Source organism: Enterobacter cloacae complex sp. CDL013, assembly GCF_049238805.1.
GTDB classification, from domain to species: Bacteria; Pseudomonadota; Gammaproteobacteria; order Enterobacterales; family Enterobacteriaceae; genus Enterobacter; species Enterobacter hormaechei_C.
The window spans coordinates 366,648-423,071 of sequence record NZ_JBMKGT010000001.1 but is presented as its reverse complement, the minus strand read 5'-3'; the positions used below and the strand labels follow the sequence as shown (position 1 = coordinate 423,071).

At 54.3% G+C, this 56,424-nt stretch carries 58 protein-coding genes and 1 tRNA gene (1 of these 59 cut by a window edge); 27 read left to right on the top strand and 32 right to left on the bottom strand.

Annotated features, from left to right (window positions below):
* Window positions 1-966, bottom strand: the 5' portion of a protein-coding gene (gene wzz(fepE), locus ACOTXD_RS02065) for an LPS O-antigen length regulator Wzz(fepE) (RefSeq protein WP_023314779.1). Its footprint begins 171 nt before the window's first position; the window shows 966 of its 1,137 coding nt (coding positions 1-966); it begins with the start codon at window positions 964-966; its stop codon lies off the left edge, out of view.
* A gap of 544 nt (window positions 967-1,510) precedes the next feature.
* Between wzz(fepE) and ACOTXD_RS02060 the strand changes: the two genes are divergently transcribed.
* The 4 genes from ACOTXD_RS02060 to ACOTXD_RS02045 are packed head-to-tail and all read left to right on the top strand — an operon-like array spanning window position 1,511 to window position 5,736.
* A complete protein-coding gene (locus tag ACOTXD_RS02060; protein ID WP_003862825.1) occupies window positions 1,511-2,401 on the top strand; it encodes a carbohydrate ABC transporter permease in 891 nt (296 codons plus the stop codon).
* The gene (locus ACOTXD_RS02055; RefSeq protein ID WP_003862827.1) at window positions 2,394-3,296 is read left to right on the top strand and encodes a carbohydrate ABC transporter permease; all 903 of its coding nucleotides are present in this window, start codon (window positions 2,394-2,396) and stop codon (window positions 3,294-3,296) included. Before ACOTXD_RS02060 ends, ACOTXD_RS02055 begins: the two co-directional genes overlap by 8 nt.
* Before the next feature lie 12 nt (window positions 3,297-3,308).
* Entirely contained in the window at window positions 3,309-4,436 is a 1,128-nt protein-coding gene (locus ACOTXD_RS02050; protein WP_045332840.1) for an ABC transporter ATP-binding protein, read from the top strand.
* A gap of 13 nt (window positions 4,437-4,449) precedes the next feature.
* Window positions 4,450-5,736 carry an ABC transporter substrate-binding protein gene (locus tag ACOTXD_RS02045; protein ID WP_003862832.1) on the top strand — a complete coding sequence of 429 codons (1,287 nt, stop codon included), beginning with the start codon at window positions 4,450-4,452 and terminating at the stop codon, window positions 5,734-5,736.
* An 82-nt stretch (window positions 5,737-5,818) separates the two neighbouring features.
* Here the strand turns inward: ACOTXD_RS02045 and ACOTXD_RS02040 are convergent, their stop codons facing one another.
* The 3 genes from ACOTXD_RS02040 to kduI form a co-directional block, all read right to left on the bottom strand.
* The gene (locus ACOTXD_RS02040; protein WP_003862834.1) at window positions 5,819-7,234 is read right to left on the bottom strand and encodes a sugar porter family MFS transporter; all 1,416 of its coding nucleotides are present in this window, start codon (window positions 7,232-7,234) and stop codon (window positions 5,819-5,821) included.
* A gap of 312 nt (window positions 7,235-7,546) precedes the next feature.
* A complete protein-coding gene (gene kduD / locus ACOTXD_RS02035; RefSeq protein ID WP_061856274.1) occupies window positions 7,547-8,308 on the bottom strand; it encodes a 2-dehydro-3-deoxy-D-gluconate 5-dehydrogenase KduD in 762 nt (253 codons plus the stop codon).
* A gap of 63 nt (window positions 8,309-8,371) precedes the next feature.
* Complete coding sequence (gene kduI, locus ACOTXD_RS02030) at window positions 8,372-9,208, bottom strand: 5-dehydro-4-deoxy-D-glucuronate isomerase (RefSeq protein WP_003862837.1); 837 nt, start codon at window positions 9,206-9,208, stop codon at window positions 8,372-8,374.
* Window positions 9,209-9,508: 300 nt separating this feature from the next.
* Between kduI and ACOTXD_RS02025 the strand changes: the two genes are divergently transcribed.
* On the top strand, window positions 9,509-10,684 hold the full coding sequence (locus ACOTXD_RS02025; RefSeq protein ID WP_003862840.1) for an oligogalacturonate lyase family protein: 1,176 nt from the start codon (window positions 9,509-9,511) through the stop codon (window positions 10,682-10,684).
* Window positions 10,685-10,871: 187 nt separating this feature from the next.
* Here the strand turns inward: ACOTXD_RS02025 and ACOTXD_RS02020 are convergent, their stop codons facing one another.
* From ACOTXD_RS02020 to ACOTXD_RS02010, 3 genes are all read right to left on the bottom strand, one after another.
* Window positions 10,872-11,555, bottom strand: a complete 684-nt coding sequence (locus tag ACOTXD_RS02020; protein WP_003862842.1) for an oligogalacturonate-specific porin KdgM family protein — start codon at window positions 11,553-11,555, stop codon at window positions 10,872-10,874.
* A 318-nt stretch (window positions 11,556-11,873) separates the two neighbouring features.
* Complete coding sequence (locus tag ACOTXD_RS02015; protein ID WP_003862843.1) at window positions 11,874-13,052, bottom strand: acetyl-CoA C-acetyltransferase; 1,179 nt, start codon at window positions 13,050-13,052, stop codon at window positions 11,874-11,876.
* Between the two features lie 92 nt (window positions 13,053-13,144).
* A complete protein-coding gene (locus ACOTXD_RS02010; protein ID WP_421766368.1) occupies window positions 13,145-14,014 on the bottom strand; it encodes a LysR family transcriptional regulator in 870 nt (289 codons plus the stop codon).
* A 98-nt stretch (window positions 14,015-14,112) separates the two neighbouring features.
* Here ACOTXD_RS02010 and ACOTXD_RS02005 point away from each other — a divergent pair, with 98 nt between their 5' ends.
* Both ACOTXD_RS02005 and ACOTXD_RS02000 read left to right on the top strand, forming a co-directional pair.
* The gene (locus ACOTXD_RS02005) at window positions 14,113-14,577 is read left to right on the top strand and encodes a multidrug/biocide efflux PACE transporter (protein ID WP_032669280.1); all 465 of its coding nucleotides are present in this window, start codon (window positions 14,113-14,115) and stop codon (window positions 14,575-14,577) included.
* 114 nt (window positions 14,578-14,691) lie between these two features.
* The gene (locus ACOTXD_RS02000) at window positions 14,692-15,921 is read left to right on the top strand and encodes an amino acid permease (RefSeq protein ID WP_045337149.1); all 1,230 of its coding nucleotides are present in this window, start codon (window positions 14,692-14,694) and stop codon (window positions 15,919-15,921) included.
* Window positions 15,922-15,954: 33 nt separating this feature from the next.
* On the opposite strand, the gene ACOTXD_RS01995 is transcribed toward ACOTXD_RS02000, so the two are convergent.
* On the bottom strand, window positions 15,955-16,227 hold the full coding sequence (locus tag ACOTXD_RS01995) for a GNAT family N-acetyltransferase (RefSeq protein WP_003862848.1): 273 nt from the start codon (window positions 16,225-16,227) through the stop codon (window positions 15,955-15,957).
* Between the two features lie 10 nt (window positions 16,228-16,237).
* Window positions 16,238-16,468, bottom strand: coding sequence for a 4Fe-4S mono-cluster protein YjdI (gene yjdI, locus ACOTXD_RS01990; RefSeq protein WP_003862849.1), 231 nt, complete (start codon window positions 16,466-16,468; stop codon window positions 16,238-16,240).
* A 453-nt stretch (window positions 16,469-16,921) separates the two neighbouring features.
* Here yjdI and ACOTXD_RS01985 point away from each other — a divergent pair, with 453 nt between their 5' ends.
* The 7 genes from ACOTXD_RS01985 to ACOTXD_RS01955 all read left to right on the top strand — a co-directional run bounded on the left by ACOTXD_RS01985 (window position 16,922) and on the right by ACOTXD_RS01955 (window position 23,275).
* On the top strand, window positions 16,922-17,110 hold the full coding sequence (locus ACOTXD_RS01985; protein WP_022651794.1) for a general stress protein: 189 nt from the start codon (window positions 16,922-16,924) through the stop codon (window positions 17,108-17,110).
* Window positions 17,111-17,200: 90 nt separating this feature from the next.
* Entirely contained in the window at window positions 17,201-17,698 is a 498-nt protein-coding gene (locus ACOTXD_RS01980; protein WP_003862851.1) for a ferritin-like domain-containing protein, read from the top strand.
* Between the two features lie 62 nt (window positions 17,699-17,760).
* A complete protein-coding gene (locus ACOTXD_RS01975; protein WP_003862853.1) occupies window positions 17,761-18,267 on the top strand; it encodes a ferritin-like domain-containing protein in 507 nt (168 codons plus the stop codon).
* A 17-nt stretch (window positions 18,268-18,284) separates the two neighbouring features.
* On the top strand, window positions 18,285-19,157 hold the full coding sequence (locus ACOTXD_RS01970) for a manganese catalase family protein (RefSeq protein ID WP_061856275.1): 873 nt from the start codon (window positions 18,285-18,287) through the stop codon (window positions 19,155-19,157).
* A 70-nt stretch (window positions 19,158-19,227) separates the two neighbouring features.
* Window positions 19,228-20,631, top strand: a complete 1,404-nt coding sequence (locus tag ACOTXD_RS01965) for a cytochrome ubiquinol oxidase subunit I (protein WP_003862857.1) — start codon at window positions 19,228-19,230, stop codon at window positions 20,629-20,631.
* Window positions 20,631-21,641 carry a cytochrome d ubiquinol oxidase subunit II gene (cydB, locus tag ACOTXD_RS01960; protein ID WP_015571779.1) on the top strand — a complete coding sequence of 337 codons (1,011 nt, stop codon included), beginning with the start codon at window positions 20,631-20,633 and terminating at the stop codon, window positions 21,639-21,641. The genes ACOTXD_RS01965 and cydB overlap by 1 nt, the downstream gene beginning before the upstream one ends.
* 8 nt (window positions 21,642-21,649) lie before the next feature.
* Entirely contained in the window at window positions 21,650-23,275 is a 1,626-nt protein-coding gene (locus tag ACOTXD_RS01955; RefSeq protein ID WP_023323701.1) for an alpha-amylase family protein, read from the top strand.
* Here the strand turns inward: ACOTXD_RS01955 and ACOTXD_RS01950 are convergent, their stop codons facing one another.
* From ACOTXD_RS01950 to ACOTXD_RS01935, 4 genes are read right to left on the bottom strand one after another with little or no spacing between them, the layout of a single operon-like run.
* Entirely contained in the window at window positions 23,276-24,262 is a 987-nt protein-coding gene (locus ACOTXD_RS01950) for an SDR family oxidoreductase (protein ID WP_061856276.1), read from the bottom strand. It abuts the gene before it with no gap.
* A gap of 16 nt (window positions 24,263-24,278) precedes the next feature.
* Complete coding sequence (locus ACOTXD_RS01945; protein WP_023323703.1) at window positions 24,279-24,797, bottom strand: 2-oxo-tetronate isomerase; 519 nt, start codon at window positions 24,795-24,797, stop codon at window positions 24,279-24,281.
* Window positions 24,798-24,807: 10 nt separating this feature from the next.
* Window positions 24,808-25,254, bottom strand: a complete 447-nt coding sequence (locus ACOTXD_RS01940; protein ID WP_023323704.1) for a DUF421 domain-containing protein — start codon at window positions 25,252-25,254, stop codon at window positions 24,808-24,810.
* A gap of 9 nt (window positions 25,255-25,263) precedes the next feature.
* Entirely contained in the window at window positions 25,264-25,767 is a 504-nt protein-coding gene (locus tag ACOTXD_RS01935) for a hypothetical protein (protein WP_045337139.1), read from the bottom strand.
* Between the two features lie 139 nt (window positions 25,768-25,906).
* Between ACOTXD_RS01935 and ACOTXD_RS01930 the strand changes: the two genes are divergently transcribed.
* Both ACOTXD_RS01930 and ACOTXD_RS01925 read left to right on the top strand, forming a co-directional pair.
* Window positions 25,907-26,296 carry a YdeI family stress tolerance OB fold protein gene (locus tag ACOTXD_RS01930; RefSeq protein WP_045332846.1) on the top strand — a complete coding sequence of 130 codons (390 nt, stop codon included), beginning with the start codon at window positions 25,907-25,909 and terminating at the stop codon, window positions 26,294-26,296.
* Window positions 26,297-26,357: 61 nt separating this feature from the next.
* Window positions 26,358-27,242 (top strand): SDR family oxidoreductase, encoded by an 885-nt coding sequence (locus ACOTXD_RS01925; protein ID WP_022651800.1) that lies wholly within the window; start codon window positions 26,358-26,360, stop codon window positions 27,240-27,242.
* A gap of 33 nt (window positions 27,243-27,275) precedes the next feature.
* Here the strand turns inward: ACOTXD_RS01925 and ACOTXD_RS01920 are convergent, their stop codons facing one another.
* A complete protein-coding gene (locus tag ACOTXD_RS01920; RefSeq protein WP_023314789.1) occupies window positions 27,276-29,258 on the bottom strand; it encodes an alkyl/aryl-sulfatase in 1,983 nt (660 codons plus the stop codon).
* A 171-nt stretch (window positions 29,259-29,429) separates the two neighbouring features.
* Here ACOTXD_RS01920 and ACOTXD_RS01915 point away from each other — a divergent pair, with 171 nt between their 5' ends.
* Window positions 29,430-29,828 (top strand): hypothetical protein, encoded by a 399-nt coding sequence (locus tag ACOTXD_RS01915; RefSeq protein ID WP_061856278.1) that lies wholly within the window; start codon window positions 29,430-29,432, stop codon window positions 29,826-29,828.
* 59 nt (window positions 29,829-29,887) lie between these two features.
* Here ACOTXD_RS01915 and ACOTXD_RS01910 read toward each other — a convergent pair whose 3' ends face one another.
* From ACOTXD_RS01910 to ACOTXD_RS01890, 5 genes are all read right to left on the bottom strand, one after another.
* Window positions 29,888-30,499, bottom strand: a complete 612-nt coding sequence (locus ACOTXD_RS01910; RefSeq protein ID WP_003862873.1) for an outer membrane beta-barrel protein — start codon at window positions 30,497-30,499, stop codon at window positions 29,888-29,890.
* Between the two features lie 100 nt (window positions 30,500-30,599).
* Entirely contained in the window at window positions 30,600-31,229 is a 630-nt protein-coding gene (locus ACOTXD_RS01905) for a winged helix-turn-helix transcriptional regulator (RefSeq protein ID WP_061856279.1), read from the bottom strand.
* 63 nt (window positions 31,230-31,292) lie between these two features.
* Window positions 31,293-32,468, bottom strand: coding sequence for an OmpP1/FadL family transporter (locus ACOTXD_RS01900; protein WP_061856280.1), 1,176 nt, complete (start codon window positions 32,466-32,468; stop codon window positions 31,293-31,295).
* 223 nt (window positions 32,469-32,691) lie between these two features.
* Window positions 32,692-33,360 (bottom strand): isochorismatase family protein, encoded by a 669-nt coding sequence (locus tag ACOTXD_RS01895; RefSeq protein WP_032610080.1) that lies wholly within the window; start codon window positions 33,358-33,360, stop codon window positions 32,692-32,694.
* A 259-nt stretch (window positions 33,361-33,619) separates the two neighbouring features.
* Window positions 33,620-33,763, bottom strand: a complete 144-nt coding sequence (locus tag ACOTXD_RS01890) for a hypothetical protein (protein ID WP_015571788.1) — start codon at window positions 33,761-33,763, stop codon at window positions 33,620-33,622.
* Window positions 33,764-33,814: 51 nt separating this feature from the next.
* Here ACOTXD_RS01890 and ACOTXD_RS01885 point away from each other — a divergent pair, with 51 nt between their 5' ends.
* The gene (locus ACOTXD_RS01885; protein WP_126501285.1) at window positions 33,815-34,129 is read left to right on the top strand and encodes a hypothetical protein; all 315 of its coding nucleotides are present in this window, start codon (window positions 33,815-33,817) and stop codon (window positions 34,127-34,129) included.
* Here ACOTXD_RS01885 and ACOTXD_RS01880 read toward each other — a convergent pair.
* The 3 genes from ACOTXD_RS01880 to actS all read right to left on the bottom strand — a co-directional run bounded on the left by ACOTXD_RS01880 (window position 34,111) and on the right by actS (window position 36,421).
* Window positions 34,111-34,947: a DUF2971 domain-containing protein gene (locus tag ACOTXD_RS01880; RefSeq protein WP_073970447.1), complete on the bottom strand. Its 837-nt coding sequence runs from the start codon at window positions 34,945-34,947 to the stop codon at window positions 34,111-34,113. The two genes, ACOTXD_RS01885 and ACOTXD_RS01880, sit on opposite strands and share 19 nt — an antisense overlap.
* A 579-nt stretch (window positions 34,948-35,526) precedes the next feature.
* A tRNA-Gly gene (locus tag ACOTXD_RS01875) sits at window positions 35,527-35,600 on the bottom strand.
* An 80-nt stretch (window positions 35,601-35,680) separates the two neighbouring features.
* Window positions 35,681-36,421 (bottom strand): amidase activator ActS, encoded by a 741-nt coding sequence (gene actS, locus ACOTXD_RS01870; RefSeq protein ID WP_022651807.1) that lies wholly within the window; start codon window positions 36,419-36,421, stop codon window positions 35,681-35,683.
* Between the two features lie 163 nt (window positions 36,422-36,584).
* On the opposite strand from actS, the gene idi reads away from it, so the two are divergent.
* Window positions 36,585-37,127 (top strand): isopentenyl-diphosphate Delta-isomerase, encoded by a 543-nt coding sequence (gene idi, locus ACOTXD_RS01865; RefSeq protein WP_061856282.1) that lies wholly within the window; start codon window positions 36,585-36,587, stop codon window positions 37,125-37,127.
* 48 nt (window positions 37,128-37,175) lie between these two features.
* On the opposite strand, the gene lysS is transcribed toward idi, so the two are convergent.
* From lysS to xerD, 5 genes are all read right to left on the bottom strand, one after another.
* Window positions 37,176-38,693: a lysine--tRNA ligase gene (gene lysS / locus ACOTXD_RS01860; RefSeq protein WP_003863452.1), complete on the bottom strand. Its 1,518-nt coding sequence runs from the start codon at window positions 38,691-38,693 to the stop codon at window positions 37,176-37,178.
* A gap of 9 nt (window positions 38,694-38,702) precedes the next feature.
* Window positions 38,703-39,801, bottom strand: a protein-coding gene (prfB, locus tag ACOTXD_RS01855) for a peptide chain release factor 2 (protein ID WP_096147815.1) whose coding sequence is annotated in 2 segments (ribosomal slippage) — window positions 38,703-39,725 and window positions 39,727-39,801 — 1,098 coding nt in all. Because the reading frame shifts where the segments join, the coding sequence is not laid out codon by codon here.
* 90 nt (window positions 39,802-39,891) lie between these two features.
* On the bottom strand, window positions 39,892-41,625 hold the full coding sequence (gene recJ / locus ACOTXD_RS01850) for a single-stranded-DNA-specific exonuclease RecJ (protein ID WP_048242034.1): 1,734 nt from the start codon (window positions 41,623-41,625) through the stop codon (window positions 39,892-39,894).
* Window positions 41,626-41,630: 5 nt separating this feature from the next.
* A complete protein-coding gene (dsbC, locus tag ACOTXD_RS01845) occupies window positions 41,631-42,344 on the bottom strand; it encodes a bifunctional protein-disulfide isomerase/oxidoreductase DsbC (protein WP_003863443.1) in 714 nt (237 codons plus the stop codon).
* 28 nt (window positions 42,345-42,372) lie between these two features.
* Window positions 42,373-43,269 (bottom strand): site-specific tyrosine recombinase XerD, encoded by an 897-nt coding sequence (xerD, locus tag ACOTXD_RS01840; RefSeq protein WP_003863442.1) that lies wholly within the window; start codon window positions 43,267-43,269, stop codon window positions 42,373-42,375.
* A 101-nt stretch (window positions 43,270-43,370) separates the two neighbouring features.
* On the opposite strand from xerD, the gene fldB reads away from it, so the two are divergent.
* Window positions 43,371-43,892 (top strand): flavodoxin FldB, encoded by a 522-nt coding sequence (gene fldB, locus ACOTXD_RS01835; RefSeq protein ID WP_003863440.1) that lies wholly within the window; start codon window positions 43,371-43,373, stop codon window positions 43,890-43,892.
* A gap of 1 nt (window position 43,893) precedes the next feature.
* On the opposite strand, the gene ACOTXD_RS01830 is transcribed toward fldB, so the two are convergent.
* Together ACOTXD_RS01830 and sdhE are read right to left on the bottom strand one after the other, a co-directional pair.
* Window positions 43,894-44,304: a protein YgfX gene (locus tag ACOTXD_RS01830; RefSeq protein WP_022649305.1), complete on the bottom strand. Its 411-nt coding sequence runs from the start codon at window positions 44,302-44,304 to the stop codon at window positions 43,894-43,896.
* The gene (gene sdhE, locus ACOTXD_RS01825) at window positions 44,285-44,551 is read right to left on the bottom strand and encodes an FAD assembly factor SdhE (RefSeq protein WP_003863437.1); all 267 of its coding nucleotides are present in this window, start codon (window positions 44,549-44,551) and stop codon (window positions 44,285-44,287) included. The genes ACOTXD_RS01830 and sdhE overlap by 20 nt, the downstream gene beginning before the upstream one ends.
* A 294-nt stretch (window positions 44,552-44,845) precedes the next feature.
* Here sdhE and ygfZ point away from each other — a divergent pair, with 294 nt between their 5' ends.
* Window positions 44,846-45,826, top strand: coding sequence for a tRNA-modifying protein YgfZ (gene ygfZ / locus ACOTXD_RS01820; RefSeq protein WP_022649306.1), 981 nt, complete (start codon window positions 44,846-44,848; stop codon window positions 45,824-45,826).
* A gap of 85 nt (window positions 45,827-45,911) precedes the next feature.
* Here ygfZ and trhA read toward each other — a convergent pair whose 3' ends face one another.
* Window positions 45,912-46,571 carry a PAQR family membrane homeostasis protein TrhA gene (trhA, locus tag ACOTXD_RS01815; protein WP_003863433.1) on the bottom strand — a complete coding sequence of 220 codons (660 nt, stop codon included), beginning with the start codon at window positions 46,569-46,571 and terminating at the stop codon, window positions 45,912-45,914.
* Between the two features lie 266 nt (window positions 46,572-46,837).
* On the opposite strand from trhA, the gene ACOTXD_RS01810 reads away from it, so the two are divergent.
* The 6 genes from ACOTXD_RS01810 (at window position 46,838) to ACOTXD_RS01785 (ending at window position 52,755) form a co-directional block, all read left to right on the top strand.
* Window positions 46,838-47,569, top strand: a complete 732-nt coding sequence (locus ACOTXD_RS01810; RefSeq protein WP_003863431.1) for a MurR/RpiR family transcriptional regulator — start codon at window positions 46,838-46,840, stop codon at window positions 47,567-47,569.
* Window positions 47,570-47,685: 116 nt separating this feature from the next.
* Entirely contained in the window at window positions 47,686-49,119 is a 1,434-nt protein-coding gene (gene bglA / locus ACOTXD_RS01805; protein ID WP_003863430.1) for a 6-phospho-beta-glucosidase BglA, read from the top strand.
* Window positions 49,120-49,243: 124 nt separating this feature from the next.
* Window positions 49,244-49,603, top strand: a complete 360-nt coding sequence (locus ACOTXD_RS01800) for a hypothetical protein (protein WP_003863427.1) — start codon at window positions 49,244-49,246, stop codon at window positions 49,601-49,603.
* A gap of 48 nt (window positions 49,604-49,651) precedes the next feature.
* Window positions 49,652-51,661: a protein-disulfide reductase DsbD family protein gene (locus ACOTXD_RS01795; RefSeq protein ID WP_061856844.1), complete on the top strand. Its 2,010-nt coding sequence runs from the start codon at window positions 49,652-49,654 to the stop codon at window positions 51,659-51,661.
* Between the two features lies 1 nt (window position 51,662).
* The gene (locus ACOTXD_RS01790; RefSeq protein WP_045350799.1) at window positions 51,663-52,265 is read left to right on the top strand and encodes a DsbA family protein; all 603 of its coding nucleotides are present in this window, start codon (window positions 51,663-51,665) and stop codon (window positions 52,263-52,265) included.
* Window positions 52,255-52,755, top strand: coding sequence for a protein disulfide oxidoreductase (locus ACOTXD_RS01785; RefSeq protein ID WP_421766363.1), 501 nt, complete (start codon window positions 52,255-52,257; stop codon window positions 52,753-52,755). The genes ACOTXD_RS01790 and ACOTXD_RS01785 overlap by 11 nt, the downstream gene beginning before the upstream one ends.
* A 2-nt stretch (window positions 52,756-52,757) precedes the next feature.
* Here the strand turns inward: ACOTXD_RS01785 and ACOTXD_RS01780 are convergent, their stop codons facing one another.
* Both ACOTXD_RS01780 and gcvP read right to left on the bottom strand, forming a co-directional pair.
* Window positions 52,758-53,501, bottom strand: a complete 744-nt coding sequence (locus ACOTXD_RS01780) for an SDR family oxidoreductase (RefSeq protein ID WP_061856843.1) — start codon at window positions 53,499-53,501, stop codon at window positions 52,758-52,760.
* Window positions 53,502-53,571: 70 nt separating this feature from the next.
* Window positions 53,572-56,424 (bottom strand): aminomethyl-transferring glycine dehydrogenase (gcvP, locus tag ACOTXD_RS01775; protein ID WP_421766362.1); only part of this gene is annotated, 2,853 nt, incomplete at its 5' end.

The window sequence follows — 56,424 nt, the reverse complement described above, 5'->3', positions numbered from 1 at the left end:
GTATTTGAACGGCTCCAGGCTCACATCTTCGAAGGAGAGTTTTTGCAGCTGTGCCAGATAGTATTCGCGGTTCTGGAAATCGGCGTTCAGCTCAGAAACGTCCTTGAGATTTTTTTCAATCTGCAATTTCTGCGCAATCCCGTCCGCACCGAGGGCGACGGAATAATCCGGATCGTCTTTCACCGCCTGTCCATTGCTGTAAACCGGCTTTTTGATCCCAGCCGCGTTCGCCACTTCCAGCGAGTAGTTCAGGCGTTGCAGGTTGGTATTGTGGATATTGGTCAGACGGACCCGATCCAACTCCAGCTGCTGCTGTACCGTTTTGGTTCTCAGGATCAGCTGATCGCGAATGTTTTGCATGGTCTCCTGCTCGACGATGCGGGAGATGTACTGAATGTAACCATTCAACACTTTCTGCGCATCCTCTGCCGTTGGGGCTGTGAAGCTTAACGTCCAGGAGAGGTATGGTGCTTTATCGGCATTTTTTTCCTGCGTGTTATCAACAGCCTTCATCTTTTCGGCAATATTGACCACCGCGCGGTGCAGCTCCAGCGGATCAACCTCAGCGCCATCGAGCTGAGCCATCACGTAAGGTGAGCTCTTCATGTACTCTTCAAGCAGAGACTGGGACTGAAACTTTTTGATAAACAGATTAAACACATCCGCACGGGTAATTTTCACGTCGACATCAAGCACCTGGAGCGCCACCATCATCTGGCGCAGCGAACTCCACTGCGTCTGTTCCGCGGGCGTAATGACCGCTTTACTGGTCCATTTTTGCGGTATCAGAAAGGCGATTGCCAGGCCGACCAGTGCAAATGCAAAGACAATGGTGATGATGCGTTTTTTTGCTGCCAGCAGGACGTCCAGCAGACCCAGAAGATCTATTTCTTTAGCGCTGACCGCCGGGGGAGCATAGTGAGGAAAATTGAGATCCGTATGTTTTTTGAAATCCATCGCTGACATAACTGTTCTTCTTTTAAGGATGCAGTGAAATTCTGCCTGACTGGTTCCGGTGTAACAAATCATACAAGAATGTAAGAATTATCTGAATGACGAATTGGTACATCTGTAGACCTGCTATCAGATCTGGTAGTTAGCCACGCTGCGTGACTATTGTTATTCCTGCTCCCCTTTTGCTTCATTATCTCTTCCTCATGGGCCGCGGCGAACGTCCGTGGAAAGTCAAAAATGCCACCTTCCTCACTATATTGAAACAGCGTTTCGACGCTGATCACATTTCCACCATTAAGCGAATGACGCAGAAATAAATCGCAATAATATAAAATAAAACGATGTTTTAGTATCCAAGAACACCGGTTCAGCTCTTTTGAAACCCGAAGCGCTTACACCACGACGAAAGACAAAAAAGCGTTAAAAAACAAACGTAGGTTTTGCCGTTGCCAGACGTTGCACCCTGAATTTCAGCTCCCATGCCGCGCATCGCAGGCCCGGGAAAATGTAACAAAGCAGATTTCGTATTAAACCATTGATTGCCAGGTAGGTATGTATGAATGAAAACAAGCTGCTGGGGCTCGCATGGATATCACCCTATATCATCGGGCTGATACTCTTTACGGCATTCCCCTTCGTCTCATCGTTTTTCCTCAGCTTTACGGATTACGATTTGATGAGTCCGCCGGTGTTTAACGGCATCGAAAACTATCGCTACATGTTTACCGAAGACACGCTCTTCTGGAAATCCATGGGCGTGACCTTTGCCTATGTATTTTTAACCATCCCGCTAAAGCTCGCCTTTGCATTAGGAATTGCCTTTGTCCTGAACTTTAAATTACGCGGCATCGGCTTTTTCCGAACGGCCTACTATATTCCGTCGATCCTCGGCAGCTCCGTCGCCATTGCCGTATTGTGGCGCGCCTTATTTGCCATCGATGGCCTGCTGAACAGCTTTATCGGCGTTTTTGGCTTTGATCCGGTGAACTGGCTGGGCGAGCCGTCGCTGGCGCTGATGTCCGTTACCCTGCTGCGCGTCTGGCAGTTCGGTTCCGCGATGGTCATCTTCCTGGCCGCGCTGCAAAACGTACCGCAGTCCCAGTATGAAGCGGCAATGATCGATGGCGCATCGAAATGGCAGATGTTCATGAAGGTGACCGTGCCACTGATTACGCCGGTGATCTTCTTCAACTTCATCATGCAGACCACGCAGGCGTTCCAGGAATTTACCGGGCCGTACGTGATTACCGGCGGCGGGCCAACCTATTCGACCTATCTGTTCTCGCTCTACATCTACGACACCGCCTTTAAGTATTTCGATATGGGCTATGGCGCGGCGCTGGCGTGGATCCTGTTCCTGGTGGTGGCCGTCTTCGCCGGTATCGCCTTTAAGTCGTCGAAATACTGGGTGTTCTACTCCGCCGATAAAGGAGGCAAAAATGGCTGATATTCAACAACTCTCCACGGCAAGAAGCGTCGCCGAACGCGAAGTGGCCCGCACGCTGCGCAGAGAGAAAATCAACGCCTCCGTTCGCTATGTGATTCTGCTGGTTGTCGGCCTGCTGATGCTTTACCCGCTGGTGTGGATGTTCTCCGCGTCGTTCAAACCGAACCACGAGATCTTCACCACATTGAGCCTGTGGCCTGCCCACGCCACCTGGGATGGTTTCGTAAACGGCTGGAAAACCGGCACCGAGTACAACTTCGGCCATTACATGCTGAACACCTTTAAGTATGTGATCCCGAAAGTGATCCTGACCATTATCTCCTCCACCATCGTGGCGTACGGCTTTGCCCGCTTCGAGATCCCGTGGAAGAAGTTCTGGTTCGCCACGCTCATCACCACCATGCTGCTGCCCAGCACCGTGCTGCTGATCCCGCAGTACCTGATGTTCCGTGAAATGGGCATGCTCAACAGCTATATGCCGCTGTACCTGCCGCTGGCCTTCGCCACTCAGGGGTTCTTCGTCTTCATGCTGATCCAGTTCCTGCGCGGCGTCCCGCGTGACATGGAAGAGGCGGCGCAGATTGACGGCTGTAACTCCATTCAGGTGCTGTGGTACGTGGTAGTGCCGATCCTGAAACCGGCCATTATCTCCGTCGCCCTGTTCCAGTTCATGTGGTCCATGAACGACTTTATCGGGCCGCTGATTTACGTCTACAGCGTGGATAAATACCCCATCGCACTGGCGCTGAAAATGTCCATCGATGTCACCGAAGGCGCGCCGTGGAACGAAATTCTGGCAATGGCGAGCATCTCCATTCTGCCATCCATCATTGTCTTCTTCCTGGCACAGCGCTACTTCGTACAGGGCGTCACCAGCAGCGGAATTAAAGGTTAAGAGGGAAATACCATGGCTGAAGTTATTTTCAACAAGCTGGAAAAGGTCTACTCCAACGGCTTTAAAGCGGTACACGCTATCGATCTTAAAATTGCTGAAGGGGAATTCATGGTGATCGTCGGCCCATCCGGCTGCGCCAAATCCACGACCCTGCGCATGCTGGCGGGGCTCGAAACCATCAGCGGCGGCGAGGTGCGCATTGGCGACAAGATCGTGAACAACCTCGCGCCGAAAGAGCGCGGTATTGCAATGGTGTTCCAGAACTATGCTCTCTATCCGCACATGACGGTGCGCGAGAATCTGGCCTTTGGTCTCAAGCTGAGCAAACTGCCGAAAGATCAGATTGAGTCTCAGGTGAATGAAGCTGCCAAAATTCTTGAACTGGAAGAGCTGCTCGACCGCCTGCCGCGCCAGCTTTCCGGCGGCCAGGCGCAGCGCGTGGCGGTAGGCCGTGCGATTGTGAAAAAACCGGATGTGTTCCTGTTCGATGAGCCGCTTTCAAACCTCGACGCCAAACTGCGCGCTTCGATGCGTATTCGTATTTCCGACCTGCACAAGCAGCTGAAGAAATCCGGAAAACCGGCGACCACCGTTTACGTGACACACGACCAGACCGAAGCGATGACCATGGGCGACCGCATCTGCGTGATGAAGCTCGGCCATATCATGCAGGTGGATACGCCGGACAACCTCTACCACAAGCCGAGGAACATGTTCGTGGCGGGCTTTATCGGCGCGCCGGAGATGAATATACGCAAAAGCGTGCTGGTCGAAAAAGCGGGCCAGCTGCACATCGCCATTGGCGATGAAACCATGCCGCTGAACGCGGAGAAGCAGGAGAAAGTCGCGGCCTACGCGGGTCAGGAGATTTACTACGGCGTGCGTCCGGAATTTGTGTCGCTCTCTGATGAGCCCTTCCCGAACGGCGGCTGTAGCGGGGAGATGGTGCGCGTTGAGAACATGGGCCACGAATTCTTTGTGTACCTGAAGGTCGCGGACTACGAACTGACCGCCCGAATCCCGTCCGATGAAGCTAAGCCAATGATTGATAAGGGGCTTCATCGTAAGGTGTATTTCACGTTTGAGATGAACAAGTGTCATATTTTTGACGCAAAAACTGAACAAAACCTCTCTCTCTGATGGAGTGATAAAAATGAAAAAAGTGCTTTTAAGCGCAGCAATCTCCGCGACCCTGGGTCTTACCGCTTTGCCATCGATGGCGCAGAATGTGGATTTACGGATGTCCTGGTGGGGCGGCAACGGCCGTCACCAGGTCACCCTGAAAGCGCTGGAAGAGTTCCATAAGCAGAACCCGGACATCAACGTGAAAGCGGAATACACCGGCTGGGATGGTCACCTCTCCCGTCTGACCACCCAGATTGCGGGCGGCACCGAGCCGGACGTAATGCAGACGAACTGGAACTGGCTGCCGATCTTCTCGAAAACCGGTGACGGCTTCTACGATCTGAACAAGATGAAGGACGTGATTGACCTGTCGCAGTTCGATCCCAAAGAGCTGCAAACCACCACCGTGGACGGCAAGCTGAACGGCATTCCGATCTCGGTGACGGCGCGCGTGTTCTACTTCAATGACGAAACCTGGAAAAAAGCGGGTATTGCGTACCCGAAAACCTGGGACGAGCTGATGGCGGCCGGTAAAACCTTCGAGAGCAAGCTCGGCAAGCAATACTATCCGGTGATCCTGGAGCATCAGGATACGCTGGCGCTGCTGAATTCGTACATGATCCAGAAGTACAACATTCCTGCGGTGGATGAGAAAACCAAAAAGTTCAGCTACACAAAGGAACAGTGGGTAGAGTTTTTCCAGACCTACAAAAAGCTGATCGACAGCCACGTCATGCCGGACACCAAATACTATGCCTCTTTCGGTAAGAGCAACATGTATGAGATGAAGCCGTGGATCCAGGGTGAATGGGGCGGCACCTACATGTGGAACTCCACCATCAACAAATATTCCGACAACCTGAAGCCACCGGCGAAACTGGAGCTGGGCAACTACCCAATGCTGCCGGGCGCCACCGACGCAGGTCTGTTCTTCAAACCGGCGCAGATGCTGTCGATTGGTAAGACGACCAAAAACCCGGAGGCGGCAGCGAAGCTGATTAATTTCCTGCTCAACAGCAAAGAAGGGGTCGATACGCTGGGTCTTGAGCGTGGCGTACCGCTGAGCAAAGTAGCGGTGCAGTATCTGACCGAAGACGGCACCATTAAAGAGGACGATCCTTCCGTGGCAGGCCTGCGCCTGGCGCAGTCGCTGCCGGCGAAACTCACCGTCTCGCCATACTTTGACGACCCACAGATTGTGGCGCAGTTCGGTACCTCTTTGCAGTATATCGACTACGGGCAGAAAACCGTGGAAGAGACGGCCGCTGACTTCCAGCGTCAGGCGGAGCGTATTTTGAGACGTGCGATGCGGTAAAAACAAAGCCGGGTGGCGCTTCGCTTACCCGGCCTACACGGTATCGTAGGCCCGGTAAGCGAAGCGCCACCCGGCAATGACATTACACGCCGATATTACGTAGTTTCTCCCCTTTCATCAGCTTGCGTTCAATATGCTCCAGGGTCACGCCTTTGGTTTCCGGGATCAGCCAGAATGTCACGCCGATAAACGCCACGTTCAGCACCGTATAGAGCCAGAAGGTGCCAGCCGCGCCAATCGCATCCAGCAGCGTCAGGAAGGTCGCGCCAATGATCATATTCGACACCCAGTTGGTGGTGGTGGAACAGGTGATACCAAAGTCGCGGCATTTCAGCGGCTGAATTTCAGAGCACAGGATCCACACCACCGGTGCGGCGCTCATCGCGTAACCGGCGATGCACATCATGGTCATGCCAACGGAGAGCCAGGAGAGGCCGCTTGACGCCGTGCCGTTATCGAACTGCATCAGGCAGTAACCAAGGATCAAGGTGCCGAGCGCCATTACGCTAAAGCCAATTTTCAGGGCCGGTTTACGTCCGGCCTTATCGACGGTGAACACCGCGATAAAGGTGGCGAACATAAAGGTCAGCCCCACCACCAGCGTGGCGATCATCTGTTGTTCGGTGGTGGTAAAACCAGCCATTTTAAAGATGCGTGGGGCATAATACATGATGATGTTCATCCCCGTGAACTGCTGCATCGCCTGTAACAGCATGCCAAGGAACACCGCGCGGCGCACGTTGCGGTTCGCCTTAAACAGGGACCAGCCGCCCTGCTTCAGCTTCAGGCTTTCGCGGATTTCGTTCAGCTCTTCACGCGCTTTTTCGGACGTGTCGCGCAGCATGCGCAGCACCTCTTCCGCCTCCACGTGACGCCCTTTTTGCGCCAGCCAGCGCGGGCTGTTCGGCAGGAAAATGACTAACACAATCAGCAGCACCGCAGGCAGCGCCAGCACGCCAAGCATTGCCCGCCAGTTGCCGCTGTAGCTGAAGTACGTATCCGACAGGAACGCCAGCACGATACCGAGCGTCACCATCAGCTGGTACATGCTGATCATCTTCCCGCGCACGTTTTCGCTCGCCATTTCGGAGAGGTAAAGCGGCGCGGTGTAGGACGCGATACCTACCGCCACGCCCAGCAGCACGCGGGAAAGCAGCAGCACTTCAACGTTGGTGGCAAACGCCGAACCAAGAGAGCCAGCAACAAACAGGATCGCCCCGACCATCAGGCTGTATTTGCGCCCGAGACGGAACGACAGCCAGCCGTTAAACAGTGCGCCGATGGCCGCACCCAGCATCATGCTGCTCACCACCCACTCTTGCAGGCGGTTGCTTAACGTAAAGTGGTCGGTAATAAAGGGCAGTGCGCCCGCGATAACGCCGATATCCAGACCAAACAGTAAACCGGCTACGGCGGCCGCAACAGAAACAAACTGGTTCATGCGTCGGGTATCGCGCAGCGCAGCGGGCATAAGGGTAGAGTCATTTACAGATGTCATTGTTTCCTGCCTCAACAGCGAAATTCGTTAAGTGAAATTACGAGATACCGGAAGAAAGTGTCAGGCCGGAAATGGTGAAGATATGGATTATTTCGCTACGACACACCGATCTGTGATGGACATTACAATTTCAAATCAGGATGGTTTAACCTTATTTTTGATTAATTAGTTAATATTTAAGCAATAAATGTGTGACACCCGTCATTCATTCCTTTTCAGTATGGATTTTTCATCTTTATGGATATGGATAAAGCCAATTTTGGGGCAAAAAAAACCTCTACACGAGGGCAGAGGTTCTTTATTCGGGCTGACTTAACGTGCCAGCCAGCCGCCGTCTACGGCAACGGTGTAGCCGTTAATGTAGTCCGAAGCCGGGGACGCCAGGAATACAACCGGGCCCATCAGATCGCTCGGCAGACCCCAGCGACCCGCTGGAATACGCTCCAGGATTGCCGCGCTGCGCTCTTCATCCGCACGCAGCTGCTGGGTATTGTTGGTGGCCATGTAGCCCGGCGCAATCGCGTTGACGTTGATGTTGTGCTGCGCCCACTCGTTCGCCAGCAGACGGGTCACGCCCATCACGGCACTCTTCGATGCGGTGTAAGACGGCACGCGGATGCCGCCCTGGAAAGAGAGCATGGAGGCAATATTAATGATCTTGCCACCTTTCCCCTGAGCAATGAAGTGCTTCGCAGCCGCCTGGGACATAAAGAACACGCTCTTGATGTTCAGATTCATCACGTCGTCCCAGTCCGTTTCGCTGAAGTTAATCGCGTCTTCACGACGGATCAGGCCGGCGTTGTTGACCAGAATATCGATATGCCCAAACTCCGCCACCGCGCGATCCAGCAGCTCAGGGATCGCATCGATTTTGCGCAGGTCCACGGTCAGGCTCAGGAAACGGCGGCCCAGCGCGGTGACGCGCTCGATGGTTTCCGTAGGCTCAACGATGTTAATCCCGACGATATCGCAGCCCGCTTCCGCCAGACCTAACGCCATACCCTGCCCCAGCCCGGTGTCACAACCGGAAACCACAGCCACTTTACCTTGCAGAGAAAATGCATCCAGAATCATGTTTGTTCCTTAATCGTTCAGCGCCTGTCAGCAACAGGCAGATGTATGCTTAACTGCCTGCGACTAGCGCAGATCCTTAACAGCGACGTGGTCCATGTCATCAAAGACCTGGTTTTCACCGACCATCCCCCAGATAAAGGTATAGGCTTTCGTTCCCACGCCAGAGTGGATGGACCAGCTCGGCGAAATGACTGCCTGCTCGTTGTGCATAACGATATGGCGCGTCTCCTGCGGCTGTCCCATCATGTGGAACACGCAGGCGTCTTCATCCATGTTGAAATAGAAGTAGACTTCCATGCGGCGCTCGTGGGTATGGCACGGCATGGTGTTCCACAGGTTGCCCGGCGCAAGCTCGGTCAGCCCCATGCTGAGCTGGCAGGTTTCCAGCACATCCGGAACAAAGTATTTGTTGATGGTGCGACGGTTGCTGGTGAGGTTATCGCCAAGGGTCACCGGGGCAACGTCCGCTGGCGTGACTTTTTTGGTTGGGTAAGTCGTATGAGCCGGGGCGCAGTTGTAGTAAAACTTCGCCGGTTTGCTGGCATCAATGCTGGCGAACACCACCTCTTTCGCGCCTTTGCCGACGTACAGCGCGTCGCGGTGACCAATTTCGTAGCACTGGCCATCGACGGTAATGGTGCCCGGCCCGCCGATGTTAATCACGCCCAGTTCACGGCGTTCGAGGAAGTAGCTCACGCCCAGCTGTTTGCCCACTTCACCGCCCACGGAGACGGTTTTCGCCACCGGCATAATCCCGCCCACAATAATGCGGTCAATATGGCTGTAGACCATGGTGTACTTGTCGGCTTCGAACACTTGCTCAACTAAAAACTCACTGCGCAGCCCCTGAGTATCCAGCATTTTAGCGTGCGCACTGTGGATGCTTTGTCTGACGTCCACGTAAACCTCCAGAATTGATCGTGCCCGAAGGCAAAGATAAATAACGAAACAATGTTCCGTTTTCGTGATGAACACATATTATCCCCTGACAACGGGGTTTTCAATTGCATTTAAAACAACGTTTCATTTTTTCTGCCTGTTTATGCCAGAAATGGAGTTTCGATCACGATAAATCTTTAAGACCCTCAATCTGGTTAATTAAAATGAGAAAGTGCGCTGTCAGTCACACATAATGAAACAACGTTTTGATAATTTATAACCTAGTTTTCAACCTACATTACGCGTTCAAAGGAGTGCATTATGGCTAAAGGTATGCGGGTCAAGCTGAACTATGAGGTCAGCCGCGATCCGGATACAGGCGTGGAAGTCACCCGCCTGACCCCACCGGAAGTAACCTGTCATCGCAACTACTTTTACCAGAAGTGCTTCTTTAACGATGGCAGCCACCTGCTGTTCGCCGGGGAGTTCGACGGTCACTGGAACTATTACCTGTTGGATCTGAAAAACGCCGAAGCGGTACAGTTGACCGAAGGCGCGGGCGATAATACATTTGGCGGGTTCCTCTCTCCGGACGATAAATCCCTCTACTATGTGAAGAACGATCGCACCCTGCTGGAGGTGGATTTACAGACGCTGGCAGAGCGCGAAGTGTACCGCGTTCCGGAAGAGTGGGTCGGCTACGGCACCTGGGTCGCGAACAGCGACTGCACCAAACTGGTGGGTATTGAGATTGCCAGATGTGACTGGACGCCACTCAACGACTGGAAAATTTTCCACGACTTCTTCCACAAAGGGCCGCACTGCCGCCTGCTGCGCGTTGATCTGAAAACGGGTGAAAGCACCACCATTCATGACGAGAAGATCTGGCTGGGACATCCGATTTATCGCCCGTTCGATGACAATACCGTGGCCTTCTGTCATGAAGGGCCGCACGACCTGGTCGACGCCCGCATGTGGCTGGTCAACGAAGATGGCAGCAACGTGCGGAAAGTGAAAACGCACGCGGAAGGTGAAAGCTGTACACATGAATTTTGGGTGCCCGACGGGTCCGCGCTGATCTACGTCTCTTATCTGAAAGGTCAGCAAGGGCGTACCATCTCCCGCTTCAACCCGGACACCGGCGTGAATGAAGCGGTAATGAACATGCCCGCCTGTTCACATCTGATGAGCAACGTTGACGGCAGCATGCTGGTTGGCGACGGTTCCGGTACGCCTGTTGACGTGAAAGACACCGGCGGCTACACCATTGATAACGATCCTTATCTGTATGCCTTTGACGTGGCGAAGAAAGCTTATTACCGCATCGCCCGTCATGACACCTCATGGGCTACGGTGGCGAACAGCCGCCAGGTAACCCACCCGCATCCGTCCTTCACGCCGGACGAAAAAGCGGTGCTGTACAGTTCCGATAAAGACGGCAAACCGGCCCTCTATATCGCGAAACTCCCCGAGCAACCTGAAATGTTGCATGCCTGAATGAGTTAGTGTTTCTGTAACTGGCCTTGCCCTCCGATTCGGAGGGCTTTTTTTTGGGTGATTGCGCGGCGCTTTTTGCCGGGTGGCGCTTCGCTTACCCGGCCTACGAAAAAATGGATTGGAAAGAATGTGTAGGCCGGGTAAGCGTTAGCGCCACCCGGCGGTTTTTAGCGAAGGAACTGAATTATCAGAAGGAGTACGCCACACCTAAACGGAAACGGGTCTGGCGTTCGTCCGTGTCTTTAACCCCCACGTTCCCCACCTCCACATACGGTGCCCAGTTTTTATCCCATTTGTAGGCCAGCTTGGCGTTATATTCGTTGGAATAATCTTTATTATTATTTCGGGCCACGCCTTCAGAACTTTTCGCGTAAACATAGTTCAGCTCGGTACGCCAGTCACCTAATACCCAACCGACCCACGCATCGCCACGGTTAACTTTATCATCGTCCTTATTTGAGCTTGACGGGTAGCGAGTATATTCGTAACGGTAACGCGCAGCCACGTAGAAGCCATTATCGAAGCTATATTGCACATGCAGATTCGGTTTATAAATGGTGCGACTGTCTGTGCTTTCAATCGTAAACGCAGGGGTCAGGGCGATATTGTCTGTCGCTTTCCAGCGCCAGCTAATCTGATCTTCGTGACCGTTCCCCACTACATCCGCGAATGGCTGATCTGCCTTGTCCCCGCCTGATTTCCACTTCGCCTCGACTGAAAAACCGAAGCCATTATCAAAGCGGTGCGAGACGGCAACACGGTCGGCATTCGAGCCGCTGTCAATATATTCGTGACGCAGATCGACGGTAACGGCGCTAGCCGCAAAAGAGGCACTAATAAGGGAAGCAAGGAGCAGAGATTTCTTAAACATGAAAAAACCCTCAATTAAAATAACGTTTCGTTTTTATGAAACTTGAGTTTATTTTTTATGCACCGTTATTTTAGTGACAAGGATCGAAATTATTTGTTTCATTTTTTTTGGCAAAGATCGACGTGAACCCCATCAACAAAAAAAGGGCATTAACCGTAAATTTCAGGGGGAAGATCACATTAAGCACTTCACAAAGCAAATAATTAACCGCGCAATAATTATTGCGGGCTTCAGAAAGAACGCAGAAGTGTTAAAAAAGGATTCTGCGGACACAAAAAAACCTCCCGTGGGAGGTTTTCTGTGCACAGAGAGGGGAAACTACCGTTCGATAGCCAGGGCCACCCCCTGCCCTCCGCCAATACAGAGCGTTGCGATCCCTTTTCGGGCGTTACGCTTTTTCATTTCGTGGACCAGCGACACCAGAATGCGGCAGCCGGAGGCGCCAATGGGATGACCCAGCGCAATTGCACCGCCGTTGACGTTGACCCGCAGCGGATCCCATTCCAGCATTTTCCCGACCGAGATCGCCTGTGCAGCAAAGGCTTCGTTGACCTCAATCAGATCCACATCGCTCAGCTCCCAGCCCGCCCGCTCCAGGCAGCGGCGCGTGGCATAGACCGGGGCGATCCCCATTAACGCAGGATCAACACCCACGCTGGCAAACGCTTTGATGCGCGCCAGCACCGGCAGCGCCAGCTCCTGGGCTTTGCTTTCACTCATCATCATCACCGCCGCCGCACCGTCGTTAATGGATGAGGCGTTGCCTGCCGTTACAGAACCGAGCGTTTCAAAGGCCGGATCGAGTTTTGCCAGCCCTTCTGCGCTGGCATCGGTGCGCGGCTGCTCGTCGGTATCGACGATGAGCGCTTCGCCGTTCTGGCGCTGGGTACTGACCGGGACAATTTCATCGCGAAAACGCCCGGAGTCGATCGCTGCACGCGCTTTTTGTTGTGAGCTGAGGGCATATGCATCCTGAAGCTCGCGGCTGATACCGTATTCCCGCGCCAGGTTTTCCGCCGTTACGCCCATATGGTAGTCGTTGAAGGCGTCCCACAGCCCGTCGTGAACCAGACTGTCAAGCAGCTGACTGTTCCCGAGCTGCGCGCCGGTCCGGCTGTCGGTCAGGACGTGCGGGGCGCGGCTCATATTCTCCTGCCCGCCGGCAATAACCACGTCCGCTTCACCGCACTGGATGGCCTGCGTCGCAAGATGGAGTGCTTTCAAACCTGAACCACAGACGTCGTTGATGGTAATTGCCGAAACGGTATTGGGCAGGCCCCCCTTCAGCGCTGCCTGGCGCGCAGGGTTTTGTCCCGCGCCAGCGGTCAGCACCTGGCCAAGGATCACCTCATCAATTTCATGTGCGGCAATCCCGCTGCGTTCCACCAGCGCTCTTACCACCACGCTGCCGAGATCAACCGCAGAGTGACGCGCAAGCGCTCCCTGAAAACAGCCGATAGCCGTACGTAACGCACCCACTATAACGACATCTTTCATCACGACCTCTGTGCAAAATGACATGACGATAGTAGAGGATTGTTATCAACAATTGACGCAAATGTTTAAAATTAGTGAGTTTAGTCACAGGATTATCGTGCGTCCTGCAAGTACTGGCGCAGCCAGCTTCCGGCGACGCCGGGCGGGGTTCGTTTGTTCCATACCAGATCGATGGCAATCGACCTCGGCCAGCCCGGCACGTTCAGCTGCACCAGCGATTTCGACGCGGCAAATTCGTCGACCAGCGCGCAGGGTAACGCGCACCAGCCAAAGCCCTGTACCGCCATACTCAGCAGTAACAGGTAATTCGGCGCAGACCAGACCGGCCCGCGCGCAAGGGGCGCTTCCCGTTCAAGATAGGTACTCAGCCGCAGCTCGCGCCAGCCATGCAGCTCGTCCGCCTGCGTCTCATGTTGCCCTGCCAGAGGATGTCCGGCAGAAACGTAAATAGCCATCCTTGTCTGCATAGGCAGACGGGTCGCGCCAATATCGGTCGGGTAGCTGTCGCGCGCTTCCGTCAGGCCAATTTGCGCCCGCTCCTTTTGCAGCAGATCGATCACGTCCTCCTCTTCACCAATCAGGCACTCAAATTCCGTGTGCGGAAAACGCTGGTCGAACTGGCTCATCATCTGTTCCAGCACGGCCGGGTTAAGCGTATCGGAGAGAACAAAGGTAAAACGCGCCTCCGTTTGCGCCGTTAAGGATACGGCCAGCTCATCCAGGCGCGCGCTGGCGGCGAGTATCGACTGGACATAGCCCAGCACCTGTTCACCCTGGGCGGTCAACACCGGGTGACGCGCCGAGCGATCGAACAGCTCAAAGCCAAGGTCAGCTTCAAGGTTGGCGATGGAGGTGCTGATGGTGGACTGGCTTTTACGCAGCCGCCGTGCCGCAGCAGAAAACGAACCTGCGGCGACAGTTTCAACAAACGCGGTCAGTGCTTCGGGAGAATAACGCGTGATGTATCTACTTTATCGATGGATACCATCTTTTATATATCACCTTAAACGATAAGAATAGACCGCATCAACGCCCGTACTGGCGTCAATATGAGGTAAATATGCAACATCAGGATGCACTCCAACGTAAATTGCCGGAGCGGATCTTCCATGCCGTCTGTTTTGAAGGCATTGCTACGGCGATCCTCGCCCCGACGGCCGCGTGGCTAATGCAGCGCTCGGTGGTTGAAATGGGAGGGCTCACCATAATTCTGGCGACCACGGCAATGCTCTGGAACATTATCTATAACTTTGGCTTCGACCGTTTCTGGCCCGTCCAGCGGGTGAAGCGCACGGCGAAAGTGCGCGCCCTGCATGCGCTGGGTTTTGAATGCGGTTTTATTGTGATTGGCGTAACCATCGTTGCCGCCGTGCTGGGCGTGACGCTGCTCCAGGCCTTTACGCTGGAAATTGGTTTCTTCCTGTTCTTCCTGCCGTACACCATGCTCTACAACTGGGCGTACGACACCCTGCGGGACAAAATCATCAAGCGCCGCCAGCAACGACGCGCCCTGGCAAGCGAATAACCTTCCGGCCGGAGACCTGCTCCGGCCCCCCCTGCGAAGCAACGGCGACCTCAACGCATAATTATGGTAAATTGCACTCCTTTTTGTTCGTTTTATAGTTGATACGTTGCTCTAATGTCGAAAATTTGGTCAAAAGAAGAGACTCTCTGGAGTTTCGCCCTCTACGGCACTGCCGTGGGCGCAGGAACCCTGTTCTTGCCCATTCAGCTCGGCTCTGCTGGCGCGATTGTCCTGCTGATCACCGCCCTTGTGGCGTATCCCTTAACCTACTGGCCGCATAAAGCGCTGGCGCAATTTATTCTGTCGTCGAAGACGAAAGGCAACGAAGGGATCACTGGTGCCGTTTCCCATTACTACGGCAAAAAGATCGGCAACCTCATTACCACGCTCTATTTTGTGGCTTTCTTTGTGGTGGTTCTGATTTACGCGGTGGCGATAACTAACTCACTCACTGAACAGCTGGCGAAACGGATGACGGTGGATACCGGCATGCGGATGCTGGTGAGTTTTGGCGTGGTGCTGATTCTGAATCTGATCTTCCTGATGGGGCGGCACATCACCATTAAGGTGATGGGTTTCCTTGTTTTTCCGCTGATCGCCTATTTCCTGTTTGTCTCGCTGTATCTGACGGGCAGCTGGCAGCCGTCGCTTCTGACGAGCCAGATGGCCTTCGACCAGCATACGTTGCACCAGGTGTGGATTTCGATCCCGGTGATGGTTTTCGCTTTTAGCCATACTCCGATCATCTCGACTTTCGCCGTGGACCGTCGCGAGAAATACGGTGAAGAGGCGATGGGTAAATGCAAAAAAATCATGAAAGTGGCGTATCTGATCATCTGCCTCAGCGTGCTGTTCTTTGTGTTCAGTTGCCTGCTTTCGATTCCACCGTCGTATATCGTGGCGGCAAAAGAGGAAGGGGTGACGATCCTGTCCGCGCTGTCGATGATGCCTTCGTCCCCGGCATGGCTGGGCATTTCCGGCATTATCGTGGCGATTATTGCGATGTCGAAATCGTTCCTCGGCACCTATTTTGGCGTGATTGAAGGTGCAACGGAAATTGTGAAATCGTCTCTGAATCAGGTGGGTGTGAAAAAAAGTCGCGCTTTTAACCGCGCGGTTTCGATTCTCGGCGTGTCGCTGATTACCTTTGCGGTCTGCTGCATCAACCCGAATGCGATCTCGATGATTTACGCCATCAGCGGTCCGCTTATCGCCATGATCCTGTTCATCATGCCGACGCTGTCGACGTACCTGATCCCGTCGTTAAAACCGTACCGCTCCATCGGTAACCTGCTGACGCTGGTTGTAGGTGTGCTGTGTGTGTCGGTGATGTTTGTCGGTTGAGTATGCTGCCCGGCGCAATGCCGGGCATCTGTTTTACGCCCGAATATCGTCATACTCCCGCGTATTATCAAACTCATGCTTCGCAAACGGACACAGCGGGATAATTTTACGGTTCTCCCCGCGCATCTTCTCTACCACCTTCGCCACCAGCTGCTTACCCACACCCTGCCCTTTCAGGCTTGGATCCACATCGGTGTGCTCAATGATGCTCAGATGCTCGCCGGTCGGGACAAAGACAATCTCCGCTACCTGATTGCCTTCGGCGTCGTTGACGTAAAACTTGTTATGGCCTTCAAGAATTTCCATGGTTCCTCACTTATTTTTGGCGGTACTTCAGCGCACCGCTCGGGCAGGTATCAATTACGCGCACAACCGTTTCTGCATCTACTTCATCCGGCGCGATCCATGGTTTACGCTTCAGGTCGAACAGCGCCGCGCTGCCGCGCACGCAGTTGCCCGAGTGTTTGCAGATCCCGGTGTTGAAGTAAACATCAATTTTCTCACCGGTGTAGGCCCGGTACCCCGCATCCAGTAGCTCCTGATCCATGATATTGCCTCTGTAATTATTGTGGTGACAAAAGAAGCATACCCTCAGCCGATCCGCCTGACCACGTCAAAAACGAGGTTTGGCCACCCTCTTTTCAACACGTTATTTCGCCAGGCACTTAAGATTATTCCGAATACAGAAGCACCCGTTGCGACGATATATTTTTGCGTTGTGTCAACTCTTGTAATAATTCACGCCACGTTCACATTAGGATTATTAGCTAAGCGAACTCCCAACATCCAGATTTATTTCTCCCTAACCAGTGGATTTACCGTCCGTTTTTAAAGTTCGTAACGAAGCGGTATTTCCTGAACACCTGCAAAATTACCGCAAAACAACCCAGACATGAAATTTGACTCTTCTCACATAACGACTAATGTTAATTCCTGAACGACAACTGATACGAATTACTTATCGTATCTCCTGACATAAACGCAACATGAGGGTTGATATATGGCAGAGCAACATCGTGGTGGTTCCGGTAATTTCGCTGAAGACCGTGAAAAGGCATCAGAAGCTGGACGTAAAGGCGGCCAGCACAGCGGCGGTAATTTCAAAAACGATCCGCAACGCGCATCTGAAGCGGGTAAGAAAGGGGGCCAGAACAGTCACGGCGGAGGCCGTAAATCTGATAACTCCTGATCTTATTTAAAGCTCTTATAAATATACCGAGAGCATGCTGCGGGCCCGTCGGCTCGCAGTACCTTCCCTTTATTTCACTGGAGCGAAAATATGAATATGAAAACTGTTGAAGATGTATTTATTCACCTGTTATCCGACACCTACAGCGCTGAGAAGCAGCTGACCCGCGCTCTAAGCAAGTTAGCTCGCGCCGCATCCAGCGAGAAGTTGAGTGCCGCGTTCACGGCCCACCTAGAAGAGACTCAGGGACAAATCGAGCGTATCGATCAGATTATTGAGCAGGAATCCGGGCTCAAACTGAAACGCATGAAATGCGTTGCGATGGAAGGCTTAATTGAAGAAGCCAACGAAGTTATTGAGAGCACTGAGAAAAATGAAGTGCGTGACGCTGCATTAATTGCCGCAGCACAAAAAGTCGAGCATTACGAGATTGCCAGCTACGGCACCCTGGCCACCCTGGCTGAACAATTAGGCTATAAAAAAGCCGTTAAACTTCTTGCCGAAACGCTGGAAGAAGAAAAAGAAACCGATCTCAAATTAACCGATCTGGCTGTCGGCAATATTAATCAAAAAGCCCAGAAAGGATAAATATTAATTTGATGAGCATCAGCAACAAAAATTAACCAGATAATAAATCACAGGAGTTAATTATGAATCATGTAGAACACTACCATGATTGGCTACGCGATGCCCATGCGATGGAAAAGCAAGCCGAATCCATGCTGGAATCTATGGCCAGCCGTATTGATAATTATCCCGACTTACGTGCACGAATTGAACAACACGTTAATGAGACTAAACACCAAATTACCGTGCTGGAAGAAATTCTCGACCGCAATGATATTTCCCGTTCGGTCATAAAAGATTCCATGAGCAAAATGGCGGCGCTCGGCCAGTCCATTGGCGGCATGTTCCCTTCCGACGAAATTGTTAAAGGCTCCATCAGCGGCTACGTTTTTGAGCAGTTTGAAATTGCCTGCTACACCTCTCTGCTGGCTGCGGCCAAACAAGCGGGCGATACCGCCTCCATTCCTGCCATTGAGTCCATTCTGGAAGAAGAGCGCCAGATGGCTGACTGGCTGCTCCAGCATATTCCACAGACGACGGAACAGTTCCTGCTGCGCTCCGATGCGGACGGTGTTGAAGCGAAAAAATAACGAAAGAGGGAGAAACTATGTTTCGACACGTAAAACAGCTGCAATACACGGTACGCGTAGCCGAACCGAATCCGGGCCTGGCCAATCTTCTGCTTGAGCAGTTTGGCGGGCCACAGGGCGAACTTGCCGCGGCATGTCGTTACTTTACGCAAGGATTGAGCGACGACGATCCCGGTCATAAAGATATGCTGATGGATATCGCGACCGAGGAATTAAGTCACCTGGAAATCATCGGCACCCTGGTGGGTATGCTGAATAAGGGTGCGAAAGGTGAACTGGCGGAAGGCGCTGAAAATGAAGCGGAATTGTACCGCTCCATGACCGAGAACGGCAACGACAGTCATATCACCTCCCTGCTCTACGGCGGTGGTACTCCACTGACCAACTCCGGGGGCGTACCATGGACGGCGGCGTATGTGGATACTATTGGCGAGCCCACCGCCGATCTGCGCTCTAACATTGCGGCCGAGGCGCGCGCCAAAATTATCTACGAACGGCTTATTAACGTAACGGACGATCCGGGTGTTAAAGATGCGCTGGCGTTTTTAATGACGCGTGAGGCAGCACACCAGCTCTCGTTTGAGAAGGCGCTCCAGTCGATCCGTAACAATTTCCCACCGGGTAAATTGCCACCAATCGAAGAGTACACCAACAAGTACTACAATATGTCTGAGGGGGGAGAAGTTCGCGGCAGCTGGAACAGCGATAAGCACTTCGACTACGTGGAATCTCCTCAGCCAGCGGTCGATGGCGGTGACGGCGGCGCAAGCGTAACGCTCACGACAGAGCAGGAAACGCTGGTCAAAGCGATGTGCGCACGTACGAAATCCGACCCTAACGCCGATCCGCTTACCGGTGCCGAGCTTGGCGCAGGTAAGAAAAAACCGTAACCGGTTTTGCCAGGCAGCCTGAGGCTGTCTGGCAATGCCTTGTGCGCTATCAGTTCCAGAGGTACGGAGCATGTTCGAGCTTGATGCGTTTCATCTGGCCAGGATACAGTTCGCCTTTACCGTCTCTTTTCATATTCTCTTCCCGGCGATCACCATCGGGCTTGCGAGCTATCTGGTGGTTCTCGAAGGCATGTGGCTTCGCACAAAAAATGATGTCTGGCGCTCGCTATACCATTTCTGGCTAAAAATTTTCGCCGTCAACTTTGGTATGGGCGTGGTTTCCGGGCTGGTGATGGCTTACCAGTTTGGGACTAACTGGAGCGGCTTTTCCCAGTTCGCGGGCAGCATAACCGGCCCTTTGCTCACCTATGAAGTCTTAACCGCCTTCTTCCTGGAAGCCGGTTTCTTAGGCGTGATGCTGTTCGGCTGGAACAAGGTTGGCCCCGGCCTGCACTTCTTTGCCACCTGCATGGTGGCGCTGGGCACGCTGATGTCCACCTTCTGGATCCTCGCGTCTAACAGCTGGATGCACACCCCGCAGGGCTTCAGTATTCAGAACGGTCAGGTCATTCCCGAAGACTGGCTGGCCATTATCTTTAACCCCTCATTCCCTTACCGCCTGATCCATATGTCCATCGCCGCCTTCCTGTGCAGCGCCTTGTTTGTGGGCGCGTCCGGGGCATGGCATCTGCTGCGCGGTAACGATACGCCCGCGATCCGCAAGATGTTCTCCATGGCCATGTGGATGGCGCTGCTGGTCGCGCCCATTCAGGCCGTGGTTGGGGATATGCACGGGCTGAATACGCTTGAGCACCAGCCTGCCAAAATCGCCGCGATTGAAGGCCACTGGGAAAACCCGCCCGGCGAGGCCACCCCGCTGCTGTTGTTTGGCGTACCGGATATGGAAGAGGAACGCACCAAATACGGGCTTGAAATTCCCGCGCTCGGCAGCCTGATCCTGACGCACAGCCTGGATAAACAGGTCCCGGCGCTGAAGGATTTCCCGAAAGAGGACCGCCCTAACTCGCTCATCGTCTTCTGGTCCTTCCGCATTATGGTCGGCATGGGGCTGCTGATGATTACCCTTGGCGTACTGAGCGTCTGGCTGCGCTATCGCCGTCGACTCTATCACTCACGGCCATTCCACTGGTTTGCCCTCTGTATGGGGCCTGCCGGATTACTCGCGCTGCTCGCCGGGTGGGTCACCACCGAAGTGGGCCGCCAGCCGTGGGTCGTTTACGGCTATCTGCGCACGATAGATGCGGTGTCTCTGCACAGCACGTTGCAGATGAGCATCAGCCTGCTGGCCTTTATCGTGGTCTACTGTTCGGTATTTGGCGTGGGATATGTGTATCTCGCCCGGTTGATTAAAAAAGGTCCGCAGCCTGTGGGCACGCTAACGTCTAATACATCGGGCACCCCTGCCCGTCCGCTGTCCGCCGCCGAGTCTGTTCCGGAAGAGGAGAAGATCTGATGGGCGTCGATATCCCGGTCATCTGGTTTGCCATTATTGTCTTCGCCACGCTGATGTACATTATCATGGACGGTTTCGATCTCGGTATCGGCATGCTGTTCAGCTTTGTGGGTGATGCCAAAGAGCGCGACGTGATGGTAAACAGCGTCGCCCCGGTCTGGGACGGAAATGAAACCTGGCTGGTTCTCGGCGGCGCAGGGTTGTTCGGCGCGTTTCCGCTGGCCTACGCGGTAATAATCGATGCCCTGACCATCCCGCTGACGGCCATGCTGATCGGGCTTATTTTCCGCGGCGTGGCATTTGAGTTTCGCTTTAAGGCGACCCCTTCCCACCGCAAATTCTGGGACTATTCTTTTGCTGGCGGTTCCCTGCTGGCAACCTTCAGCCAGGGGATCGTGGTTGGCGCGATGATCAACGGCTTTGACGTGGAAGGGCGTCGCTTTGTGGGCTCCTCGCTGGACTGGTTCACCCCGTTTAACCTGTTCTGCGGGCTGGGCTTAATTGTCGCCTATACCCTGCTGGCCACCACGTGGCTGATCATGAAAAGCGAAGGCGCGCTGCAAAACCGGATGCGCGAGCTGACCCGCCACGTTCTGCTGGCGCTGATTGCCGTCATTGCGGTGGTAAGTATCTGGACCCCGCTCGGCTGGCAGTTTGTCGCCGAGCGCTGGTTTACTCTGCCTAACTTCTTCTGGTTCCTGCCGGTTCCGGTTCTGGTGGCGGTATTCAGCCTGTGGATCTGGCGGCTGACGCGTAATCCCGACAGCCATGCCCGTCCGTTCCTGTTAACGCTGGGCCTGATCTTCCTCGGCTTTAGCGGCCTGGGCATCAGCCTGTGGCCACACATAATTCCGCCGCACATCACCCTGTGGGAAGCCGCCGCGCCGCCTGCCAGCCAGCTGTTTATGCTGATCGGCACGCTGTTAATCATCCCGGTGATCCTGGTTTATACCGCCTGGAGCTATTACGTCTTCCGGGGCAAAGTGTCTGATACCGAAGGTTATCACTAAGGATTACTATGGCAGGCTGGCATACACGCGCCATTATTTACCAGATAGATACTGCCCTGTTTTACGATCTGAACGGCGATGGCTGTGGCGACATCGCCGGAATCGCCGCGAAGCTACGCTACATCCGCCGGATGGGCGCGACGGTTATCTGGATCACTCCGTTTTACCTCACGCCTTTTCTCGATGAAGGCTATGACGTGAGCGACCATTTGCAGGTCGATCCCCGCTTCGGCAAGCTCAACGATATCATCGCCTTTATTGAACAGGCGCGGGAGCTGGGGATGCAGGTCATTATTGAGCTGCTGATCCAGCATACCTCGGATGCGCATCCCTGGTTTCAACAGGCCCGCCGCAACCCTCAGTCACCCTATCGTGACTATTACCTGTGGTCCGACACGGACGACGACGATACGCCGCCGATGTTCCCCGGCGTGGAGAAGAGTATCTGGACATGGGACGACGAGGCGGGGCAATACTACCGGCATATGTTTTATCACCACGAGCCGGATCTCAATCTGGCCTCCCCTGCGGTGCTGAAGGAGGTTGAGAACATCATCATCTTCTGGCTAAAGCTCGGGGTGTCGGGCTTTCGCCTGGATGCGGCGTCGCACCTGACAAAACAGGCCGGACGTGGGGATGAAAAACGCGGCCTGTGGATCCTGGAGCATCTGCGCCGTCTTATCGAGCAGCGTAACCCGGATGCGATCCTGCTCGGCGAAGTCGACGTGGAGGTCGAGGCCTACAAAGATTATTTTGGTCAGAACGACCGGCTCAACCTGGTGCTGAATTTCTGGCTCAATAAGTACTTCTACGTCAGCCTTGCGGAGAAAAGCGCACGACCGCTGCGCAACGCGGTAAAGAAGATGATTGTGCCGCCTGACTCCTGCTGCTTCGCCAACTGGCTGCGCAATCATGATGAGCTGGATCTGGAAGGGATAGGAAAAAAAGCGAAGCAGACCGTCATTGATGCCTTTGCCCCTGACGAAGAAATGAGTGTGTATCAGCGAGGTATCCGCCGCCGTCTGGCGCCGATGCTTAATGGCGATCGTAAGCGGCTGGCCTTTTGCCATGCGGTCTTGTTTTCGCTGCCGGGCGTACCGGTCATGCGCTACGGGGATGAGATTGGCATGGGTGATGATTTGGAACTGGAGGAGCGTTACGCCGTACGCACCCCGATGCAGTGGGCCGGATCGCAAGGCGGCGGTTTCTCAGACGCCGACCCGGAAACCTTTATCGCCCCGATGATTGACCGCGGCCCGTACCGCTATCAAAAAATCAACGTGGCGGATTCGCTGTTGCACCGCAACTCACTCCTGCACTGCATTATCGATATCGCCAATACGCGCTCGGAGTTCCCTGAGATCGGCGTCGCGCCGTTTCGTCTTATTAATATCGACAGCGATGCGGTGCTGGGGATCTATTACGAAACCGACACGCGCAGCATTCTGACCTTCGTTAACTTTAGCGATAAGCCCGTTAATTTTACCGCCAGAGGGATCCGGCATGCGACCTGGACCGCCTGCCTGGCGGACAAACGCTACAACGACGCGCTGGTGTGCGGCAAAACCGTCGCGCTTAACCTCAGCGGCTATGGCTACCGCTGGTTCTGGACCGATCGTACCGCATTGCGCTGATTATCGTCTCCGCGAGAGCAGAAGACGCGCCACGATCGCACCCGTGACGGCGAGGGAGCCGAGCAGCACTTTCCCCGGCATGCCGGAGGTAACGCTGGTGGCGCGCTCTTTTGCTTCGTCGGTGAAGTGCCCGTGGATTTTATGCAGATCGTTAACCGGCTGATCCAGATAGTCCTGACGGTCATCCGCATTTAGCGTATCGGTCATCTGCCCTTCCCAGGCCTTTTTAACCATCAGCCGATCCAGAAAGCCGGGAAAAAGAAATTGCCCGACAATCGACTGGACGGTGCTGCTGCCCACCCACAGCTCCCGCACCGGTTTTTGCGCTACCTTGAAAATCGCGCTGGCAGCCACTTCCGGCTGAAACACGGGGGGAACCGGTCGCATCGCCCAGGCAAATTTATTCCTCGCCCACTCGAACTGCGGCGTATTGAGGCCCGGCATCTGTACCATTGCGATCTGCACCCGGCTGTTTTCATGCATCAGCTCGGTGCGCACGGCGTCGGTAAACCCGCGGATCGCGGCCTTCGCCCCGCAGTAGGCTGACTGCAAGGGAATGGAGCGGTAGGCCAGCGCGGAGCCAACCTGAATAATCATTCCGCGATCGCGTGGGGTCATTAACTCCAGCGCGGCGCGGGTACCGTTAACATAGCCCAGATAGGTCACCTCGGTGACGCGGCGAAACTCCTCAGGCGACATGGTGCGAAACGGCGCCAGCATCCCGCCCATGGCGTTATTCACCCACACATCGATGGCCCCAAGCCGGTATTCAATCTCGTTAGCAGCATCGGTCACCGCCTTGCTGTCCGCCACGTCGGCCTGAACGGCACAGGCGTTGATCCCGAAACGGCGCAACTCCTCTTCTGTGGAGCGCAGGCTCTGCTCATCGCGGGCAATGATGCCCACATCGTAGCCCGCTTTGGCAAAGTGCAGCGCCGTGGCCTTCCCCACACCCGCCGTACCGCCGGTAATCACGATGACAGCCATAGCCTTTCCCCTTGTTTCAGACGTTATCCCAGCCGGAGAGTATTTCGATCAGTTCAGACAAGGAATAACGCACCGCTTTATCCACCACATCCTGACATTCACCGGAAAACAGCACGGTGCGGGTTTCCGTCTGTCCGCGAATATTCCAGCCGAAGCAGACCGTACCGGCTGCGGTGCCATCGTCTCCGCCTTCCGGTCCCGCATAGCCGCTGATGGCAAGGCCAATATCCGCCTCGGCAATTTCGCGAATTTTAGCGGCCATCTCGGTCACCGTTTGTTCACTGACGGCGGTGAAGCGCTCAATGGTTTCGTGCCGCACGCCGAGGATCCTCTCCTTCGCCGCATCGCTGAACACCACCATGCCAACGTCATAAAATTCCGCCGTGTTCTCTTCGGCACAAAGCGCAACCGCGAGATTGCCGCCGGTACAGGACTCTGCGGTAGTTAACCGCAAACCTCTGTCCGTAAGCTGAGTGGCGAGCTTTTTCGTCAGCTCGCTGATGGTGTTGTTACTGTCGTGAATAAGATTGCTCATCGCGTTGCCCTTAATTTTCGTCAGGAATAATAGAAATATGACCATTACGCTCAAGAATAGCGTATTTTATCTCCTTCAATTCTGTAATACCGTGATTCTGGCGGGCTGATACCAATATATCATCACAGGATACATCGACCTTTTTCAGTTTATCGGCAAGGGGGACACCGTTCTCCACCAATATCACCGGCGTGCCATCAAGAATATTCTCAACAGTGGAAAAATATTTTTTCAGGAGGCCAAAAATAATATCCACCACCACCAGCGTTGTTATTGTAATCATCGCACCGGTGATGGAAAAATCTTCGCCAAGCAGCGCCTGCTGTGTCGCCTCACTGATAATTAAGAGCAAAATAAGGTCAAAACTGGTCATTTGTAACAGGGCGCGCCGCCCGGCAACTTTAAACACAATGACCAGAAACAGGTAAATTGCCAGGGCACGAAAAACCATGTCCATATTCGACTCCTAGGGGTAAATAAACTGCCAGAAACGGATATCTGGCTCGTTGTTTACGCGGATGCTGTTTGTCCACTTCCCTGCTTTTGACGGCGTGATGAATAATAGAACGGTAAATTTATCGGTCTGTTGTAAACGATCGTAGACGAGAAACAGGGTATTCCCCCGGCTGTACATGCTGTCCGGTTGTGGCCAGACGCTGCCGGGCTCATACGCGTCGCTGCTTTCGCTGGTCAGGCTGAGGGTATATTTCCTCTCAGACGTCACCGGAAACGTCAGCGCCATCCGCGATTCGGTCTGGCGGCGACCGAAGCGCTCATAGCTCAGGGTCAGGGATTTTGCATCGTTTGTTTTCTCCACGTCACTGACCACACCGCTTGAAAACAGCCCGGCAATTGCCGCCACGATAATAGCTAACAGCACAATAAAACCCACCTGACGAAATGCGTACTCAAACGTCAGTAAACGATAACTCTCTTTTATCCCAGGCACTTTTTCATTTTTTGGTTCCATGGCAGTCGTCACCGTTTCGCTTAATTGCCGAAATTTTTGATTTCTCTGTGAAAATGCTTTTAAGACTTATCACATTTGCCACATAAAGAAATAGCAACAATACTTAATAAGTCAAGACATCCAAAATGAAGGATATCAGATGAAATTATCAGTGATTTCAGCTTTGTTAATATTAATTATCCCTACTGCCTGGGCAGATAATAACGGCGGGTTACAAAAGGGTGACGCGCCGCCACCGCCGCATGCGCTGGACAGCGGTTATCGTGGTACCGATGATGCGCGCATTATGACCATTACTCAGGCGAAAGAGATGCATGATGGCGCCTCTATTTCACTGCGCGGCAATCTTATTGATGGCAATGGAGATAAATACTTATTCCAGGATAAAACCGGGAAAATCGACGTTATTATCCCGAAAGCCGTATTTGACGACAGAACCGTGGAACCTGACAACATGATCAGTATTAGCGGCTCGCTCGATAAAAAATCATCCCCACCCGTAGTCCGGGTCAGCCACTTGCAAAAATAATTCAGCGAAGCGTTAACGCTGTAACTATCCATCAAATCTCACCCCTAACAAGGAGTTAGCTATGAGTGATAATGAACAACGTACGAACGCTTACCCAACGCCACCTTTCCCGGAGCAACCCCAGACGCCGCCGGGCCTGTCCTCAGAAATGGAACCCGTACCCGACCACGGCGAGAAGAGCTACAAAGGGCATGGACGTCTTGCCGGTAAGAAGGCGCTAATTACCGGGGGCGATTCCGGCATCGGACGCGCGGTAGCCATTGCCTATGCCCGCGAAGGGGCAGATGTCGCCATTAACTATTTGCCGGAAGAGGAAGAAGACGCAGCGGAAGTCATCGCCCTGATTAAAGCGGAAGGACGGAACGCCGTCGCGCTTCCGGGCGATGTGCGCGACGAAACTTTTTGTCAGAACCTGGTGGAGCAGGCCGTCTCAAAACTGGGCGGGCTGGATATCCTGGTGAATAACGCAGGCCGCCAGCAGTATCGTGAGTCGCTGGAAGAACTGACTACGGAAGATTTTGACGCGACCTTTAAGACCAACGTCTATGCGCCTTTCTGGATCACAAAGGCGGCGTTGCGCCACATGAAAGCCCCTGCATCCATTATTAACACCTCCTCCGTTCAGGCGGTTAAACCGAGCGCCGTACTGCTTGACTATGCGCAGACCAAAGCCTGTCTCGCGGTGTTTACCAAAGCGCTGGCGAAACAGCTGGGTCCGAAAGGGATCCGCGTGAACGCGGTAGCGCCCGGACCTTACTGGACCGTGCTCCAGCCCAGCGGTGGGCAGCCACAGGAAAAAGTGAAACATTTTGGCGAGAGTACCCCTCTGGGACGCCCGGGACAGCCCGTGGAGATCGCACCGCTGTATGTCACTCTGGCCTCGGATGAGTGTTCATACACCTCCGGGCAGGTCTGGTGTTCAGACGGCGGCGACGGCGTCATTTGACGAAAAAGGCTGCGAAAGCAGCCTTTTTTACTTTTAAGGGGTGACGACAGGAAACCAGAAGCCGAAGCTCTCCATGCAGCGCAGCATTTCGTTCACCTTCGCGGCGTTGCCGACGATCGTCACCTCTCCTGCCTGTTGCGCCTTTTTCAGCGTGGTTTCCTTAAGGATGATTTTGTTCAGCGTTTCGCGGCTGAGCGTAATGGTTGCATCCGGATCTTCTGCCTGAGCGTTGGCGCTATGGTTCAGCACGCCATTTTCCAGCTCCAGCTTATACCTGCCGCCCTCGCGGCCTAAATCAACGTTAAAAATGCCTCTGGCATTCGCCGCTCTGACGCCGTTAAGGTGAACGCCGAGGTAGTCAAAAATCATCTCAGTTGACATGGCACGGACCGCATCCGGGCTGGCGGTTTTGGGCGTCGGCTTTATCTTCACGCCGTTACGCAACTCTTGCGCACCGGTGAGGTAGGCGTTACGCCACGGCCCTGACTCCGCATGGTATCCCAGCTGTTCAAACGCGTCCGCTTCCAGTTCGCGCGCTGCCTTATTATTCGGATCGGCATAAACGACTTTACTGACCACCTGAGCCACCCAGCGATAATTCCCCCGGGCATAATCGACACGGGCTTTTTCAAGGATCGCGCGGGCTCCGCCCATGTAATCGACATACTTTTTCGCCGCCTCGACCGGAGGCAGTTCATCGAGCGTCGCCGGATTGCCGTCGAACCAGCCAAGATAGTAGACATAGGTGGCTTTGACGTTGTTGCTTACCGAGCCGTAATAGCCACGGCCTGCCCAGGATTTAGCCAGTCCGTAAGGCAGGGCGAAATTTGCGGCTATTTCATCCCTCGTCAGCCCCTTATTCGCCAGTCTGAGCGTCTGGTCGTTGATATAGCGGTAGATATCACGCTGGCTTTTCATCAGCTTCACCACTTTCTTATTACCCCATGTGGGCCAGTGGTGCTGCGCGATAATAATTTCCGCTTTATCCCCCCAACGATCGAGAGCGTTATTGATGTATTTTGACCATGCCAGCGGATCGTGTATCTTCGACCCGCGCAGCGAATAAGTATTGTGCAGGGTGTGAGTGACGTTCTCTGCTGCTTCAATCAGTTTTTTCTCTTCCACATACCAGAGCATTTCAGACGGCGCTTCCGACCCCGGCGCCAGCATAAAATCATAGGTGAGACCGTCGATGATCTCTTTCTGCCCGTCTTTGGTAATGGCGTGAGTGGGCGCGATAAGCGTGACCGTCCCCGCTGAGGTGGTCGTCCCCAGACCCGCCCCTATCTGACCTTTTACATTGGCCTTTAACAGGTTTCCGTAGATATAACTGGCACGGCGGCTCATGGCATTTCCGGCCATGATATTTTCCGATACCGCCTCTTCCATAAAACCTGCTGGAGCATAGACTTTCACTTTGCCGGTCATCACTCCCGCTTCATCGACCACGCCACGCACGCCGCCATAATGATCGACATGACTATGGGTATAAATAACGGCAACAACCGGGCGTTTGCCACGATGTTGAACGTAAAGATCCATGCCCGCTTTGGCCGTTTCCGCAGACACCAGCGGATCAATAACCGTGATCCCCTCTTTGCCCTCTATAATCGTCATATTCGACAGATCGAGGTTGCGGATCTGGTAGACGCCTTCCGTGACCTCAAACAGACCGCCAATATTATTCAGCTGCGCCTGACGCCACAGGCTCGGGTTGACGGTATCCGGCGCTTTTTGCCCTTCTTTGATAAAAGCGTATTTCTGGGGGTTCCAGATAACGGCGCCTTTTTCGTCTTTAATCACCGCGGCTGGCAGCGGGGCAATAAAGCCTTTGTGCGCATTTCGGAAATCGGTCTTATCAAAGAAGGGCAGTTGACCATAAAGTGCATCATTCATCTCTTTCGTATGGGCAGTGGCTCCCTTCCCTTCCTTTTGTGCCAGGACAGGCAATGAGGTCAACGAAACTAATAGCAGACCAGCAACGGCCATCGCACTAACGAGCGTTTTAAATTTCATACTTCCTCGAGGAGATATATTCACGCTGGCGGTACATAGGGGGAAAGGAGGCTATCACCAGGCTTATCTTTAACCTATGAAATTAACGTTTATAAATAAATAAGTTAATTCTTTCGTCGCTGCGGCCTTCAGGGATAATGCTGAGTCCAGTTATTTCCCCGGAGTGATTCGATGAAGAGCCTGCCGTTCTTTTTCGCTGTATTAACCCTCAGCACATTAACAGCCTGTAGTTCTCCCCAACCAGACAATGTTGAAAAAATTAATCATCTGCAAATTCCACTGGTGTTGCCGGCGGAAAAACCGCCGCAGGCACAGATATCGCATATCGCGTCTCTTTATCAGGAAAATAAACAGCAGATCGAGACCCTAACGCGCAGCGTAAAATCACAGTATCTACAGGACACCACCGCAAAAGAAATTTTTGTTGCGGACAGTGCCGTTCAACGCGTCTATGCCTCGCTGACCAAGCTGGAACAGCTAGATATGGTTAACCAGCAATACCTGAAAGATAATAATGTCACGGGCCTGCAAAATATTCATATCGTTCTTGAACCATTATTCACCAGCTGAAAACAAAAAACCCTGCAACTTAAGCAGCCGGGTTTTTATTAATGGGCATATCACGGGCATCAGTCGTACTGACCAAAGCGATAGCTAAGCCCTGCGGTGACGGAACTCAGATCGCTGCTCACGCCGATCTGGTTAACATTGCCCACGTTGCTTACCCACTGATACTCCAGGCGGCCCGCCCAGTTTTTATTGAAGGCGTATTCAGTACCCACGGCTGCAAGCGGGCGTACACCGGTTTCAAAACGATTGTGACCACTTACATCGGATTCAGCGCGATAGCCCATTGCGCCGGCACGGCCGTAAATATCCCAGTCATTGGTCAGGGCATAACTGGCCTTCAGAGACAGTTGCAGGCCCTGCGTCTTCATTTGCGCCCCTGCGCCATGCTGGCCTTTAATCTGCATGTTGCCTAAATAATCATAACCACCTTCTACCGCAAGCCATGGGGTAATCTGATAACCCGTATAAACACCCCCGCCGACATTATCATGGTCAAAATCGAAGTGATCGGAATGCGTGTTCTCAAACGCTTTTGAACCCATATTGGTATCAAAATAGTGAGACCAGCCGAATTTCGCCCCGCTATACCAGGTGCCCGCATCCGCGGCGGCGAAGGCGGAAGTGGCGGTAAATACATTAGCCACAATCAATGCGATAACTGTCTTTTTCATAAAAATACCGTTTACTTGATAAAGTTAAATCTGAGAAAGCAAACGATATAGAAAATTAACGGCAGCGTTAATTCCATTTCTGTTTAATTTTAAACTTCCGCTAGAATGATTCGGGTAAATGTCTGACTTCAAGCAGGTATCCGCCGCGCTTAAAGGAGATATATTCTCCCTGCTTAAGGGCGGATAATACATTGAGTATACTGCTGCGAGAGAGCAGTGTACGATCCTGAATATATTCCAGAATCGTGGTACGCAGACGCGTCTCTTCCGGAAGCAAAATCATTTCCTGAAGGTGATTACGAATAACGGAATAGGTACGCTGCTGGAGTACCTGTGCATCACGAAATATTAAATAGGCCGTATGGTATGAAAGCAGCGCGGCGACATCCTCCCAGACGCCCTCGGCGCGAAACAACTCAGCCGCCTTGTCCGCATCGAGACGTAAAATAGTCGACTCCCTTTCCGCACGGAGAAGATGCCCGTGCGTGGGCTGGATCATCTCTGCAATACCAAACAAATGCGGCTCGTAAACGGTCACTACCACCAGTCCATCCGAAGCCCGCAGCAGGGATAACTCCCCTTCCAGAAAGAGGTACATCTGCTGTTTCCCCTTCCGTAACCAGGTGAGTCGCTTACGCGGAACAACGTGCACTTTCTCCGCTATCGGCTCAAGGATGGCGGTCAGTCGTTCGATGGATTTTTCGGGTCGAACAGGCGGTAAAATATGCATGGTACAACCTTCTGACATTCAATATCTGCCATTATAGACCATATATTTTAAGCGGTTAGCCGATCAAAACTGATAGCTGTAGTTGACGCTGGCAAACCAAAGATAAGGATGGTCGTAACTTCCGGCAAACGCCACCGGCGATTTCACATGCGACGACTGCATATGAAGATACGACACGGCAATACCAATATTGCTGGCCGGGGTGATCTGATACTGGGCTCCCGTACCAAATCGCCACTCATCGCCGGTAGGTAAGGTTAAGGCCACATCGCTCTGGCTTTCATACGGCGAGCTGTCGAACGCCACACCGGCATTCAGTCGCCACTGAGGCGTTGGACGATACTGCACGCCCACCGCACCGTGCCACGTGTCCTTCAGGCGGCTGACGTTGTTCAGCTGCTGGTCCCCGACGACGATTTGCGGCGCGCCGAACTGGCTCCAGTCCTGCCAGCCGAGATCGCCCATAACCGACCACCGCGGGTTAATATCATGCACCAGACTGAGCATGATTTGCTGCGGCGCGCTGATCTGTGCCGACACCGGCAGGTCGTAGGTGCCGTTCTGTAGACGCGCGTTGCCGTCAATATTGAAGCTGTAGTCCGTTTCGCTGTTCCAGGTAATACCGGCTCGGGTCTGGTCAGTTAGCTGCATCAGCAGCCCAAGCCGATAGCTCATGGCCAGGTCTTCATCGCGTCGCTGGTAGTCATCATCGTTAACGCTGCGAGTCAGCGAGAAGTAACCGTAGTTAACGTTGGCGGACGCGCCAATCGAAAGACGGTCGTTAAGCTTATAGGCCAGCGAGGGGCTGAGCGTCATGGCTACCATGGTACTCTTTTTAATCAGCCTGTCGCCCGCCCAGCTGCCGTAGTCGATCCCCAGGCCGTAATTACCGTAAAGCCCGATCCCGGCATAAAGATCATCGTTTATCTTCTGGCTATAAAAGGCGCTGGCATTCGGGATGGTTTTCATCACATCGCCGGGGCTTTGATGGGCATCGTTATCCAGCTGGTTGTCGATGGAGCCATCCATAACCTGTACCCCACCGGTGACCATATGATCCGGTAAGCGCGTCATGCCAGCCGGGTTGGTCATGATTGTCGAGGCGTCCTTCGCACGAGCCGCCTGCCCTGCTCCGGCAAGCGCGGTATCTTCGGTGCCGGCTTCATAAAAATAGAGGGCGCTGGCATGGGCACTGGAGACAGCTAATACGCCAGCGCACAGGAGGAGTCGTGTTTTCATCTGTGGTCCGGGAAATAAAAAATTTGCCGACAGATATAACAGGGGCGATTGATTACGTAAAAAGAAAGAGGGTTTAATTTTAAATTATGCGCGGTTCAGCCCCTCTTAATATCTCTGACAATTCAGCGACGTCCGGAATACGACGCCGCTACGTCCTGCACCTGTAATACGCTCAGGTACAGGACGATAAAATCCAGCAACTTTTATACATGTTTATTAGGACTTACTTATAATGCTCCAGATTGGTTTCCGGGCCCGTTCTGGCAATTTCCTGAGCTTTGCCGAAACTTTCAATCAGGCACTTATATTCCGGACAGACATGCTCTGCCAGGATCTCAGCAAAGCGAGAACCTTCCTCGCGGTTCCAGGTTCTCATTAATTCAGCGACAATGGCAAACGTATCGGTAGGGATCGCCCCCGCCTGAGCCACGCGCGCGATGGTGGTATCGGTCGCGATTTTGGACCAGTTCCCCGAGGCATCCACAACACAGTAAACCTTATACCCCTCGTGGACAGCGCTAACCGCAGGGAACGCCATGCAGACGCTGGTGAGCGTGCCGGCAATAATCAGGGTCTTTCTGCCCGTCTTTTCCACTTCCTTCACAAACGCCGGATTATCCCAGGTATTAATCTGCCCGGTGCGTGGAACATACACGGCATGGGGTGCATATTTGTGAATTTCCGGGATGAGCGGGCCATTGGGACCGTCAGGAACAGAGGCCGTGGTGATCACCGGGATATTTAAAAGCGTGGCAACTTTGGCTATCGCTGTCACATAATTACGAAGGTCTGGTACAGGCACATCACGTACCGTGTTGAATAAGCCACTCTGATGGTCGATGAGTAAAATTACAGCGTCATCAGTATCAATCATACCGTTTGTAGCAGCCATATTTCTTTCCTCATGATTTCTTTTACATTGCCGTCAACTCTCCCGGCTCCGCGATTTTACATGCACATGGTCAGGGTATAATGCATTGATAAATCATAATGAATAGTAGTTCGATCCGGTCTGAATACCGCATCATTTCAGGACAATTTCTGGCACGGTACGCTGAGCCATCGACGCTGACGGAAAGCCCTCGTGAGGAGAAAAGATCTTTACAATGCCGTTATGCGGCCATTCGTATTCGTTCGGCTGAAGGCAAGCGTTACTCACTACTGGGATCGCCCTTATCCTCCCGCATGGATTCGATAAACTCCCGTTGCTCCTCTGTGAGTTCAAGCTCATCCAGCAAGCGATCTAACTCTTCTTCAGGTGATTCCTTTTGGTTCTTTCTCTTCCCGGTAGCCATACTCACCCTTGAGTTATTAGGATTAATCTCAGGGTATCCAGGGTACAGGAAATGTGCAACTTAGCGTGTTATGCCATGGGTGATTCGTTGTTAGCAAAAGAAGGCTTTTTACTACGAAAAGAGAGCTTTGTGCCTGTTGCAATAAAGCGAGGCAAATTGCAACGTAAGCAAAGCGGTGTGACGCAGTGGCAACATCAGAATATTTCATGCAGATCCATTGAAATTATTAGGACGCTAATCTTTTCACTTAACAGATCTGAAACGGCACCAGGATATTTTCAGCAACGAGAGATGCGCTTGAGCGAGAAAGAGATCAGCCTCCCAAGCGGGGATGGTATTATCAATGTTCATTTTGTAACTTTCTGATATTTTCCTAACTCTACAGCGTAACTTGACGCATGAGTCCTAACACTAAAAATATCAACATTTGGAATATTTACAGAGCAAATATCTATTAATATTTTTTGGTGAGGCAATGGCATTTTACTTCCAATGAATATGGAGTCTATCGCATCATGAGAATATTTATACAACCCTGGATTTTCGGTAATTATTCTACACTCATATTCATATTCCCAACTAGTGTGTTTAGTATGTATGGCTTGGGTATAAACATTTTTTGAAAGGTCAACCAAATCAAAAAAATCCACGTTATACATTTCATCTTGATAGTGAACTTGAGCAATATTAAAATTCGCCTCATTCAGCTCTTTTAAAGATGATAACAAATACTCCGGCTTAAATTTTATACAGAACCCCTTCATACCATCTGCATAATGAGACCACATCATAACATTACTAACATGTGATGCATCTACATTTGGTATATCACTCGCTAAACAAAATGCACTGATATTTTGAAAGGCACTGTGAAATCTATTATATGTCGTAGATATTGCCTGCTCTATAGTTTTTTTGAAACCTTCCGGAGACTGTTCATAATTCCTCCTGATTATTTCTGAAACTGGTTCTGAAAGAACATTTCTAGGGAGTGTATTACCCATATGCTGAAACAATCTTTCTTTATCAAGTTCTATATCTGGGCGCTTAATCAGAAACTGTCCTTCGAAAGGATCATTAAAGTCAGCCAATCTTGAAAACCAGGCTTTTCCTTCAGCTAAAGCTGATAATGAGTTTATATTTAATGCTGAAAATTTATAAAAGAAAGGAAAAGGTATTCCCATTTTGTAATCCTTGTCTCACTTAAAATTTCGGACAATTGTCTCGATTCATCAACCCAAAACATTATATTCTAAACTATTTGTTGAGCTGTGAGTTAACGATCACATGATGTTTGTGCTATTTATCAGATTTCAAGCAATAGCAGCCATAAAGCCCCGTTAGTGGTACAAGCAACAAGCGGAGCGTAGCGACTTCATCAGATTGTCAGAGAGATCACACCTTATCAGGGTGCTCGTGTACCATTAGGAGCGTGAGCGAAGCGCTGGCAGAGCCGGATCTGTAGCTACCGGGGCATTACCACTATTCACCTGTTTACGTGGCTCACAGGGCCACACATCGGGCTTAAATGCGTGTGATCAGTCTGTTCGGGAGTTATGCCAGGTATGCGGCTTTTTGTTCGTTGTTGTGCTGTCGCGGTAAGAACTTGGAACCACCGCCAGCGTGATGATATGCTCCCTTGTACCACAGACCAATCACGCGACAGGTGCGGGCGTAGAACAATGGGTAGTTTAAGTTGTACCTGCTAAAGCGGAGCAAAGTAACTAACTGATAAATTATAACTTGTTAATTTATGAGGAGACTGGAGCGGGCGAAGGGAATCGAACCCTCGTATAGAGCTTGGGAAGCTCTCGTTCTACCATTGAACTACGCCCGCTTTGAGGTGCGTAAGGCATTATAGACCTTACGCCTCTTCATACAAGCCTTTACCCCACTAAGTGGCGATTAAATAATCATTTAGCACTTCGGCTTACTGCCCTGCGCCGGAAGATAACGCTGCGGATCGATGGCTGTGGCCTTATAGCGGATCTGGAAGTGCAGCTTCACCGTATCCGTCCCGGTACTGCCCATGGTCGCAATCTTCTGCCCCGCCTTCACGTTCTGCCCGTTATTGACCAGCATCGTGTCGTTATGCGCATAAGCAGTAATGTAGTCCTCACCATGCTTAATCATGATCAGGTTACCGTATCCACGAAGCTGGTTACCGACATAGACCACCTTCCCGGCCCCTGAAGCGTAAACCGGTGTGCCGCGTGCGGCAGCGATATCAATACCTTTATTGCCACCTTCCGAGAGCGAGTACGGCGCAACCACTTTTCCGCTTGCAGGCCAGATCCAGCAGCGCTGACCGACCGGCGGCCAGGATGATTTAGGCACCTGATAGGATGGCGTGACTTTGGCTGTTTTACGCGTTGAGGACTTTTTCCCTGAGGAAGAACCGCCGTTAACCTTGAGCTTCTGCCCTACCTCAATAGTATACGGTGGAGAAATATTATTCAGGCGCGCCAGCTCCTTCACGCTGGTTCCCGTGGCGCGTGAGATGCGGTAGAGCGTGTCCCCGCGCTTAACGGTATAGACTGCACCGGAATAACTGCCCATATCCGAAGATTTACTCCCCGAGCATCCTGCTACAAGTAGCGTCAGCGTCAGGCAGAAAACGGCAATGATCGGGTTTCTCGTCAGGCTTCCTGCAAACAAAACAGCTCCTCGGTCAGCGTGAATGGCGCACTATGATAGCAGCCCAAACTGATGCGGGTCATGCCCTTTTCCGCTCTGTGGGCCAAACCGTTCGCATAAGAATGCAGTATAATAATTCCGCTGATGGTGCTGAACCATTAAGCATTTTGGCACTGGAGCATCAATGAGTATTCAAGAACACGTTATTTTGGTAAATGACCAGGGAAAAGTGATTGGCACTCAGGAGAAGTACGCCGCGCACACGTCACACACCCCGCTACACCTGGCCTTCTCTTCATGGCTGTTTAACGCTAACGGAGAATGTCTGATCACCCGTCGCGCCTTAAGTAAAAAAGCCTGGCCCGGCGTATGGACCAACTCCGTTTGCGGTCATCCACAGGCCGACGAAGCGACAGAGCAGGCGATTATCCGCCGCTGCCGCTTTGAAGTCGGCGCCGAAATCACAGACATCACCCCCATTGCCCCGGAGTTCCGCTACCGTGAAGCCGACCCGTCAGGGATCGTTGAAAACGAAATCTGCCCGGTCTATGCCGCCCGCGTAACGAATACCCTCGTAATCAATGACGATGAAGTGATGGAGTATCAGTGGGTGGAGCTGGACGCGCTATTCCGCGCGCTGGACGCCACACCGTGGGCATTTAGCCCGTGGATGGTGCAAGAAGCGAACACTGCGCGTGAAAAACTCAGCGCCTTCGCGGCGCAATAAAAAAGCCCCGGCGATAAACGCACGGGGCTTTTTTTACGTCTTAACGGCTTATTTCACCGGACGCATCGCCGGGAACAGGATCACGTCGCGGATGGTGTGGCTGTTGGTGAACAGCATCACCATACGGTCGATACCAATACCCAGGCCAGCCGTCGGCGGCAGGCCGTGCTCCAGCGCGGTCACGTAGTCTTCGTCGAAGAACATCGCTTCGTCATCGCCTGCCGCTTTCGCGTTAACCTGATCCTGGAAGCGCTGCGCCTGATCTTCTGCATCGTTCAGCTCGCTAAAGCCGTTACCGATTTCGCGGCCACCAATGAAGAATTCGAAGCGGTCAGTGATTTCCGGGTTCTCGTCATTACGACGCGCCAGCGGAGACACTTCCGCCGGGTATTCGGTGATGAAGGTAGGCTGAATCAGGTGCGCTTCGGCCACTTCTTCGAAGATCTCGGTCACGATACGGCCCAGACCCCAGCTCTTCTCAACCTTAATACCGATGCTTTCAGCGATCGCTTTCGCAGAGTCGAAGTTATCCAGATCCGCCATATTGGTTTCAGGACGGTATTTCTTGATCGCTTCGCGCATGGTCAGTTTTTCGAACGGCTTGCCGAAGTCGAACACCTCTTCACCGTAAGGTACCTGGGTGGTGCCCAGAATGTCCTGCGCCAGGGTGCGGAACAGGGATTCGGTCAGCTCGATCAGATCTTTGTAATCCGCATAGGCCATATAGAGTTCCATCATGGTGAACTCTGGGTTATGACGTACGGAGATACCTTCGTTACGGAAGTTACGGTTGATCTCAAACACGCGGTCAAAACCGCCGACCACCAGACGCTTCAGGTACAGTTCCGGCGCGATACGCAGGTACATGTCCAGGTCCAGGGCGTTGTGATGGGTGATGAACGGACGAGCGGAGGCTCCACCTGGGATCACCTGCATCATCGGGGTTTCTACTTCCATAAAGTCGCGGTTAACCATGAACTGGCGAATGCCGGCCATGATCTGGGAGCGAATTTTGAAGGTCTTACGGGATTCATCGTTAGAGATGAGATCCAGGTAACGCTGACGATAGCGCGCTTCCTGATCCTGCAAACCGTGGAACTTGTCCGGCAGCGGGCGCAGGGCTTTGGTCAGCAGACGCAGCTCGGTGCAGTGGATAGACAGTTCACCGGTCTTGGTTTTGAACAGTTTACCTTTAGCGCCCAGGATGTCGCCCAGGTCCCACTTCTTGAACTGCTCGTTGTAGATGCCTTCCGGCAGGTCGTCACGAGAGACGTACAGCTGAATGCGGCCGCCAACGTCCTGTAAGGTCACGAAGGACGCTTTACCCATGATACGACGGGTCATCATGCGGCCCGCCACGGACACTTCAACGTTCAGCGCTTCCAGCTCTTCGTTCTCTTTACCGTCGAAGTCTGCGTGCAGTTGGTCTGAGGTGTGGTCACGACGAAAATCGTTCGGGAACGGCACGCCCTGCTCGCGCAGCGCTGCCAGCTTCTCGCGGCGGGTTTTCAGTTCGTTGTTAAGATCGACTACCGCGTCAGCGCCCTGTGCTTGTTGTTCAGACATGTTGGTTCCTCATAACCCTGCTTTCAAACTTGCTTCGATAAATTGGTCCAGGCTGCCGTCCAGCACCGCCTGCGTGTTACGGGTTTCAACCCCGGTGCGCAGGTCTTTGATGCGGGAGTCATCAAGGACGTAAGAACGGATCTGGCTGCCCCAGCCGATATCGGACTTGTTGTCTTCCATCGCCTGCTTCTCAGCATTTTTCTTCTGCATCTCCAGCTCATAAAGCTTCGCTTTCATCTGCTTCATGGCCTGGTCTTTGTTCTTATGCTGGGAACGGTCGTTCTGGCACTGTGTTACCAGCCCGGTTGGAATGTGGGTAATACGCACCGCAGATTCCGTACGGTTAACGTGCTGACCACCCGCGCCGGATGCGCGGTAAACGTCGATACGCAGGTCCGCCGGGTTGATGTCGATATCGATATCTTCATCCACTTCCGGGTAGACAAACGCGGAGCTGAAGGAGGTGTGACGACGGCCGCCGGAATCGAACGGGCTCTTACGCACCAGGCGGTGAACGCCGGTTTCAGTACGTAGCCAGCCGTAGGCGTAATCGCCAATAATCTTGATGGTGACGGATTTGATACCCGCCACTTCACCTTCGGATTCTTCGATAATCTCGGTTTTGAAACCGCGCGCTTCCGCCCAGCGCAGGTACATGCGCATCAGCATGCTCGCCCAGTCCTGTGCTTCGGTACCGCCAGAACCTGCCTGAATATCGAGATAGCAGTCAGCGCTATCGTATTCGCCGGAGAACATGCGACGGAATTCCAGCTGCGCCAGCTTCTCTTCCAGCACGTCGAGCTCTGCCACGGCTTCGTTAAAGGTTTCTTCGTCGTCGGCTTCGACAGCCAGCTCCAGCAGCCCAGAAACATCTTCCAGACCCTGCGCCATTTGATCCAGCGTATCTACGATGGCTTCGAGGGAAGAACGCTCTTTACCCAGCGCCTGCGCGCGTTCAGGTTCGTTCCAGACGTCCGGCTGTTCCAGCTCGGCGTTTACTTCTTCGAGACGCTCTTTCTTGGCATCGTAGTCAAAGATACCCCCTAAGAACGTCAGAGCGCTCCGTGAGGTCCTGAATGCGGTTTTTTACCGGATTAATTTCAAACATGGTCTGTTTTCTTTTATGAGCTTGTCAAAATGCGGTGATAAGAGCGGGATTGTACCGAATCCACGCCCTTTTTTATAGAGATTACTGACGCTAAATTGGCCAGATATTGTCGATGATGAGCTGAAGGGAGCGGTTACCACGGAACTCGTTAATATCCAGCTTATAGGCCAGCTCAACCTCGCGCACGCCGTTGTCCGGCCAGATGGAGGTATCAACGTTAAAGGCGATGCCGTCGAGCAGCGGTCCGCCGCCGACCGGTTCCACCATCACTTTGAGATGGCGTTCGCCCACGATGCGCTGTTGCAACAAACGAAAACGTCCGTCGAAAAGCGGCTCCGGAAACATCTGCCCCCACGGGCCGGCATCGCGCAGCATCTGCGCCACCTCCATGGTCATTTCAGCCGGTGAAAGCTCACCGTCAGAAACCACTTCACCCTGCAACAGAGCCGGATCGATCCACTCGGTGACCAGTTCGCCAAACAGACGCTGGAACTCGTCGAACTTCGCCTCTTCCAGCGACAGGCCTGCCGCCATCGCGTGACCGCCGAACTTAATCATCAGGTTCGGATGCAGCGTATCCAGACGCTCCAGCGCATCGCGCATATGCAGCCCCTGAATGGAACGACCGGAGCCTTTCAGCGTGCCGTCCCCGGCGGGGGCGAACGCGATCACCGGGCGGTGGAAACGCTCTTTAATACGCGACGCCAGAATGCCCACCACGCCCTGGTGCCATTCGGGGTGATACATCGCCAGCCCGCCCGGCAGGGTGTCACCGCTGCGCTCCAGCTTTTCGCAAAGGGTCAGTGCTTCGGCCTGCATCCCCTGCTCAATCTCTTTACGGGTCTGGTTGAGTGCGTCCAGCTCACTGGCCAGCACGCGCGCTTCGCCGATGTTGTCACACAGGAGCAGCGCGACGCCAACCGACATATCGTCCAGCCGCCCCGCCGCGTTCAGGCGCGGGCCGAGGGCAAAACCCAAATCGCTTGCCGCGAGCTTCAGCGGATCGCGGTTGGCAATTTCCAGCAGCGCCTTAATCCCCGGACGGCATTTACCTGCCCGAATGCGGCTTAAGCCCTGCCAGGTGAGAATACGGTTATTGGTATCGAGCGGCACCACGTCCGCCACGGTTCCCAGCGCCACCAGATCGAGATACTCCGCGAGGTTCGGCACGGCAATCCCGCGCGATTCGAACCAGCCCTTATCACGCAGCAACGTGCGTAACGCCAGCATCAGATAAAACGCCACCCCTACTCCGGCCAGCGATTTCGACGGGAAATCGCAGTCGCGCAGGTTCGGGTTAATGATGGCTTCGGCGGCAGGCAGGGTTTCTCCTGGCAGGTGGTGATCGGTGACCAGTACCGGGATCCCCAGCGCATGGGCATGATCGACCCCCGCATGAGAAGAGATCCCGTTATCCACGGTCATGATCATCTGTGCGCCACGGGCATGGGCCTGATCGACCACTTCCGGGCTGAGGCCGTAGCCGTCTTCAAACCGGTTCGGCACCAGGTAAGCCACGTTATCGCAGCCCAGCGCACGCAGGCTGAGTACGCTCAGCGCGGTACTGGTTGCGCCGTCGGCATCGAAATCGCCCACCACGACAATCCGCGTGCCTTCCCGGAACGCGTCGTAGAGCATTTCACTCGCTTGTTCGATGCCACTCAGCGCTTGCCAGGGCAGCATGCCTTTGACGCTGCGCTCAAGATCGCTTGCCGTACGCACGCCACGGCTGGCGTACAGCCGCTTTAGCAGCAGCGGAAGCGTGTCTGGTAAATCCGCGGTTTCACCCGCATCGCGGCGGCGCAGTTTTATCGGGGCTTTCACGCGAATTATTTACCACCCATCTGTTTCTGGTGCTCGTCGAGGAACGCTTTCATCTCTTTTGGCCCCTGGTAGCCCGGCACCACATAGCCGTTACTCAGCACAATGGCTGGCGTACCGCTCACGCCAAACTGTACGCCCAGCGCGTAATGGTTAGCGATGTCGATATCGCAGGACGCGGGCTTCACGCCTTTGCCGTTCATCGCGTCATCAAAGGCCTTGTTGCGGTCTTTCGCACACCAGATCGCTTTCATATCCTGCTCAGGCTGGCTCTGCACGCCAGCACGTGGGAAAGCCAGGTAACGCACGGTAATGCCCAGCGCGTTGTAGTCTTTCATCTCTTCATGCAGCTTGTGGCAGTAGCCGCAGGTGATGTCGGTGAAGACGGTAATAACGTGCTTTTCCTGCGCCGCTTTGTAGACAATCATCTCTTTTTCGAGCGCGTTCAGGTTTTTCATCAGCAGCTGGTTGGTGACGTTCACCGGCTGCGCGCCGCTCACGTCGTACATGGGTCCCTGAATGATGTGCTTACCGTCTTCGGTCACGTACAGCACGCCGCTGTTGGTCAGCACCGTTTTCATGCCAGCCACCGGCGCTGGCTGGATCTCGCTGCTGGCGACGCCGAGTTTCGTCAGAGACTGTTTAATGGCGGCATCATCCGCATGGGCAAAACCGGAAACCGAAGCTGCCAGCAGGGTGAACAGCGCTAAAGACTTTTTCATATATGTTCCTGTAACAATTCGTCGGCACTCACGCGCGAGGGTGGTGCTGTTGGTGTAGCTGCCGCAGGCGTTCCGTCGCGACATGGGTGTATATTTGCGTCGTTGAAAGATCGCTGTGTCCAAGCAACATCTGCACCACGCGTAAATCAGCGCCGTGGTTTAACAGATGCGTCGCGAAGGCGTGACGCAAAACGTGCGGCGACAGCTTCTCACTGTCAATACCCGCCAGTGTGGCGTAATGTTTAATGCGATGCCAGAACGTTTGTCGCGTCATCTGCTGCGCGCGCTGGCTCGGGAACAATACATCTATGGAGACGCCGTTCAGCAGCCACGGACGCCCGTGTTCCAGATACGTCTCCAGCCAGTAGACCGCCTCTTCACCCAGCGGCACCAGCCGTTCTTTGTTCCCTTTACCGATAACGCGCACCACGCCCTGACGCAGGCTGATATCGCTCATCGTCAGGCCCACCAGCTCGGAAACGCGCAAGCCCGTGGCATACAATAGTTCAAGCATGGCTTTATCGCGTAACTCCAGCGGAAGGTCAACTGCGGGCGACTGTAATAATCTCTCAACTTGTGCTTCGCTGAGATCTTTTGGCAGCCGCTGAGGCAGTTTAGGCGATGCCAGCAGTGCGCTGGGGTCATCCGCGCGGATCTTCTCGCGGTACAGGTGCTGGAACAGGCGGCGCATGGCGCTCAGCAGACGCGCGGAGCTGGTGGCTTTGTACCCCCCTTCCATCCGCTCAGCCAGCAACCCTTGCAGGTCATCGCTTTGCGCGCTTTCAAGCGTCAGCCCCCGATGCGCCAGCCACTCGACCAGCAGCGTGAGATCCCGACGATAGGCGCTGAGCGTATTTTCAGCGAGGTTTTTCTCCAGCCACAGCGCGTCGAGAAACTGTTCGATGAGTGCGAGATCCTTTTCCACATCAGCCCCTTTGGTTCTGCAATCTGGCCATTATGCCTGATTGCCATCGGTTTCTGGTACACTACGCGCAAAGTCATAGCAAGAATTGAGATAGTTACGCGATGAATATTGGTCTGTTCTATGGTTCCAGCACCTGCTACACCGAAATGGCGGCGGAGAAAATTCGTGACATCATTGGCCCGGAACTGGTGACGTTGCATAACCTGAAAGATGACGCGGTTGCCTTGATGGAGCAGTACGATGTGCTGATTCTGGGTATCCCTACCTGGGACTTTGGTGAGATTCAGGAAGACTGGGAAGCCATCTGGGATCAGCTCGATTCAGTCAATTTTGAAGGCAAAATCATTGCGATGTATGGCATGGGCGACCAGCTGGGCTACGGGGAGTGGTTCCTCGACGCGCTCGGCATGCTGCATGACAAACTGGCGCCAAAGGGCGCGACGTTTATCGGCTACTGGCCTACGGAAGGCTATGAGTTCACCAGCCCAAAACCCGTCATTGCCGACGGCCAGCTGTTTGTCGGGCTCGCGCTGGATGAAACCAACCAGTACGATCTCAGCGACGAGCGCCTCCAGACCTGGTGCGAACAAATTCTGGGTGAGATGGCCGAGCAGTTTAGCTGATTTATTCCTGCGTTGGCTGTTGCACGATTAGCCGGCGCAGATCCCGCCACTCCGCGGGATCCATACTGTCTGCGGCCAGCCACAGGTGCTGGCGACGGTTATCCTCGACCCGACGCAGCCGTAGCATCATCCCGGTGTTGAGCATCCACGGCGTCCCTATCATTTCCCACTCTTTTCCCTGCCAGCGCAGGCGAGAATCCATCAGCAGCTTAATTTCACCCTGACGGGCGTTGATTCGACGCTGGCTGCGCACGCTATCAAACACCACAAACGACAGCAAAAGCAGCCACAGAGGGGTATAGCTTAGCGGCCACGGCACCAATAACACCATTGCCGCGACCAGACCGTGGAGCAGTAAGGACATCCACTGTGAGCGCCACGAGACGCGAAGATCAGATTGCCACAGGACCACGTTCCTGATTCCGTGTTTGAATTAATTGCACCATCCGTTGCAACTCGGTGTCGGCGGGCTTGCCGTGATTCATCAGCCAGTTGAATAAATCCGGATCGTCAGACTCAAGCAGACGGACAAACAGGCGCTTATCGTCATCGCTTAAGCTGTCGTACTCATACTCGAAGAAAGGCATGATGGAGATATCAAGTTCACGCATGCCGCGACGGCACGCCCAGTGAATACGGGCCTTGTTGTTAATATCCATGTTCTGTTTCCTGCATTACGTTTGGCACAGTCGGTATCCCGTTTGGTATTCATTATTGCTCTCCGGGAACACCTGCTAGTGTAACGTGTTTTTGACCGTTTCTTTACTGGAATATTGCGAACCTCGAGCAGGCTTCCTGAATAATCCTTATAAAGACAGCGGATTACACTATTTTGCGTAGCGCCACGCATAACCGCGTAATGGCACGAATGGCCTGCTGAAAGCGCTTGCATTGAATACAGTCTCTTTTACCATTAGGTATTATCAAAGCGTTAAGCAATTCAGGACATCACTATGGCATTTACACCATTTTCTCCTCGCCAGCCCGCCGCCTCTGCGCGTCTGCCGCTGACGCTGATTACTCTTGATGACTGGGCACTGGCGACACTGACCGGTGCGGACAGCGAAAAATACCTGCAAGGCCAGGTCACGGCGGACGTGGCGCAGTTGACTGAGCACCAGCATCTGCTGGCCGCGCATTGCGATCCAAAAGGCAAAATGTGGAGCAACCTGCGTCTGTTCCGCCGTCAGGACGGATTCGCCTTTATTGAGCGCCGCAGCCTGCGTGACGCCCAGCTTAAAGAGCTAAAAAAATACGCGGTCTTTTCTAAAGTCACCATCGCCCCGGACGATGAACACGTTCTGCTGGGGGTCGCGGGTTTCCAGGCGCGTGCAGCGCTGAAAAACCTGTTTGCCGAGCTACCGGATGCTGAAAAACAGCTGGTCAGCGAGGGAGCGACCTCCATTCTGTGGTTCGAACACCCGGCGGAGCGCTTCCTGCTGGTAACCGACGAAGCAACGGCGGAACGCGTCACTGACGCCCTGCGCGGTGAAGCACAGCTCAACAACAGCCAGCAGTGGCTGGCGCTGAACATCGAAGCGGGCCTGCCGGTCATTGACGCGGCAAACAGCGCGCAGTTTATCCCGCAGGCGACAAACATCCAGGCGCTGGGTGGTATCAGCTTTAAGAAGGGCTGCTACACCGGTCAGGAAATGGTGGCGCGTGCGAAATTCCGCGGCGCGAACAAACGCGCCCTGTGGACGCTGGCTGGTCACGCCAGCCGTGTGCCGGAAGCGGGTGAAGATCTTGAGATGAAGATGGGCGAAAACTGGCGCCGTACCGGCACCGTGTTAGCCGCCGTCCAGCTCGATGATGGCCGCCTGCTGGTGCAGGTTGTCATGAATAATGATATGGAGCCCGACAGCGTGTTCCGCGTGCGTGATGATGCAAACACGCTCAGCATTGAGCCGCTGCCGTATTCACTGGAAGATTGATGCTGTATCGCCCGGTGTTGATATTCACCCTCTCCCTGTGGGAGAGGGTCGGGGTGAGGGCATCAGACCGCACCTTACAAAAAAACTACACCTGCCCAACATACAGATAAATTGCCAGGAAGTGACACACGCTGCCGCCCAGCACAAAGCCGTGCCAGATGGCATGGTTGTACGGAATACGCTTGCAGACGTAGAAAATCACGCCCAGCGAGTAGACCACACCGCCCACCGCCAGAAGCGTCACGCCCCCCACCGCCAGCTTAATGGCTAACTGATACACCACAATCAGCGACAGCCAGCCCATTGTCAGATAGGTAACCAGCGACAACACTTTAAACCGGTGCGCAATGGTCAGCTTAAACAGGATCCCCAGCAGCGCCAGGCTCCAGATCACAATCATCAGGCCACGCGACAGCGGTGAGTTGAGCCCCACCAGCAAAAACGGCGTATAGGTACCCGCAATAAGAAGATAGATAGCGCAGTGGTCAAATTTCTTGAGCCATATCTTCGCCCGTTGATGCGGAATCGCGTGATACAGCGTTGAGGCAAGGAAAAGCAGGATCATACTCCCGCCATACAGGCTGTAGCTGGTAATGGCCATCGCGCTGGCGTTGGTATCCACTGCCTGTACCAGCAATAACACTAAGCCGACAATCCCAAAAACCAGGCCAATGCCATGGCTTATACTGTTGGCTACTTCCTCAGCCAGCGAATATCCCTGTGCGATTAATGGTCTGCTCACCATACTTAACTCCGGGAAAACAAAAGATGATTATTCATCGCCAGTCTATGCTAACTGAGAATGATTCCAGTGAACACCTGTTAGCTAAAATAAATCCATAATCAAGATTTATCATTATAAATCAGTACAATGCAAAAGCAATCCACCGCACAGGTGTAAATGATTTTATTAACACCTGAGTAATCAAGGAGATAAATCCGTCTCCCGCCCTTCGTCATCATGGTATGCTTCAGGAATAGTGTCCGACAGCGAGTTTAGCCATTGTGAGTATGTTCAGCCATTCCGCCATTGCCAGCCTCAACAATCTGGAAATGATGGTCTACAACTATGTCATTAAGAACCGCGATAAAGTGATGTACATGACCATCCGCGAGCTGGCGGATGCGGTGGGCGTTTCCACTACCACTATCCTGCGCTTCTGCCGCAAGCTCAACTGTGATGGTTACTCGGAATTTCGGGTGCGCTTTAAACTCTATCTGGAGCAGAACGAGCCGCAGCAGGCGAATTTTGGTGCCAGTGAAATTATCAGCTTCTTTAAAAGCGTAAATAACGAAGAGTTTGATGCGCTATTAGATAAAGCCGTCGATATTATTTTATCATCTGAACGAATTATTTTTGTCGGTGCGGGCACCTCCGGATCGCTGGCAAAATATGGCGCACGTTTCTTTTCAAATATCGGCAAATTCAGTAACCATATCGACGATCCTTATTTCCCGGTCACTAACGACATGGCTAAAAATGCGCTGGCCATTGTACTCTCCGTCTCCGGCGAAACCGAGGAGATCCTGCGCTTCGCCAGCCAGTTCAGCCTGCATCACTGCAAGGTGCTCTCCGTCACCAGCCATGAACATTCTCGTCTCGCAAAGCTGGCGGACTTTAACCTCTCCTGGCATGTCCCGCAAACGCGTATTGGCGGCGTTTACGATATCACCACGCAAATTCCCGTCATCTATATTCTGGAATCATTAGGCCGAAAACTGGCGAAGAAATTAACAGAATAAAACATCCTGTTTTTTTGATGTGACAAATTACAATTTCCACAAATTGTTATATCGTGACATTTAATTCCGCTTTGCTAGACTCGAAATCAATAAGTCCTGAATTGAGAATAGCAAAGATGAAAAAACTCACCTTACCGAAAGATTTTTTATGGGGCGGCGCGGTGGCGGCGCACCAGGTTGAAGGCGGCTGGAACAAAGGCGGCAAAGGGCCAAGCATCTGCGACGTGCTCACCGGCGGCGCACACGGCGTTCCGCGTGAAATCACGCAGGAAGTGATTGAAGGCAAATATTACCCGAACCACGAAGCCGTCGACTTCTATGGCCATTACAAAGAAGATATTAAGCTGTTTGCCGAGATGGGCTTCAAATGTTTCCGTACCTCCATCGCCTGGACGCGCATCTTCCCGAAAGGCGACGAAACTCAGCCAAACGAAGAGGGGCTGAAGTTTTACGACGACATGTTCGATGAACTGCTGAAGTACAACATCGAGCCGGTGATCACCCTCTCCCACTTTGAAATGCCGCTGCATCTCGTTCAGGAATATGGCGGATGGACCAACCGTAAAGTGGTCGATTTCTTTGTGCGCTTCTCGGAAGTGGTATTTGAGCGCTACAAAAATAAGGTCAAATACTGGATGACCTTCAACGAAATCAACAACCAGCGCAACTGGCGTGCGCCGCTGTTCGGCTACTGCTGCTCTGGCGTGGTCTATACCGAGCACGACAACCCGGAAGAGACCATGTACCAGGTGCTGCACCACCAGTTCGTGGCCAGCGCGCTGGCGGTGAAAGCCGCACGCCGCATTAACCCGGAGATGAAAGTCGGCTGCATGCTGGCGATGGTGGCGCTCTATCCTTACTCCTGCAAGCCAGAGGACGTCATGTTTGCTCAGGAATCCATGCGCGAGCGCTACGTCTTTACCGACGTGCAGCTGCGCGGCTACTACCCGTCTTACGTGCTGAACGAGTGGGAGCGCCGTGGGTTCTCCATCAGGATGGAAGCGGGCGACGAGCAGATCCTGCGTGAGGGCACCTGCGACTACTTAGGTTTCAGCTACTACATGACCAACGCGGTCAAAGCGGAAGGCGGCACCGGTGACGCCATTTCCGGCTTCGAGGGCAGCGTGCCGAACCCGCACGTCAAGGCGTCCGACTGGGGCTGGCAGATTGATCCGGTAGGCCTGCGCTATTCGCTGTGCGAACTGTACGAACGTTATCAGAAGCCGCTGTTTATCGTCGAAAATGGTTTCGGCGCCTACGACAAAGTGGAAGAGGACGGCAGCATCAACGATGACTACCGCATCGACTACCTGCGCGCCCACGTGGAAGAGATGATGAAGGCCGTGACCTGGGACGGCGTGGATCTGATGGGCTATACCCCGTGGGGCTGCATCGACTGCGTCTCCTTCACCACCGGCCAGTACAGCAAGCGCTACGGCTTTATCTACGTCAACAAGCACGACGACGGCACCGGCGACATGTCCCGCTCCCGTAAGAAAAGCTTTGAGTGGTACAAAACCGTGATTGCCAGCAACGGCGAAACGCTGTAACGGCTCGCCCTCTCTGCAAGCGGAGAGGGCAAACCGCTTATCTTCCAGACACTTCTTTACAGCTTTTGCGTTGCCAAAATATGTTCGCCCGATAATATAGGCGTCCTGAATATTTGAGGCGAACATGATCAAGCGACAACGCAACGCTATCCTGCTTGTAGCCCTGGCCTGCCTGGTGGTGCTGATATGCACCGCCCAGCGGATGGCCGGGATGCACGCGCTTGTCATGAACGTCACCGCCACGAGCCAGTCTGTCCAGCAGGGGCAGGAGAGTACCGACGCACCGGTAACCCCGTGTGAGCTTAGCGCCAAGTCGCTGATGTCGGTCCCGCCTGTTTTGTTTGAAGGCGCCCTGATTGCCGTCACCCTGCTGCTGGCGTTGCTGGCAGCCAGTCCACCGCGCCGCGAACGGCAGTGGCCTCCCCGCGTTATCTCCCCGCCCCGGTTAAGGGTGCATCTGCGATTATGCGTCTTCCGTGAATGAGCCTTCGCCTGTTACTTCAGGTTAATTCATCATTTACGGAGATAATTTATGTTTACTGTATTCAGGCGACTGCTGGTCTGCCTGCTTTGGCTATGGCTGCCCCTCAGCCAGGCTGCCGACAGCGGCTGGCTGCGCGCCGCCGATAATCAGCACGCCAGCGTCAGGCTGCGTGCGCAACCCGAAAGCACTGGCGAAACCCGCCTGCTGCTGGACGTCGCCCTGCAAAAAGGCTGGAAAACCTACTGGCGCTCGCCGGGCGAAGGGGGCGTCGCACCCGCGATTAAATGGCATCAGCCCGTCGAGGTGAAATGGCGCTGGCCTGTGCCGCAGCGTTTCGACGTCGCGGGTATCGCCACGCAGGGCTATCACGGCGATGTCAGCTTTCCCATCACCCTGCGGGGCGACGTCCCGAAGATCCTGAGCGGCGTGCTTACGCTCTCCACCTGTAGCAACGTCTGTATTCTTACCGACTACCCGTTTTCACTGAACATGACCGCATCCGCAGGCGCCGGTTTTGATTACGATTTCAGTCGGGCCATGGGCACCCTTCCGCTCAGCGGCGGGTTGACCTCAACGCTTAACGCCACCTATGCCCCCGGCAAGCTGACCGTAACGGCGCAGCGTGACGCAGGCTGGCAGGCGCCGTCCCTGTTTATCGACGGTATGGATGATGTTGATTTCGGCAAACCGGCCCTCACCGTACGCGGTGATTCGCTGGTCGCCACCGTGCCCGTGACGGACAGCTGGGGCGAGGCCGCGCCCAACCTCAGCGGCAAAACCCTGTCGCTGGTTCTGGCCGATAGCGGGCAGGCGCAGGAGTCCAGCCTGAGCATTCAGCCGGGGAACGCCGCGCCGACGCTCTCGTTAGGCTGGGTGCTGCTGATGGCGCTGGCGGGCGGTCTGATCCTTAACGTCATGCCCTGCGTACTGCCCGTGCTGGCCATGAAGCTGGGCACGCTGATTCAAACCGAACGGCAGGCGCGGGGTCAGGTACGCCGACAGTTTCTTGCATCGGTAGCCGGGATCGTGATCTCGTTCCTCGCGCTGGCGCTGATGATGACGGTTTTACGCTTAGGCAATCAGGCACTCGGCTGGGGGATCCAGTTCCAGAACCCGTGGTTTATTGGTGCGATGGCGATGGTGATGGTGCTTTTCAGCGCCAGCCTGCTGGGGTTGTTTGAAATCCGTCTCCCTTCCGTCGCCAGCACCTTCCTCGCCACGCGCGGCGGTAACGGGCTTGCGGGTCATTTCTGGCAAGGCGCGTTTGCCACGCTGCTTGCAACGCCCTGCACCGCGCCGTTCCTGGGTACGGCGGTCTCGGTCGCGCTGGCGGCGCCGCTTCCCCTGCTGTGGGGGATCTTCCTGGCGATGGGTATCGGCATGAGCCTGCCGTGGCTGCTGGTGGCGGCCTGGCCGGGGCTGGCCCAGCGCTTGCCGCGTCCGGGACGCTGGATGAACGTCGTACGCGTAGTGCTGGGGATAATGATGCTCGGCTCATCGCTGTGGCTGCTGAGCCTGCTGACGGTGCACATTGGCAGCCTGCCCGTCATCACGCTGGGCGTGCTCCTGATCCTTACGCTGCTGCTGGTCACCGCCTGGCGCTACCGCTGGCAAACGGCACTGCGCGCCGGGGTATTAGCTGTAGTGGTGGCCGGAGCAGTCGCGTTTGTATCCGGCTCCGGCGGCGAGGGTTCCCGCCGCGATCGTATCCACTGGCAACCGCTCAGCGAGCAGGCCATTGCCCGCGCGCTGGCGGAGAACAAACGGGTGTTCGTCGACGTGACCGCCGACTGGTGCGTGACCTGTAAAGCCAATAAATACAACGTGCTGCTGCGCGACGACGTGCAGGATGCGCTCTCCGCCCCGGACGTTGTCGCCCTGCGCGGCGACTGGAGCCGCCCCTCAGATACCATCAGCCAGTTCTTAACCACGCGCGGCAGCGCCGCCGTGCCGTTTAACCAGATCTACGGACCGGGATTACCGCAGGGCCACGTGCTGCCTGCGTTGTTAAGCCGCGAAGCGGTGCTGAGCACCCTGTCCGATGCAAAAGGAAAATAACATGAGAGCCTTAATTGCCTTACTTCTGCTGTCGTTATCAACGTTCGGTTTCGCCGCACCGTCAGATGACGCTTCCAGCGACCAGCTGGCAAAACTGTTGTTTAACGACCCCAACAGCCCGCGAACCGGCGCGGCATCGCCGAAGCTGACCATCGTCTCCTTCACGGACTACAACTGCCCGTATTGCAAGCAGTTCGACCCAATGCTTGAGAAAATTGTGCAGGAAAATCCCGACGTGCAGCTCATCGTCAAACTGCTGCCGTTTAAGGGACAAAGCTCGGTAAATGCCGCGAAAGCGGCGCTCTCGACGTGGCAGCAGGCGCCGGATAAATTCTGGGCGCTGCATCAGCGGCTGATGATGAAAAAGGGCTATCACGATGACGCCAGCATCGCCGCCGCAAAGGTCAAGACCGGAACGGACAGCATTAAAACGGATGATAAAACCCTGGATAGCCTAAAGATGAACCTCATCCTGGCGCAGGTGCTGAATATTCAGGGTACCCCGGCGACCATTATCGGCGACCAGATGGTGGCGGGCGCCATTCCGTATGACGACCTGGAGGGGCTGGTCAAAGAACAGCTGGCAAACGCCCGTGGCAAGTAAGCTTCCGCGCCTGCTGCGCGAGCTGGGCGTGTGGCTGCTGATTGGCGTAGCCGTGAGCCTGGCGGTGGACTATTTCCGCCAGCCCGCGCTGCCGCAGAATTTCTCCGCGACGGCACTGCACATCCTCGACGGTCAGCCCGTCGATCTTATCGCCATGAGTAAGGAGCGACCGCTGCTGGTCTACGTCTGGGCGACATGGTGCGGCGTTTGCCGCTACACCACGCCGTCGGTGGCGGCGCTTGCCGCGGACGGGGGTAACGTGATGTCGGTTGCGCTGCGCTCGGGCGATAACGCGACGCTCGAAACATGGATGAGGAAGAAGAAGGCGATGATGCCCACGGTCAACGACGCCAGCGGAGAACTGGCGCGTGAGTGGGACGTTAAGGTGACGCCAACGCTGGTGGTGATCTCTCACGGTGAGGTGAAGTCGATCACCACCGGCTGGACCAGCGGCTGGGGAATGCGCCTGCGGCTGTGGCTGGCGTCTTAGCGTTACTTCCCGCCAGCCAGCTCCAGGAAGCTACCGGTAACATAGGAGGCTTTGTCGCTCAGCAGCCAGGCAATGGCCTGGGCGACCTCCTCCGGCTGACCGCCACGCTGCATCGGTAACATCGACTTCACCCGATCCACACGCCCCGGCTCGCCGCCGGAGGCGTGAATATCGGTATAAATCAGGCCTGGCCGCACGCCGTTAACGCGAATGCCCTGTGCCGCCACCTCCAGCGCGAGGCCGGTAGTCAGGGAATCCACCGCCCCTTTGGAGGCGGCATAATCCACATATTCCCCCGGCGCTCCCAGCCGTGATGCCGCCGAGGAGACATTCACAATCGCGCCGCCCTTGCCGCCGTGTTTATGCGACATGCGCTTCACCGCTTCACGGCAGCAGAGAAAATAGCCGGTGACGTTGGTAGCCAGCACGCGGTTAATACGTTCAGCGGAGAGGTTTTCAATGGTGGATTGTTCAAACAAAATTCCGGCGTTGTTCACCAGTGCGGCGAGCGGCTCACCTTCGCGATCGAGGCTGGCGAACATCGCCATCACCTGCGCTTCATCGCTGATGTCCGCGCGCATGGCAAAGGCTTTACCGCCCGCGTCCACGATCTGATTAATGACCACTGTCGCGGCTTTGATGTTATGATGAAAATTCACCGCAACGGTGTAGCCTTCGCTTGCCAGCTGTAGCGCGGTGGCTTTACCAATACCCCGGCTGGCGCCGGTGACCAGTGCAATTGCCATTCTTTTCTCCCAATAAAAAAGCCGGGTAGCGGCTTCGCTTTACCCGGCCTACGTTACTACAGGAACAACGTTACTGGTATTCGCTCATCGGTACGCAGGAGCAGAACAGGTTACGGTCGCCGTAAACATCATCAAGACGTTTCACGGTTGGCCAGTATTTGTTTACCACACCTGCCGGGAAGACAGCCAGTTCGCGGGTATAACCGTGGTTCCACTCTGCCACCAGTTCGTTCTGGGTATGCGGCGCGTTAACCAGCGGGTTATCTTCCAGCGTCCACTCCCCGCCTTTCACGCGGTCGATTTCGCTGCGGATCGCCAGCATGGCGTTGATAAAGCGATCCAGTTCCACCTTGCTTTCAGACTCGGTCGGCTCAACCATCAGCGTTCCCGCAACCGGGAAGGACATGGTTGGCGCGTGGAATCCGTAGTCGATCAGGCGCTTGGCAATATCCAGCTCGCTGATGCCCGTCTCTTCTTTCAGAGGACGAATATCGAGGATGCATTCGTGCGCCACGCGACCGTCGCGGCCGGTATAGAGCACCGGATAGGCGTCCTTCAGACGCGTTGCGATGTAGTTGGCGTTGAGGATCGCCACCTGGCTGGCCTGCTTCAGCCCTTCCGCGCCCATCATGCGGATATACATCCAGCTGATTGGCAGGATAGAGGCGCTGCCGAACGGTGCCGCGGAGACCGCGCCCTGACGGGTCAGCATGCCTTCAATCTGCACCACGCTGTGGCCCGGCACAAACGGTGCCAGGTGCGCTTTCACGCCGATTGGGCCCATGCCCGGGCCGCCACCGCCGTGCGGAATGCAGAACGTTTTATGCAGGTTCAGGTGCGACACGTCCGCGCCAATAAAGCCCGGAGAGGTGATGCCCACCTGGGCGTTCATGTTTGCGCCGTCGAGGTAAACCTGGCCGCCGAACTGATGCACCACTTCACACACTTCACGGATAGTTTCTTCGTACACGCCGTGGGTGGACGGGTAGGTCACCATGATGCAGGAGAGTTTGTCGCCCGCCTGCTCGGCTTTGGCGCGCAGGTCGGCCAGATCGATGTTGCCGTTTTTGTCGCACGCCACAACCACCACTTCCATTCCTGCCATCTGGGCAGAAGCCGGGTTGGTACCGTGGGCAGAGCTTGGGATCAGGCAGATATCACGGTGGCCTTCATTGCGGCTTTCGTGATAGTGACGGATCGCCAGCAGACCAGCGTATTCACCCTGCGCACCGGAGTTCGGCTGCATGCAGAGCGCGTCGTACCCGGTCAGCTTCACCAGCCAGTCGGAGAGCTGGTTGATCATCATGTGATAACCTTCCGCCTGCTCAGCCGGGCAGAACGGGTGCAGCTCAGAGAATTCAGGCCAGGTAATTGGGATCATCTCAGCCGCGGCGTTCAGCTTCATGGTGCAGGAGCCCAGCGGGATCATCGCCTGGTTCAGCGCCAGATCTTTACGTTCCAGCGAGTGCATGTAACGCATCATCTCGGTTTCGCTGTGATAGCGGTTGAACACCGGATGAGTCAGGATCGCGTCGTCGCGCAGCATGCTTTCCTGAATGGAGCGGCTGTCGAGCGCAACCTCTTTGTCGAGCGTATCAACGTCCAGACCGTGTGCGTCACCCAGCAATACGTTGAACAGGGTCAGGATATCGTCACGGGTGGTGCTTTCGTCCAGCGTAATGCCGACCGCATTGTGAATGTCGCTGCGCAGGTTGATTTGCGCTGCCTCGGCGCGCGCCAGCACGGCCGCTTTGTCTGCCACCTCGACGCACAGGGTGTCGAAATAGTGTTCATGACGCAGTCTGAGACCTTTCTGTTGCAGACCGCAGGCCAGGATATCGGCCAGACGGTGGATGCGGCAGGCAATGCGCTTCAGGCCAGCCGGACCGTGGAACACCGCGTACAGGCTGGCAATGTTAGCCAGCAGTACCTGCGAGGTACAGATGTTGGAGTTCGCTTTCTCGCGGCGGATATGCTGCTCGCGGGTCTGCATCGCCATGCGCAGCGCGGTGTTACCGGCGGCATCTTTCGATACGCCGATAATACGGCCTGGCATGGAGCGTTTAAATTCATCTTTCGCGCCAAAGAACGCCGCGTGCGGGCCGCCGTAGCCCATCGGCACGCCGAAACGCTGGGCTGAGCCGAAGACAATATCCGCGCCCTGTTTACCTGGCGCCGTCAGCAGCACCAGTGCCATAAAATCAGCGGCGACGCTAATAATAACCTTACGGGATTTCAGCTCGGCGATCAGTGCGCCGTAGTCGTGCACTTCCCCGGTGGTGCCCACCTGCTGCAACAGCACGCCGAAGACGTCCTGGTGATCCAGCACTTTTTCAGCGTCGTCGACAATCACCTCAAAGCCGAAGGTTTCCGCACGGGTGCGCACCACGTCCAGCGTCTGGGGATGCACGTCCGCCGCGACGAAGAAGCGGTTGGCGTTTTTCAGTTTGCTCACGCGCTTCGCCATCGCCATCGCTTCGGCGGCGGCGGTGGCTTCATCCAGCAGCGAGGCAGAGGCGATATCCATACCGGTCAGATCCAGCGTCACCTGCTGGAAGTTCAGCAGCGCTTCCAGACGGCCCTGGGAGACTTCTGGCTGATATGGGGTATAAGCGGTGTACCAGCCCGGGTTTTCCAGCATGTTACGCAGGATCACCGGCGGTAACTGCACGTTGGTGTAGCCCATGCCAATGTAAGACTTATAGCGCTTGTTAAGGCTGGCGATGGCCTTAAGCTCCGCCAGCGCGGCGAACTCCGTCGTGGACTCGCCTACCTGCGGCGGCGTGGCAAGCTGGATGTCCTTTGGCACGATCTGGCCGATCAGTGCGTTTAATGAATCCGCGCCAACTGTCTTCAGCATCTCCTGCTGTTGCTGAGCATCCGGCCCAATGTGACGTTCAATGAAGGCGCCACGGTTTTCAAG

Coding starts and splice junctions, on each gene's coding strand:
- lysS (WP_003863452.1), bottom strand. CDS start 38,693: ATGTCTGAACAACAAGCACAGGGCGCTGACGCGGTAGTCGATCTTAAC.
- ACOTXD_RS01905 (WP_061856279.1), bottom strand. CDS start 31,229: ATGCATATTTTACCGCCTGTTCGACCCGAAAAATCCATCGAACGACTG.
- ACOTXD_RS02000 (WP_045337149.1), top strand. CDS start 14,692: ATGTCGAAAATTTGGTCAAAAGAAGAGACTCTCTGGAGTTTCGCCCTC.
- ACOTXD_RS01965 (WP_003862857.1), top strand. CDS start 19,228: ATGTTCGAGCTTGATGCGTTTCATCTGGCCAGGATACAGTTCGCCTTT.
- ACOTXD_RS02020 (WP_003862842.1), bottom strand. CDS start 11,555: ATGTTTAAGAAATCTCTGCTCCTTGCTTCCCTTATTAGTGCCTCTTTT.
- idi (WP_061856282.1), top strand. CDS start 36,585: ATGAGTATTCAAGAACACGTTATTTTGGTAAATGACCAGGGAAAAGTG.
- cydB (WP_015571779.1), top strand. CDS start 20,631: ATGGGCGTCGATATCCCGGTCATCTGGTTTGCCATTATTGTCTTCGCC.
- ACOTXD_RS01940 (WP_023323704.1), bottom strand. CDS start 25,254: ATGGACATGGTTTTTCGTGCCCTGGCAATTTACCTGTTTCTGGTCATT.
- ACOTXD_RS02015 (WP_003862843.1), bottom strand. CDS start 13,052: ATGAAAGATGTCGTTATAGTGGGTGCGTTACGTACGGCTATCGGCTGT.
- ACOTXD_RS01955 (WP_023323701.1), top strand. CDS start 21,650: ATGGCAGGCTGGCATACACGCGCCATTATTTACCAGATAGATACTGCC.
- ACOTXD_RS01995 (WP_003862848.1), bottom strand. CDS start 16,227: ATGGAAATTCTTGAAGGCCATAACAAGTTTTACGTCAACGACGCCGAA.
- ACOTXD_RS01920 (WP_023314789.1), bottom strand. CDS start 29,258: ATGAAATTTAAAACGCTCGTTAGTGCGATGGCCGTTGCTGGTCTGCTA.
- ygfZ (WP_022649306.1), top strand. CDS start 44,846: ATGGCATTTACACCATTTTCTCCTCGCCAGCCCGCCGCCTCTGCGCGT.
- ACOTXD_RS01810 (WP_003863431.1), top strand. CDS start 46,838: ATGTTCAGCCATTCCGCCATTGCCAGCCTCAACAATCTGGAAATGATG.
- trhA (WP_003863433.1), bottom strand. CDS start 46,571: ATGGTGAGCAGACCATTAATCGCACAGGGATATTCGCTGGCTGAGGAA.
- ACOTXD_RS02025 (WP_003862840.1), top strand. CDS start 9,509: ATGGCTAAAGGTATGCGGGTCAAGCTGAACTATGAGGTCAGCCGCGAT.
- ACOTXD_RS01975 (WP_003862853.1), top strand. CDS start 17,761: ATGAATCATGTAGAACACTACCATGATTGGCTACGCGATGCCCATGCG.
- ACOTXD_RS01950 (WP_061856276.1), bottom strand. CDS start 24,262: ATGGCTGTCATCGTGATTACCGGCGGTACGGCGGGTGTGGGGAAGGCC.
- ACOTXD_RS02005 (WP_032669280.1), top strand. CDS start 14,113: ATGCAACATCAGGATGCACTCCAACGTAAATTGCCGGAGCGGATCTTC.
- ACOTXD_RS01935 (WP_045337139.1), bottom strand. CDS start 25,767: ATGGAACCAAAAAATGAAAAAGTGCCTGGGATAAAAGAGAGTTATCGT.
- sdhE (WP_003863437.1), bottom strand. CDS start 44,551: ATGGATATTAACAACAAGGCCCGTATTCACTGGGCGTGCCGTCGCGGC.
- ACOTXD_RS02040 (WP_003862834.1), bottom strand. CDS start 7,234: ATGACATCTGTAAATGACTCTACCCTTATGCCCGCTGCGCTGCGCGAT.
- ACOTXD_RS01880 (WP_073970447.1), bottom strand. CDS start 34,947: ATGGGAATACCTTTTCCTTTCTTTTATAAATTTTCAGCATTAAATATA.
- ACOTXD_RS01985 (WP_022651794.1), top strand. CDS start 16,922: ATGGCAGAGCAACATCGTGGTGGTTCCGGTAATTTCGCTGAAGACCGT.
- yjdI (WP_003862849.1), bottom strand. CDS start 16,468: ATGGATCAGGAGCTACTGGATGCGGGGTACCGGGCCTACACCGGTGAG.
- ACOTXD_RS02050 (WP_045332840.1), top strand. CDS start 3,309: ATGGCTGAAGTTATTTTCAACAAGCTGGAAAAGGTCTACTCCAACGGC.
- ACOTXD_RS01945 (WP_023323703.1), bottom strand. CDS start 24,797: ATGAGCAATCTTATTCACGACAGTAACAACACCATCAGCGAGCTGACG.
- ACOTXD_RS01900 (WP_061856280.1), bottom strand. CDS start 32,468: ATGAAAACACGACTCCTCCTGTGCGCTGGCGTATTAGCTGTCTCCAGT.
- ACOTXD_RS01885 (WP_126501285.1), top strand. CDS start 33,815: ATGTGCAACTTAGCGTGTTATGCCATGGGTGATTCGTTGTTAGCAAAA.
- ACOTXD_RS01895 (WP_032610080.1), bottom strand. CDS start 33,360: ATGGCTGCTACAAACGGTATGATTGATACTGATGACGCTGTAATTTTA.
- kduD (WP_061856274.1), bottom strand. CDS start 8,308: ATGATTCTGGATGCATTTTCTCTGCAAGGTAAAGTGGCTGTGGTTTCC.
- ACOTXD_RS01980 (WP_003862851.1), top strand. CDS start 17,201: ATGAATATGAAAACTGTTGAAGATGTATTTATTCACCTGTTATCCGAC.
- ACOTXD_RS01915 (WP_061856278.1), top strand. CDS start 29,430: ATGAAGAGCCTGCCGTTCTTTTTCGCTGTATTAACCCTCAGCACATTA.
- fldB (WP_003863440.1), top strand. CDS start 43,371: ATGAATATTGGTCTGTTCTATGGTTCCAGCACCTGCTACACCGAAATG.
- ACOTXD_RS01925 (WP_022651800.1), top strand. CDS start 26,358: ATGAGTGATAATGAACAACGTACGAACGCTTACCCAACGCCACCTTTC.
- ACOTXD_RS02055 (WP_003862827.1), top strand. CDS start 2,394: ATGGCTGATATTCAACAACTCTCCACGGCAAGAAGCGTCGCCGAACGC.
- dsbC (WP_003863443.1), bottom strand. CDS start 42,344: ATGAAAAAGTCTTTAGCGCTGTTCACCCTGCTGGCAGCTTCGGTTTCC.
- ACOTXD_RS01970 (WP_061856275.1), top strand. CDS start 18,285: ATGTTTCGACACGTAAAACAGCTGCAATACACGGTACGCGTAGCCGAA.
- ACOTXD_RS02060 (WP_003862825.1), top strand. CDS start 1,511: ATGAATGAAAACAAGCTGCTGGGGCTCGCATGGATATCACCCTATATC.
- ACOTXD_RS02045 (WP_003862832.1), top strand. CDS start 4,450: ATGAAAAAAGTGCTTTTAAGCGCAGCAATCTCCGCGACCCTGGGTCTT.
- bglA (WP_003863430.1), top strand. CDS start 47,686: ATGAAAAAACTCACCTTACCGAAAGATTTTTTATGGGGCGGCGCGGTG.
- ACOTXD_RS01910 (WP_003862873.1), bottom strand. CDS start 30,499: ATGAAAAAGACAGTTATCGCATTGATTGTGGCTAATGTATTTACCGCC.
- ACOTXD_RS01795 (WP_061856844.1), top strand. CDS start 49,652: ATGTTTACTGTATTCAGGCGACTGCTGGTCTGCCTGCTTTGGCTATGG.
- ACOTXD_RS01800 (WP_003863427.1), top strand. CDS start 49,244: ATGATCAAGCGACAACGCAACGCTATCCTGCTTGTAGCCCTGGCCTGC.
- ACOTXD_RS01890 (WP_015571788.1), bottom strand. CDS start 33,763: ATGGCTACCGGGAAGAGAAAGAACCAAAAGGAATCACCTGAAGAAGAG.
- ACOTXD_RS01780 (WP_061856843.1), bottom strand. CDS start 53,501: ATGGCAATTGCACTGGTCACCGGCGCCAGCCGGGGTATTGGTAAAGCC.
- ACOTXD_RS01930 (WP_045332846.1), top strand. CDS start 25,907: ATGAAATTATCAGTGATTTCAGCTTTGTTAATATTAATTATCCCTACT.
- ACOTXD_RS01790 (WP_045350799.1), top strand. CDS start 51,663: ATGAGAGCCTTAATTGCCTTACTTCTGCTGTCGTTATCAACGTTCGGT.